The 57,671-nt window shown below is 47.8% G+C and carries 50 protein-coding genes, 3 tRNA genes and 1 pseudogene (2 of these 54 cut by a window edge); 29 read left to right on the plus strand and 25 right to left on the minus strand.

Translation table 11 applies throughout. From position 1 onward, the window contains the following. The 11 genes from FHW36_RS20780 to FHW36_RS20830 form a co-directional block, all read right to left on the minus strand. Positions 1-1,787, minus strand: partial view of an alpha-L-fucosidase gene (locus FHW36_RS20780; RefSeq protein WP_145671508.1) — the 5' portion only. 22 nt of this gene lie to the left of the window's left edge; 1,787 of the gene's 1,809 nt are visible here — the first part of the coding sequence; it begins with the start codon at positions 1,785-1,787; the stop codon falls past the left edge of the window. 199 nt (positions 1,788-1,986) lie between these two features. Beyond that, positions 1,987-3,321, minus strand: a complete 1,335-nt coding sequence (argH, locus tag FHW36_RS20785; RefSeq protein ID WP_145671509.1) for an argininosuccinate lyase — start codon at positions 3,319-3,321, stop codon at positions 1,987-1,989. 38 nt (positions 3,322-3,359) lie between these two features. Continuing rightward, on the minus strand, positions 3,360-3,941 hold the full coding sequence (locus tag FHW36_RS20790; protein ID WP_145671510.1) for a GNAT family N-acetyltransferase: 582 nt from the start codon (positions 3,939-3,941) through the stop codon (positions 3,360-3,362). A gap of 1 nt (position 3,942) precedes the next feature. Further along, a complete protein-coding gene (locus FHW36_RS20795) occupies positions 3,943-5,007 on the minus strand; it encodes a M20 family metallo-hydrolase (protein WP_145671511.1) in 1,065 nt (354 codons plus the stop codon). A 3-nt stretch (positions 5,008-5,010) separates the two neighbouring features. Beyond that, positions 5,011-5,799: an acetylglutamate kinase gene (argB, locus tag FHW36_RS20800; protein ID WP_145671512.1), complete on the minus strand. Its 789-nt coding sequence runs from the start codon at positions 5,797-5,799 to the stop codon at positions 5,011-5,013. Continuing rightward, the gene (locus FHW36_RS20805; protein ID WP_145671513.1) at positions 5,796-6,752 is read right to left on the minus strand and encodes an N-acetylornithine carbamoyltransferase; all 957 of its coding nucleotides are present in this window, start codon (positions 6,750-6,752) and stop codon (positions 5,796-5,798) included. Before FHW36_RS20805 ends, argB begins: the two co-directional genes overlap by 4 nt. A 72-nt stretch (positions 6,753-6,824) precedes the next feature. After that, complete coding sequence (locus tag FHW36_RS20810) at positions 6,825-7,952, minus strand: aspartate aminotransferase family protein (RefSeq protein ID WP_145671514.1); 1,128 nt, start codon at positions 7,950-7,952, stop codon at positions 6,825-6,827. A gap of 29 nt (positions 7,953-7,981) precedes the next feature. Continuing rightward, positions 7,982-8,965 (minus strand): N-acetyl-gamma-glutamyl-phosphate reductase, encoded by a 984-nt coding sequence (argC, locus tag FHW36_RS20815; protein ID WP_145671515.1) that lies wholly within the window; start codon positions 8,963-8,965, stop codon positions 7,982-7,984. Between the two features lie 11 nt (positions 8,966-8,976). Beyond that, the gene (gene argG / locus FHW36_RS20820) at positions 8,977-10,167 is read right to left on the minus strand and encodes an argininosuccinate synthase (RefSeq protein ID WP_246121203.1); all 1,191 of its coding nucleotides are present in this window, start codon (positions 10,165-10,167) and stop codon (positions 8,977-8,979) included. 50 nt (positions 10,168-10,217) lie between these two features. Further along, positions 10,218-10,997, minus strand: coding sequence for a GNAT family N-acetyltransferase (locus tag FHW36_RS20825; RefSeq protein ID WP_145671516.1), 780 nt, complete (start codon positions 10,995-10,997; stop codon positions 10,218-10,220). A 513-nt stretch (positions 10,998-11,510) separates the two neighbouring features. Beyond that, entirely contained in the window at positions 11,511-13,580 is a 2,070-nt protein-coding gene (locus tag FHW36_RS20830) for an alpha-L-fucosidase (protein ID WP_145671517.1), read from the minus strand. Between the two features lie 256 nt (positions 13,581-13,836). Between FHW36_RS20830 and FHW36_RS20835 the strand changes: the two genes are divergently transcribed. Beyond that, on the plus strand, positions 13,837-15,231 hold the full coding sequence (locus FHW36_RS20835) for a Gfo/Idh/MocA family protein (protein WP_186452543.1): 1,395 nt from the start codon (positions 13,837-13,839) through the stop codon (positions 15,229-15,231). 76 nt (positions 15,232-15,307) lie between these two features. On the opposite strand, the gene galK is transcribed toward FHW36_RS20835, so the two are convergent. Together galK and FHW36_RS20845 are read right to left on the minus strand one after the other, a co-directional pair. Then, on the minus strand, positions 15,308-16,471 hold the full coding sequence (galK, locus tag FHW36_RS20840; protein ID WP_145671518.1) for a galactokinase: 1,164 nt from the start codon (positions 16,469-16,471) through the stop codon (positions 15,308-15,310). 175 nt (positions 16,472-16,646) lie between these two features. Beyond that, the gene (locus FHW36_RS20845) at positions 16,647-17,966 is read right to left on the minus strand and encodes a sugar MFS transporter (RefSeq protein ID WP_145671519.1); all 1,320 of its coding nucleotides are present in this window, start codon (positions 17,964-17,966) and stop codon (positions 16,647-16,649) included. A gap of 197 nt (positions 17,967-18,163) precedes the next feature. Between FHW36_RS20845 and FHW36_RS30765 the strand changes: the two genes are divergently transcribed. The 16 genes and pseudogenes from FHW36_RS30765 (at position 18,164) to FHW36_RS20925 (ending at position 35,514) form a co-directional block, all read left to right on the plus strand. Then, positions 18,164-20,080, plus strand: a complete 1,917-nt coding sequence (locus tag FHW36_RS30765; protein WP_222429137.1) for an MFS transporter — start codon at positions 18,164-18,166, stop codon at positions 20,078-20,080. Continuing rightward, on the plus strand, positions 20,052-21,017 hold the full coding sequence (locus FHW36_RS20860; protein ID WP_145671520.1) for an ROK family protein: 966 nt from the start codon (positions 20,052-20,054) through the stop codon (positions 21,015-21,017). Before FHW36_RS30765 ends, FHW36_RS20860 begins: the two co-directional genes overlap by 29 nt. Before the next feature lie 45 nt (positions 21,018-21,062). Beyond that, positions 21,063-22,118: a N(4)-(beta-N-acetylglucosaminyl)-L-asparaginase gene (locus FHW36_RS20865; protein WP_145671521.1), complete on the plus strand. Its 1,056-nt coding sequence runs from the start codon at positions 21,063-21,065 to the stop codon at positions 22,116-22,118. 62 nt (positions 22,119-22,180) lie between these two features. Then, a complete protein-coding gene (locus FHW36_RS20870; RefSeq protein ID WP_145671522.1) occupies positions 22,181-22,936 on the plus strand; it encodes a copper homeostasis protein CutC in 756 nt (251 codons plus the stop codon). A gap of 109 nt (positions 22,937-23,045) precedes the next feature. Beyond that, on the plus strand, positions 23,046-23,930 hold the full coding sequence (locus FHW36_RS20875) for an alkaline phosphatase (protein WP_186452544.1): 885 nt from the start codon (positions 23,046-23,048) through the stop codon (positions 23,928-23,930). 7 nt (positions 23,931-23,937) lie between these two features. Beyond that, positions 23,938-24,708, plus strand: coding sequence for an endonuclease/exonuclease/phosphatase family protein (locus tag FHW36_RS20880; protein WP_145671524.1), 771 nt, complete (start codon positions 23,938-23,940; stop codon positions 24,706-24,708). A gap of 26 nt (positions 24,709-24,734) precedes the next feature. Then, positions 24,735-27,026, plus strand: coding sequence for a beta-N-acetylhexosaminidase (locus FHW36_RS20885; RefSeq protein WP_145671525.1), 2,292 nt, complete (start codon positions 24,735-24,737; stop codon positions 27,024-27,026). 238 nt (positions 27,027-27,264) lie between these two features. Further along, positions 27,265-29,196, plus strand: a pseudogene (gene nagB / locus FHW36_RS20890) (glucosamine-6-phosphate deaminase); the annotation flags it as partial. A 72-nt stretch (positions 29,197-29,268) separates the two neighbouring features. Then, a complete protein-coding gene (locus FHW36_RS20895; RefSeq protein WP_145671527.1) occupies positions 29,269-29,700 on the plus strand; it encodes a phosphohydrolase in 432 nt (143 codons plus the stop codon). A 63-nt stretch (positions 29,701-29,763) separates the two neighbouring features. Next, on the plus strand, positions 29,764-30,339 hold the full coding sequence (locus FHW36_RS30585) for a hypothetical protein (protein WP_186452545.1): 576 nt from the start codon (positions 29,764-29,766) through the stop codon (positions 30,337-30,339). Between the two features lie 99 nt (positions 30,340-30,438). After that, positions 30,439-30,816 (plus strand): hypothetical protein, encoded by a 378-nt coding sequence (locus FHW36_RS30590; RefSeq protein WP_186452546.1) that lies wholly within the window; start codon positions 30,439-30,441, stop codon positions 30,814-30,816. A gap of 74 nt (positions 30,817-30,890) precedes the next feature. Then, positions 30,891-31,733: a hypothetical protein gene (locus FHW36_RS20905; protein ID WP_145671529.1), complete on the plus strand. Its 843-nt coding sequence runs from the start codon at positions 30,891-30,893 to the stop codon at positions 31,731-31,733. A 94-nt stretch (positions 31,734-31,827) separates the two neighbouring features. Further along, positions 31,828-32,784 carry a YeiH family protein gene (locus FHW36_RS20910; protein WP_145671530.1) on the plus strand — a complete coding sequence of 319 codons (957 nt, stop codon included), beginning with the start codon at positions 31,828-31,830 and terminating at the stop codon, positions 32,782-32,784. A gap of 131 nt (positions 32,785-32,915) precedes the next feature. Then, positions 32,916-33,797, plus strand: coding sequence for a class I SAM-dependent methyltransferase (locus FHW36_RS20915; RefSeq protein WP_145671531.1), 882 nt, complete (start codon positions 32,916-32,918; stop codon positions 33,795-33,797). Between the two features lie 38 nt (positions 33,798-33,835). After that, entirely contained in the window at positions 33,836-34,531 is a 696-nt protein-coding gene (locus tag FHW36_RS20920) for a type 1 glutamine amidotransferase (protein WP_186452548.1), read from the plus strand. A gap of 14 nt (positions 34,532-34,545) precedes the next feature. Then, complete coding sequence (locus FHW36_RS20925) at positions 34,546-35,514, plus strand: YpdA family putative bacillithiol disulfide reductase (protein ID WP_145671533.1); 969 nt, start codon at positions 34,546-34,548, stop codon at positions 35,512-35,514. Positions 35,515-35,526: 12 nt separating this feature from the next. Here FHW36_RS20925 and murB read toward each other — a convergent pair whose 3' ends face one another. Further along, positions 35,527-36,543 carry a UDP-N-acetylmuramate dehydrogenase gene (gene murB / locus FHW36_RS20930; RefSeq protein ID WP_145671534.1) on the minus strand — a complete coding sequence of 339 codons (1,017 nt, stop codon included), beginning with the start codon at positions 36,541-36,543 and terminating at the stop codon, positions 35,527-35,529. 74 nt (positions 36,544-36,617) lie between these two features. Here murB and FHW36_RS20935 point away from each other — a divergent pair, with 74 nt between their 5' ends. Together FHW36_RS20935 and FHW36_RS20940 are read left to right on the plus strand one after the other, a co-directional pair. Beyond that, positions 36,618-37,280 carry an oxidoreductase gene (locus FHW36_RS20935; RefSeq protein WP_145671535.1) on the plus strand — a complete coding sequence of 221 codons (663 nt, stop codon included), beginning with the start codon at positions 36,618-36,620 and terminating at the stop codon, positions 37,278-37,280. 32 nt (positions 37,281-37,312) lie between these two features. Continuing rightward, positions 37,313-39,286, plus strand: coding sequence for a DUF3857 domain-containing protein (locus FHW36_RS20940; RefSeq protein ID WP_145671536.1), 1,974 nt, complete (start codon positions 37,313-37,315; stop codon positions 39,284-39,286). Positions 39,287-39,290: 4 nt separating this feature from the next. Here FHW36_RS20940 and priA read toward each other — a convergent pair whose 3' ends face one another. Genes priA through FHW36_RS20955 form a run of 3 tightly spaced genes read right to left on the minus strand, consistent with a single transcriptional unit; the run spans position 39,291 to position 42,991 of the window. After that, complete coding sequence (gene priA / locus FHW36_RS20945; protein WP_145671537.1) at positions 39,291-41,732, minus strand: replication restart helicase PriA; 2,442 nt, start codon at positions 41,730-41,732, stop codon at positions 39,291-39,293. Further along, positions 41,729-42,493 (minus strand): lysophospholipid acyltransferase family protein, encoded by a 765-nt coding sequence (locus FHW36_RS20950; RefSeq protein ID WP_145671538.1) that lies wholly within the window; start codon positions 42,491-42,493, stop codon positions 41,729-41,731. Before FHW36_RS20950 ends, priA begins: the two co-directional genes overlap by 4 nt. A 54-nt stretch (positions 42,494-42,547) precedes the next feature. Next, positions 42,548-42,991, minus strand: a complete 444-nt coding sequence (locus FHW36_RS20955) for a DUF4258 domain-containing protein (RefSeq protein WP_145671539.1) — start codon at positions 42,989-42,991, stop codon at positions 42,548-42,550. Between the two features lie 81 nt (positions 42,992-43,072). Here FHW36_RS20955 and mtaB point away from each other — a divergent pair, with 81 nt between their 5' ends. Beyond that, positions 43,073-44,350 carry a tRNA (N(6)-L-threonylcarbamoyladenosine(37)-C(2))-methylthiotransferase MtaB gene (gene mtaB, locus FHW36_RS20960; protein WP_145671749.1) on the plus strand — a complete coding sequence of 426 codons (1,278 nt, stop codon included), beginning with the start codon at positions 43,073-43,075 and terminating at the stop codon, positions 44,348-44,350. Positions 44,351-44,418: 68 nt separating this feature from the next. On the opposite strand, the gene FHW36_RS20965 is transcribed toward mtaB, so the two are convergent. The 3 genes from FHW36_RS20965 to FHW36_RS20975 are packed head-to-tail and all read right to left on the minus strand — an operon-like array spanning position 44,419 to position 46,039. Continuing rightward, entirely contained in the window at positions 44,419-45,033 is a 615-nt protein-coding gene (locus tag FHW36_RS20965) for a DinB family protein (protein WP_145671540.1), read from the minus strand. 57 nt (positions 45,034-45,090) lie between these two features. Then, a complete protein-coding gene (gene aat, locus FHW36_RS20970) occupies positions 45,091-45,687 on the minus strand; it encodes a leucyl/phenylalanyl-tRNA--protein transferase (RefSeq protein WP_246121204.1) in 597 nt (198 codons plus the stop codon). Positions 45,688-45,730: 43 nt separating this feature from the next. Then, positions 45,731-46,039, minus strand: a complete 309-nt coding sequence (locus FHW36_RS20975; protein WP_145671542.1) for an ATP-dependent Clp protease adaptor ClpS — start codon at positions 46,037-46,039, stop codon at positions 45,731-45,733. Between the two features lie 99 nt (positions 46,040-46,138). Between FHW36_RS20975 and FHW36_RS20980 the strand changes: the two genes are divergently transcribed. Continuing rightward, the gene (locus FHW36_RS20980) at positions 46,139-48,280 is read left to right on the plus strand and encodes a cation:proton antiporter (RefSeq protein WP_145671543.1); all 2,142 of its coding nucleotides are present in this window, start codon (positions 46,139-46,141) and stop codon (positions 48,278-48,280) included. A 120-nt stretch (positions 48,281-48,400) separates the two neighbouring features. On the opposite strand, the gene FHW36_RS20985 is transcribed toward FHW36_RS20980, so the two are convergent. From FHW36_RS20985 to FHW36_RS20995, 3 genes are all read right to left on the minus strand, one after another. Next, positions 48,401-48,475, minus strand: a tRNA-Val gene (locus tag FHW36_RS20985). A gap of 32 nt (positions 48,476-48,507) precedes the next feature. After that, positions 48,508-48,582 (minus strand) — tRNA-Val (locus FHW36_RS20990). Positions 48,583-48,619: 37 nt separating this feature from the next. Continuing rightward, positions 48,620-48,694 (minus strand) — tRNA-Val (locus FHW36_RS20995). A 330-nt stretch (positions 48,695-49,024) separates the two neighbouring features. Between FHW36_RS20995 and FHW36_RS21000 the strand changes: the two genes are divergently transcribed. The 5 genes from FHW36_RS21000 to FHW36_RS21020 are packed head-to-tail and all read left to right on the plus strand — an operon-like array spanning position 49,025 to position 52,857. Further along, positions 49,025-49,594: a hypothetical protein gene (locus tag FHW36_RS21000; RefSeq protein ID WP_145671544.1), complete on the plus strand. Its 570-nt coding sequence runs from the start codon at positions 49,025-49,027 to the stop codon at positions 49,592-49,594. A gap of 58 nt (positions 49,595-49,652) precedes the next feature. Continuing rightward, positions 49,653-49,979 carry a hypothetical protein gene (locus FHW36_RS21005; protein WP_145671545.1) on the plus strand — a complete coding sequence of 109 codons (327 nt, stop codon included), beginning with the start codon at positions 49,653-49,655 and terminating at the stop codon, positions 49,977-49,979. 21 nt (positions 49,980-50,000) lie between these two features. Continuing rightward, on the plus strand, positions 50,001-50,873 hold the full coding sequence (locus tag FHW36_RS21010) for a hypothetical protein (RefSeq protein WP_145671546.1): 873 nt from the start codon (positions 50,001-50,003) through the stop codon (positions 50,871-50,873). Continuing rightward, complete coding sequence (locus FHW36_RS21015) at positions 50,874-51,545, plus strand: response regulator transcription factor (protein ID WP_145671547.1); 672 nt, start codon at positions 50,874-50,876, stop codon at positions 51,543-51,545. Between the two features lies 1 nt (position 51,546). Next, positions 51,547-52,857 (plus strand): sensor histidine kinase, encoded by a 1,311-nt coding sequence (locus FHW36_RS21020; RefSeq protein ID WP_145671548.1) that lies wholly within the window; start codon positions 51,547-51,549, stop codon positions 52,855-52,857. A 54-nt stretch (positions 52,858-52,911) separates the two neighbouring features. Here FHW36_RS21020 and FHW36_RS21025 read toward each other — a convergent pair whose 3' ends face one another. Beyond that, complete coding sequence (locus tag FHW36_RS21025) at positions 52,912-53,853, minus strand: hypothetical protein (RefSeq protein ID WP_145671549.1); 942 nt, start codon at positions 53,851-53,853, stop codon at positions 52,912-52,914. 131 nt (positions 53,854-53,984) lie between these two features. Between FHW36_RS21025 and FHW36_RS21030 the strand changes: the two genes are divergently transcribed. The 3 genes from FHW36_RS21030 to FHW36_RS21040 are packed head-to-tail and all read left to right on the plus strand — an operon-like array spanning position 53,985 to position 56,979. Further along, positions 53,985-54,644 (plus strand): metal-dependent transcriptional regulator, encoded by a 660-nt coding sequence (locus FHW36_RS21030; protein ID WP_145671550.1) that lies wholly within the window; start codon positions 53,985-53,987, stop codon positions 54,642-54,644. A 36-nt stretch (positions 54,645-54,680) separates the two neighbouring features. Then, complete coding sequence (locus FHW36_RS21035; RefSeq protein WP_145671551.1) at positions 54,681-56,555, plus strand: Nramp family divalent metal transporter; 1,875 nt, start codon at positions 54,681-54,683, stop codon at positions 56,553-56,555. Positions 56,556-56,568: 13 nt separating this feature from the next. Next, positions 56,569-56,979 carry a thioesterase family protein gene (locus FHW36_RS21040; protein ID WP_145671552.1) on the plus strand — a complete coding sequence of 137 codons (411 nt, stop codon included), beginning with the start codon at positions 56,569-56,571 and terminating at the stop codon, positions 56,977-56,979. A 78-nt stretch (positions 56,980-57,057) separates the two neighbouring features. Here FHW36_RS21040 and FHW36_RS21045 read toward each other — a convergent pair whose 3' ends face one another. Further along, on the minus strand, positions 57,058-57,671 hold the 3' portion of the coding sequence (locus FHW36_RS21045) for a LytR/AlgR family response regulator transcription factor (protein ID WP_145671553.1). Its footprint extends 124 nt past the window's final position; only the last 614 of its 738 coding nucleotides appear in the window; its start codon lies off the right edge, out of view; it ends in the stop codon at positions 57,058-57,060.

The following is a 57,671-nucleotide window of genomic DNA, read 5'->3' on the forward strand; positions in this document are numbered from 1 at the left end:
CGCACCTTTGTCAGGTTCATTACGCCTAAACCAGTTTTGTTGACCGCCGCTATCACTACATTATGAACATTTGCGGTTTCAAAAGTAACGGTGCCCAGTGTCCAGTCTTTATAAGCACCCCAACTATTATCGGTGCTCTTTACGGTACCGCTCAAATTGGTATTACCTGCTGCCACCTCGATCTTAGCACCTGCGGAGGCATCTGTACAAGCCATGTTTAACACCACCTTATACTTACCCGGCTGTTTTACATTTACATGCCAGGTAACCTTACCTTCCACATTCATCCAGTTACACAATGCAGGTACTTCCCCCTCTGAGTATACAATACCGCCTGTTAGCTGTGCATCGCCGGCCGGCAACACATAGCTGCCATCTTTTTCAGGAAATATACCTTTCGATAGCAGCGAGGTACCGGTAACATCCAGTGCTACCACGGTGGCATTATTATTTTTAAATGCACGGTTACTAACGTCAATAAATATACCGCGTTCATCTGTTTGTACCCGTAACGGCGTATGGGCGGCATCTGCCAGGAAGTAAGCCTGTGGCTGTACGCCGGCATCCGGCGCCAACGGTACATACAAACGGTTATCCGCCGGCCAGCTGAAAATATGCAGGAAGTATTTGCCTGGCTTGGTGGTAATGCGTCCCCAGTTTACGCGGCCAATGGAATTGGCCCGCGTGCCATAAATGGCTTCGCTATTTACCCGCATCCAATCGCCAATGCCATGCATCAGCGTGATACTCTGGCCAGGAATAGTGCCGTCGCCCATAGGGCCTACGTTCAACAGGTAGTTACCACCTTTGGATACAATGTCGATCATATTGCGCACCAGCTCTTGCTCGGTGTGCCATTTATCGTTGTGCTTACTGTATCCCCAGGTACCATTCATGGTCATGCACGATTCCCAATCCATGCCTTTGAAGCCTGTTTCGGGAATAAACTGCTCCGGTGTTACCAGGTCGCCGTTGGCACGGGTGTATTCGTTATTATTATCGAAGGCGTATAAGCGGTTGTTCATAATGATGTTGGGATGATGCTTCTTCACCATCGTCACCAGCGCATTAGCGCCCCATTTTTCGCCCTGAATCTCCTTAGAGCTATAATCCCACCAAACCACATCAATAGGTCCGTAATTGGAAAATATCTCTTCCGCCTGCTGATGCATATACGCAACATATTTCGCGTTATCACGGGTATCATTCTTCACGCCTCCCGGCGCAGGTAAACCATGTTCTACATAAGCATCTGGTTGGTGCCAGTCCAGCAGCGAAAAGTAAACGCCTACCCGCAGCCCTTGTTCATGCAGGGCGTTCACGATTTCGCGAAACAGGTCGCGGCCAGTCACATCCATCGCATCAAAGGTGGTGGTTTTACTATCATGGAGCGCAAAGCCTTCGTGGTGGCGACTGGTAAAGATTACATAGCGGCAGCCTGCATCTTTGGCTGTTTTTGCCCATTCCCGGGCGAAATCTTTTTTGGGCTTAAAAAGGGGTGTCAACTTACTGGCGTATTCTGCTGCCGGCACATTTGCCATATTCTGTAACCATTCTACACAGCCGTCATAGTTTTTGCCGTTCCATTCGCCCGCGGCTACACTGTATAAGCCCCAATGGACAAACATACCAAAATGGGCGTCCCGGAACCAGCGCATACGCGCATCCCTGATGGCTTCCGGCTCCTGCGCATTGGCCACCAGACCGGCGTCCTGCTGAGCATAAATAACATTGGTTGATAAAAACAGGGCGCCCGAAAGGGCTGCCTGCAAAAATCTTTTTTTCATTGTTTTCCTGATTTACGTGGGAAGATGTTAGACAGATAAATTAGCATAAACACCTAACTACGCAAAGCATCAGGCAAAAAACGTAAAGTATAAAGCAAAAAGCTATTAAAGCATAAAGCTATTAAGGCGGATGATCTTATCGAGTATAGTACCCGTTTCGATCATCCGCCTCAATAGCTTTATGTTATATGTTTTATAACTACCCGTTCAATAACTGCTCCAGCGCCTTGTCTACCGACTCAAAGGGAAATCCTTTTACCACCAGGTCCATCTGCGCGGCAATCTGTTCGGTACACAAATTACCGATACTTCCGGCATGGGTATGTGCCACTGTTTTCTCCGGAGAAAAAGTACCTTTTTCAATGTCCATTCCTACCTGTTTATAAGCTTCGCGGAAAGGCGTACCTTGTAACACCAGGTTATTTACCACTTCTACGCTGAACAGGTATTGGTATTTTTCATCGTCCAGGATATTTACCTTGACACGTATATTTTCCAGCATCAAACGGCTCATACGGATACAATCCTTCAACGTTTGAAATGCGGGGAATAGGTTTTCTTTTAACAGCTGTAAATCGCGGTGATAGCCGGAAGGCAGGTTAGTGATCATCATCGCAATTTCATTCGGTAACGCCTGCAATTTATTGCCATGCGAACGAATCAGTTCCCATACATCCGGGTTCTTTTTATGCGGCATAATGCTGGAACCGGTGGTCAGCTCATCGGGGAAGCTGATGAAACCAAAGTTCTGGTTCATGAACAAACAGGCGTCCATGGCCATTTTAGCAATGGTAGCGGCGATGCCTGATAGTGCAAATGCAACAATCTTTTCCGTTTTACCACGCCCCATCTGCGCATACACCACGTTGTAGTTCAGCGCTTCGAAGCCCAGCAAAGAAGTGGTCAACTCACGGTCAAGGGGAAACGAAGAACCATAGCCGGCCGCGGAGCCCAGCGGGTTTTTATTTACCACCTTATAAGCGCCCTGCAGCATAGTCAGGTCATCTACCAGGCTCTCTGCATAGGCACCAAACCATAGCCCGAAAGAGGATGGCATGGCAATCTGCAGGTGCGTATATCCTGGTATCAGGTGACCTTTATATTCCTCGCTCTTTTGCTGTAAAAGATGAAACAGCGCCAGTACTTCTTCCACCATGATTTGTAACTCATGGCGCAGGAATAATTTCAGGTCTACCAGCACCTGGTCGTTGCGGGAACGGCCGCTGTGGATCTTCTTACCAACTTCACCCAAACGGCGGGTCAGCAGTAATTCCACCTGGGAGTGAATATCTTCTACGCCTTCTTCCAGTTTAAAATTACCTGCCTGTATTTCATGGTAGATATTTCTTAACTCCTGCTTTAATACGGTCAATTCTTCCGCTTCCAGCAGCCCGATACTTTGCAGCATGGTGATATGTGCCATAGATCCCAGCACATCAAAGGGTGCAAGGTAGGCATCCATTTCACGATCCTTCCCTACCGTAAATTGTTCTACGGAAGCCAGAGAAACTTTATCTTTTTGCCACAATTTCATAATGCTATAGTTTTTTATACCACCAGAGCGGTACAAAATTAAAAATCATATTTACCAAATACCCGCTGTTTCGCCTCAGGCCACTCTTCCCGAAGCATACTGAAATACACAGTATTGCGTATCCTCCCGGTGCTGGTGATCATGTGCCGGCGAAAAATGCCTTCCTGTGTACATCCGAGGCTCAGGATAGCATTGCGCGACTGCGTATTCAGCTCATCGGTTTTGAATTCTACCCGGTTCAGTTCCAGCTCTTCGAACGCGTACCGCAGCATGGCATATTTCATGGCCTTATTTAGCCCCGAACCATGCAAGGAAGGGGCAATCCAGGTAGCGCCGATTTCCGTGCGTTTGTTGGGCAAAGACAGTCCCATATAACGGGTAGATCCCACTATCCTATTATCCTGTTTGTCAATGATCACAAAAGGAATGGATACGCCCGTCGCACGGTCTGTTAAGGCGATCTGGATATATTTTTCCAGGTCTTCCTTACTGTCGATCGTATACAATTGGATAGCCCACAACGACGCATCCGAAGCAATTTTCCACAGGGCATCCAGGTGCGATGCCTGTAAAGGCTGCAGCAACACGCGTTTATTTTCCAGTACAGGCTCGAAGTTCATGTTATTGTATCATTTCGAGTAAACGGATATAACTGTCAATACCATCCCTGATCTCCTGCAAATGAATGTACTCATCGGCAGTATGAGAGCGGGCCGAATCGCCTGGTCCCATTTTCACAGACGTGGCCGGAATCAGCGCCTGGTCGGAGGTGGTAGGTGAACCATAACAGGTCTTTCCTATGCTGATACCCGCCTGTACAAACGGGTGATCCATCGGGATAAATGAAGGCCGCATACGGGTCGACCTTGGCTTTACCTCACAGGATACGTTTGCCCGGATAATGTCCAGCAACTCTTCCAGGGTATATTGATCTGTAGCCCGTACGTCTACTACAAAGGAGCAGTCGGCCGGTACCACATTATGTGCTTTGTTAGAAGTATTGATAACGGTTACGCTCATTTTCACCGGACCCAGTGCGTCTGATACTTTTGGGAAGCGGTAATCTTTAAACCAGTTCAGATCAGGCAATGCTTTGTACAGCGCATTTTCCCCTTCTTCCCTGGCTGCGTGACCAGCTTTACCGGTACTGGTACAATCCAGTACCATCAGGCCTTTTTCCGCCACCGCCAGTTGTGTTTGGGTAGGCTCTCCCACAATGGCAAAGTCAATAGCAGGCAATCGTGATAAAATACTTTCTATTCCGTTGGAGCCGCTGATTTCTTCTTCTGCCGTGGTAGTGAGAATAATGTTATAGCTAAGATCACTGCGATGATAAAAATGCAGGAAAGTAGCTACCAGGCTCACTACGCAGCCACCGGCATCATTGCTGCCCAGCCCGTACAGTTTACCATCTTCCACATCCGGACTAAATGGGTCGCGGGTATATTGCGGGTTGGGTTTTACCGTATCATGGTGGGAGTTCAGCAGTATATTGCGCTTGGCAGGGTCGTAATGTTTATTGAAAGCCCAGATATTATTGAGATGCCGCTCGTGCGGAATATCCATGGCTGTCAGGAAATCACTGATCAGTTGTGCGGTGCCGTCTTCTTCCCGGCTTAATGAAGGGGTGGCAATCATCTGTTTCAACAGCGCCACGGCCACATCATATAATTTTTCGTTCCACATAGGTTAGCATATTAAAGTACCTGCTACTTTCGCTGTTGTATTACTCAGCACATCATCTGCATGTCCTATCAGTACTTCTTTCACTCCATTTCCGATAGCCCCGAAAGCATTTTGCAGCTTGGGTAATATTCCATCTGACAATACTTTCTCTGCTAATAACTGTTGGTAAATTTCCTGGTTGATCAGGTTAATCACCGCCTCGTCATCGTTCGGATCACGCAATACGCCTTTCTTTTCAAAGCAATAAATCAATCGCACGCTATAGAAGGCTGATAAGGCAATGGCCAGGGAAGAGGCAATAGTATCTGCATTGGTATTTAAGATCTGCCCGTTACCATCGTGGGTCAGCGGCGCAAATACTGGTGTAACACCGGCTTCCAGCAAGGTTTGCAGGGGGGCTATGTGCAGCTTTTCGGTATATACATCTCCTACAAAACCGTAATCAATTTCCTTAACGGGCCTTTTTACGGCAGGGATGATGTTGGCATCTGCGCCGGTTAAGCCGATCGCATTGCAGCCGTTGGCCTGCAGTTTGGCTACCAGCTGTTTGTTTACCAACCCTCCGTATACCATGGTCACCACGTCGATGGTGTCTGCATCGGTAATACGGCGTCCATCTATATATTTAGATTCGATTCCCAGCTTATCGCCGATACGGGTGGCAATTTTTCCGCCGCCATGTATCAGGATTTTCTTACCGGGTATTGCTGCAAACTTCTCCAGGAAGGTTTGCAGCAATGCCGGGTTATCGATTACGTTTCCGCCTACTTTAATGATAAATAAGTCAATCATAAGGATCCTTTCAGTATTTCACTCAAAACAGCCTGGGCAGCCCATACGCGGTTACCCGCTTCTTCAATCACAATAGATTGAGGGCCATCCAGTACTTCGTCTGCAATGACTACATTCCTTCTTACCGGCAGGCAGTGCATCACTTTGGCGCGATTGGTAAGTGCCAGTTTCTCATTAGTAAATGTCCAGCTGGGATCTGTACAGGTAATTTTACCATAATCCTGGTAAGACGACCAGTTCTTCACGTACACAAAATCCGCATCCTGCAGGGCTTTATCCTGGTCGTACTCAATATGGGCACTACCGGAAAATTTCTCATCCAGCTCATACCCTTTTGGATGAGTAATCACAAAGTCTGCTTCTCCCCAGGCATTCATCCATTGGGCGAATGAGTTGGGAACAGCCTGAGGCAACGCCTTTACGTGAGGCGCCCAGGTCATCACCACTTTAGGTTTGCGGGCCTGTTGCCAGTTCTCCCGGATGGTAATTACATCCGTTAAACTCTGCAAAGGATGCAGGGTAGCGCTTTCCAGGCTCACCACCGGTACCCCGGCATACTTAATAAACTGGTTGATATACTTCTCTGTATAATCTTCCTCTTTATTCTTCAAACCAGGAAAAGTACGGATAGCCATGATATCGAAGTACTGCCCCATTACAGCGGCCGCTTCTTTTACGTGTTCGGTGGTATTTCCGTTCATCACTACTCCGTCATTCATTTCCAGCGCCCATCCTTCCTTATCGATGTTAAACACAATGGCTTCCATACCCAGGTTCTTCGCTGCAATCTGTGTACTTAACCGTGTTCGCAAACTGGGATTCAGGAATATCATTCCCACTGTTTTGTTCTTTCCTAATTCCTTATCCCTGAAAGGATCTTTCTTGTAGTTCAACGCAATGTCCACCAACCGCGGGACACTGGGAACATCTGCTGTAGAAATAAATTGTTTCATTTCGCTTATAGGCTTTAAACAGGTAGTGGAAAGATTTTAAAGGCACACTACCTATATATACTGTTTGTCTGGTTACTTACTTAATTCTTTTCCGAAAGCGGCGAGGAACTCATCGGCATGTGCCTTGGTCAGCGCCAGTGATGGCAGCAAACGGATCACATTAGGCTTGGCTTCGCCGGTGAATATCTTATGCGTATGCAGCAGTTCTTTTCTCACATGTGCCAGCTCGGCAGGTAGCTCAATACCAATCATTAATCCCCGGCCTCTTACTTCTATTACCTTATCAAAGGTACGCAGTTGCTCCATCAGGTAAGCACCAACGGCAGCAGCATTTTCAATCAGCTTTTCTTCCTGGATCACTTCCAGTACGGCTAGTGCTGCGGCACAAGCCAGGTGATTACCGCCAAAGGTGGTACCCAGCATACCGTATACCGGCTGGAATTTAGGCGCAATACTGATGGCGCCTATCGGGAACCCATTGCCCATTCCTTTAGCCATGCTATAGATATCAGCCTGCACGCCTGCATGATCGTGAGAATAAAACTTACCGCTTCTGCCGTAACCACACTGTACGGAATCTGCAATAAATACTGCATTGTATTGGTCGCATAAAGTCCGGATTTTCCGTAGGAAAGATTCGCTCGCTACGTTGATACCGCCTACACCCTGTATCCCTTCAATGATCACAGAAGATACTTCATATTGCAGGAAAGCCTGTTCCAGTGCTGCTTCATCTTCCCATGGTAAAAATACTACGTTGTCCGTTTCATTTACCGGCGCTACAATCTTCGGATTATCGGTGGCGGCTACTGCCAGGGAAGTTCTGCCGTGAAAGGCTTTTCTGAAAGCAATGATCTTCTTTTTACCGTTGTAAAAGGAAGCCAGCTTCAACGCATTTTCATTGGCTTCTGCACCGGAGTTACATAAAAACAGCTGGTAATCTTCCTTGCCGGACACCTTCCCCAGCATGGTGGCCAATTGCTCCTGCAAAGGCATCTTTACGGAGTTGGAATAAAAGCCCACTTTATGCAGCTGGTCTGTTAACCGCTTTACATAGTGCGGATGCGTATGACCAATAGAAATCACGGCGTGGCCACCGTACAGGTCCAGGTATTGCGTTCCCTTATCGTCCCAAACATTGGATCCCAGGGCTTTTTCTATAATGATATCGTTGATAGGATAAACATCAAAAAGTTTCATGTTGGCGAAAAATTAAAGTGGTAAAACATTTAGAATACGATGGACTTCAGTTTCAGTCCCGCCGTTTCATCCAGTCCGCATACCAGGTTCATGTTTTGTACGGCCTGGCCGGAAGCGCCTTTCAGCAGGTTATCTTCAATGGAGTGGATCACCAGTTTATCGCCCACTTTTTCCAGTTGAATTAAGCACTTGTTGGTGTTCACTACCTGCTTGAGGTCTATCTGTTTTTCGCTTACATGGGTAAACGGATGACCGGCGTAAAAATCTTTATACAGCTTTACAGCGGCCTCCAGTGTTAAGTCGGTGTGCAGGTAGGATGTTACCCAGATACCTCTTGGGAAATCGCCCCGTACCGGCACAAAATTAACTTCACCATCGAAGCCTGGCTGCAAAAGCTGCAGGCTTCGTCGTATTTCTTTCAGATGTTGATGGCTCAGTACTTTATAAGTAGAAATATTATTGGCTCTCCAGGTAAAATGTGAAGTAGACTGCAGGCTTTGCCCGGCGCCGGTAGAACCGGTGATGCCGGTGGTATGTACCGTTGTCAGCAGTCCGGCTTTAGCCAGTGGCAGCAGCCCGAGCTGGATACCGGTAGCGAAGCAACCGGGATTAGCAATGTTCTTTGCCGTTTTAATTAAGTCGCGCTGCATTTCAGGCAGTCCATATACAAACGTCCGTTCTTTCACGGTTTCGCCTAAACGAAAATCCTGGCTGAGATCAATTATTTTCACATGATCTGCTATATCTGTAGCCTCCACAAATTTCTTAGATTCACCATGGCCCAGGCAAAGGAACATTACATCAATATCGTTGCTAAGTTCGCCGGTAAATAATTGTTCTGTTTCCCCCAGCAGATCGGCATGTACAGCGTATAACGGGTTACCTGCATTGCTACGGCTATGTACATACGAAATGGTTACATCCGGGTGGTTCAATAAAAGCCGGATCATTTCACCGCCTGTATATCCTGCGCCACCGATGATGCCAACTTTTATTTTTTTATCGTTTGCCATTACCTGCTGATTTAGATAGAATTTTTAACCTGGTGCCAGATCATGGTCTGGTTACCGAAAATTTTGCTGAATCCTCTTACGTCTTCTCCGCTCCAGCCGCTGTTCATTTCACCGTATTTACCAAACTTGCTGCTCATCAGGTCGTACGGGGAGTCGATACCGGTTACCTGGAAGCGATAAGGCATCAGGGTAACGAATACTTCACCGGTTACATTTTCCTGGGTGTTCTGCAGGAAGGCTTCAATGTCGCGCATTACCGGGTCCATGATCTGTCCTTCGTGCATATAGTTGCCGTAGAACTGTGCCAGTTGGTCTTTCCAGCTCAGCTGCCATTTGGTGAGTACATGTTTTTCCAGTGCGTGGTGCGCTTTGATGATGACCATTGGCGCTGCTGCTTCAAAGCCTACGCGGCCTTTGATACCGATGATGGTATCTCCTACGTGGATATCGCGGCCAATGGCAAATGGACCTGCGAGGGTTTGTAAATATTGAATGGCTTCAGAAGGGTGGCCGAATTGCTGATCGTTCACCGCTTTGAGCTCTCCTTTTTCAAAAGTTAATTTTACTTGCTCTTCACCTTGTTTGGTAAGCTGGGTAGGCCAGGCGGCTTCCGGCAGCATACCATTGGAAGTCAGGGTTTCTTTACCTCCTACCGAAGTTCCCCACATACCTTTGTTGATGGAGTACATAGCTTTTTCGAAGTTCACCTCCACTCCTTTGGATTTCAGGTAGCTGATTTCTTCTTCGCGGCTCAGCTTCATGTCACGGATCGGAGTGATGATTTCCACACCCGGGATCATGATATGGAATACCATGTCGAAACGTACCTGGTCGTTACCAGCACCGGTGCTACCGTGCGCTACTGCGTCGGCACCTACTTCCTTCACATATTCCGCGATGGCCAGAGCCTGGCTCATACGCTCTGCACTTACGCTCAGTGGATAAGTATTGTTCTTCAGCACGTTGCCGAAGATGAGATATTTGATTACGCCATCATAATAAGAACGTATCGCATTAACAGTTTTATGACTTTTAACGCCCAGGTTGTAAGCGCGCTTTTCAATTTCCTGCAGCTCTTCTTCAGAAAAACCGCCAGTGTTAACGATCACTGAATGCACTTCATATCCTTTCTCTTGGGTCAGATATTTTACGCAATAGGAAGTATCAAGTCCTCCGCTAAATCCCAGTACTACTTTTTTCATTATGACATCTTTTTTTATAATTCCAGATAACAATATTTACAGGCCTGTAATCAGAACAGGAAAAATTTCTTTTTAGATCCGGTGGCGCCACCTTCTTTTTTGCTGTTGAGCAAAACAAATCTTTTAAAACGCAACCATCGCTCATACAATCTTATATTTCCTTTAAATCTGCGACGGCGGCGTTCATGGTGCATGTGGCCGCTGGCGTTGACAGACAGCTGTGGCGTGGCAGTGGTAGCCTCTACGGCTGCTTTTTCCGCCATGGCTTTTTCTTCTGCTTCCTTCAGCTTTTCCAGCGGATCGTATAACATAGCCGTGCAGAGGCAATTCTTCCGCTGCTTGCTGGTGAGAATATCGAAATTCACACAGCTGCGGCATCCTTTCCAGAACTCTTCATCATCGGTCAGCTCAGAATACGTTACCGGCTCATAGCCCAACTCTGAGTTGATTTTCATTACTGCCAGCCCGGTCGTTAACCCAAAGATTTTGGACTCAGGGTATTTCTCCCTGGACAGTTCAAATATTTTCTTTTTAATCGATTTAGCTACACCATGGCCCCTGAAAGCAGGATTCACGATAAGACCGGAATTGGCCACGAATTTCTCATGTCCCCAGGCTTCTATATAGCAGAAACCTACCCAGTCACCTTTGTCCGTAACAGCAATCACTGCTTTACCTTCCTGCATTTTCAGCTCTACATAAGCAGGAGAACGTTTTGCGATACCTGTTCCTCTTGCTTTGGCAGATGATTCCATCTCGTCGGTGATGGTATTTGAATAGTGAATATCGTCAGGAGTGGCTACCCTAACGATGATATGTTGATTTTCCAACTTTTTAAATTGAAATCGTGAATCAATAAACTACATTGAAATTCCATTACTGGAAGGCTCACCGGAGGATTGGGGAATCACGGTGCGATAGCGGCCAATATTTTAGACAAGCGCTATCAAATTCTAGGTCGTCGGGAAAGGAATCTAAAGACATTGAACCCAACAGAATATACCCCTTTGTTTAAAGCGGGATGATATGCAGAGATGTTGGTATGAGTTGCGGTTTTTTCCAACTTCAGTTCAGCGTTAAATTGTTATAAATATTGTCTTTAGTTTAGATTATCCGCAAAGTTATAACAATATCTTTTTAAATAGTCGAATTTTTTTTGGGGAAGCAGGAATTTTAACAAACCACCTCCCTGGTGTCCCTGTGACACACAAAAGCAGGTCTTATATATTATCATTTTTTATATTAAATATGAAAGAGATGGGCGAAGACAAGCACGGAATAACCCGCTCCTGTCTTCGCCCATCTCTTTTTTCATACTCACTAAATAGGTGGTACCAGACCCCTTACCGGGTAATCACTCCCAGTTCGGCAATTCCAGCCCAATCCTGCGCGGCATCTGCCGGCGCTACCGCTACAAAACGGATATAGCGGGCTGCTGTGGCTTTGAAAGCCACATTTTGCTGTACAGGACTATTTTTAATATTGGCAAACTGCCCGCTGGCCACTGGTTTACCCCAGTTTTTACCATCGGCGCTGGTGTAAAATTCATATCCATATACAATACCGCCCAGGGATTCGCCCGTAGCCGGGATATAGGTAAATCCTTTCAGGGAAAGAGTTTCGCCCAGGTCTACCTGGAACTCATGCGGATATTTGGCCGTCGCCTGGCGATCAGTCAGGTATACGGTAGCCTTGTTACCATCTATCGCAGCTCCCGCTTCATGGTCCTTTGCTGCTGCATCGGCCTGTATTACCTGCCATTTGGCGGGCGCCACATCAAAAGCAGCAGTAGCCAGGTCGCTGGCATTGCCATTCTTCAGAAATGCCTTCGCTTTTACAGTACCTCCGCGCGGTAAGGATAATTGGGTGTTTTTGTTAAATACGGGCGACTTCACCCCAGGCATGCTGCCATCGGTAGTAAAGTGGATCACCGGGTCGGCCGACGCACAGGTAATATTAATATGCCCCGCTTTGTCCCGGCTGATCTCCGGGGTAGCCAGCACGCCAGGTGCCTTATACAGCTGCACTTCGCTGATCACTGGCGCAGCCTTGGCATCCAGGATATTGATACGCACCTGCGTGGTGGTATAGTCCGGCAACAGTAATATGCGCTTATGGCCAATGGTGGTTTCCCTGGCCACTTCCTTCATCTTCCCATTTTCCAGTATTTCTACGCTGAAAGCCTTTACCCGTTGTCCCAGCGCAATGTATTCCTGCAGTACCAAGCGGTTAAAAGTAACCGGCTTTTTATACGTCAGGGTGATAGCAGTAGTGGTGGCATCATCGCTGGTAGCCCAATAAGTACTGTTAGTGCCATCATTGAGGTGGGCTACTTGCACCGCCGCGTTATTGCTCCGCGTATGGGTGGCAGTCACCACGGCCTGTTTTGCCAGGTTGTTTTTGAATGTGGCATCCAGCACACGGCGCAGCTCCATCAACCGGGTAGAATCATTCGGATGAATGAGCCCCTCCCTGTCCACCGGCACGTTGAGGATCAGGTTACCATTACGGCCTACGGAACCATAATAGATATCCAGCAGGTGGGATATTGATTTTACTTTATCGTTGGTATCCGGACTGTAGAACCATCCTGGCCGGATAGACACATCACATTCGGCAGGAATCCATTGTTCGCCATCCTCATTACCTTCATTCAGCGATTTGGTAGGAGGGCCACCAGCGCCGGGCGTAAAGCCTTTTACATTGAGCGTGCTCCAGTTGGTAGTGCCGGCAATACCATTTTCATTACCCACCCAGCGGCAACCAGGACCTACATCGCTGAAGATAACGGCGTTGGGTTGATTCTTATATACTACGCTGTGAAACAGGTTCCAATCGTATGGCTGTTTGATATTGCCACCATTGGCACCATCGAACCATTGCTCAAACACAGGACCATAGCCGGATAACACTTCGTTGAGCGTATTGGCAAATACCTGGTTGTATGTAGCGGTACCATATTCAGGATGGTTACGATCCCAGGGAGAAAGGTATACACCGAACTTCAACCCGTATTCTTTACAAGCAGCAGAAAGTTCTGCCAGCACATCTCCCTTTCCATCTTTCCAGGCGCTTTCCCGCACAGTATGCGTGCTGTACTTGCTGGGCCACAAGCAAAAGCCATCATGGTGTTTGGCCGTAATCACAATCCCTTTCATCCCAGCCAGTTTGGCGGTACGTGCCCATTGACGGGCATCCAGGTGAGTGGGATTGAATACTTTCGGATCTTCATCTCCATGCCCCCACTCTTTATTGGTGAAAGTATTGGGACCAAAATGTATGAACATGTAGTATTCCATGTCATTCCAGGCTACCTGCGCTTTCGACGGCAAGCTGCCATAAGGTTTGATTTCCTGGGCCATGGCGATATTAAAGCCCAGCAAACCTGCAAGGAGTAAAGTCTTTTTCTTCATTAACAGCAGTAAATTTCAGATTACGGATGAAAGCGAAGATATACCAGATAACTATACCGATCCAATCCCAAATTCCCTATTCATAATTCAATTTTCACCTTCGCGTGATATGGATGCCTGGCGCTTTTTCCATCGGCCCTACCGTTTATCACAAAAATGTAAGAATATTGTGGGTAGGGATAGCATAGATAAAGCAATTTTTATAAATTTAGTCCCTCCTTAACGTATTAATGTATACGCTGATAAACTTTGAACAATGATTAAACAACCACTGCATCGCAGAAGCTTCCTGAAGAACACAGTAGCTGCAGGCGTAGGTCTCTCTATGCTCGGCTCTTCAGCCAAATTATTTGCCAATGAGAAGAAACCCAAAGTAAGAATCGGTGTTATTGGCGTGGGCGCACGCGGACTGGGTCACCTGAATTTCTTCCTTCACCGTGAAGATGCGGAAGTAATTGCTTTCGCAGATCCAGATACGGCATTCACTGTTCCGAAGGCAAAAGCCATGATCGAAAAAGCCTACGGCACTAAAAAGAAAGTAGCAGAATACACCAACGGTCCGGAAGATTTCCGCAACCTGCTGAAACGCGATGATATCGACGCAGTGGTGATTGCTACCCCCTGGGAATGGCACTCTATCATGGCTATCGCCGCTATGAAAGCCGGTAAAACACCTGCGGTGGAAGTGTGTGGCGCCTCCGATATCCAGGAATGCTGGGAACTGGTAAATACCAGTGAACAAACCGGTATCCCCGTATTTGGTATGGAAAACGTGTGCTATCGCAGAGACGTTATGGCCGTACTGAACATGGTACGCCAGGGTTTATTCGGTGAACTCATTCACCTGCAAGGCGGTTACCAGCACGACTTACGCGGCGTGAAATTCAACAACGGCAAACAATATTATGGCGGTGGGGTGGAATTCGGTGAAAAAGCACTGTCTGAAGCCAAATGGAGAACCAACCACTCTGTACACCGTAACGGTGACCTGTACCCTTCCCATGGTCTGGGCCCGATCAACAACATGATCAATATTAACCGCGGTAACCGTTTGCTGTCGCTCACTTCTGTGGCTACCAAATCACGCGGTTTACATAAATATATCGTTGACAACGGTGGCGAAAGCCATCCTAATGCCAAAGTAGAGTTTAAACTGGGCGATATCGTATCTACCCTGATTAAAACCAACAATGGCGAAACCATCATGTTATCGCACGACACCAACTCCCCGCGACCTTACTCCCTGAACTTCCGTGTACAGGGTACTAATGGCCTGTGGATGGACGACCAGCAGTCTGTTTACATCGAGAAGAAAAGTAAATACGACGAATGGGAAAAAACCGGCGATTTCAAAGATGCTGAAAGCTACTTTGGCAAATATGACCACCCGCTGTGGAAGAAATATGCCAACGACGCAGCAGGCGCTGGTCACGGTGGTATGGACTGGTTTGTACTCAACTCCTTCCTGGAGTGTGTAAAACGCGGTGCACCATATCCACTGGACGTATACGACATGGCTACCTGGTACGCCATCACGCCATTGAGCGAACAATCTGTGGCAGAAAGCGGTAGCGTACAATTCATTCCTGACTTCACCCGTGGTCGCTGGATGAACAGAACACCGATTTTTGCACTGGACGATCAGTACTAAAAGCGTATACCGCATAAAACGAAAGCAGCGAATGAACCTGGTTCATTCGCTGCTTTCATTTTATATTACCTTATGCTTAGGCTTCTGCTGCCACGGCAGCTCCTACCGTTACGCCATCTTCAATAGTGGTTATATATACTTCCGGCGTTTTGCCATATTGCTTTTCGTAGGCCGATTGCACATAAGCCACGAAATCGTCCACCTGGTCGGCTTTTACCAGGTTGATGGTACAACCGCCAAAGCCTCCACCCATTACACGGGCGCCGGCTACTTCTTTTCTTTGCTTTGCCAGCGATACCAGGAAGTCGAGCTCAGGGCAGCTTACCTCGTATAATTTGCTCAGTCCTTCGTGGGTAGCATACATCAGCGTACCAAACTGCTGCAGGTCGCCCTGTTTCAATAAGGTAGTGGCATCCTGTACCCGCTGTATTTCAGCAATCACATAGGCGCAGCGATCGTATACTTTAGGCGGCAACTGCCCCTGCACTTCGTTGAGCATAGCCATGGAGGCATCGCGCAGGGATTTCACCTCCGGGTGGCCTACCTGTATAGCTTTTACGCCCTCTTCACATTGCTGGCGGCGGACATTATATTCTGAGGAAGCCAGGGAGTGATGTACCATGGAGTTACACAGCACAATTTTATAATCAGGGAAATTAAACGGGAAATATTCAAAGGAAAGGCTGCGGCAGTCCAGGCGCATTACCTGGTTCTTTTTACCATGCAGGTTGGCAAACTGGTCCATGATACCACATTTCACACCAGGAAAGGTATGTTCTGCCTTCTGACCGATGAGCGCCATATCCATCCTTCCCAGCTCATAACCGAACAGGTGGTCCAGCGCGGCTACCAGGCCACCTTCCACCGCAGCGGAGGAAGACATGCCCGCTCCTACCGGGATATCGCCTGCTACCACGCAGTCAAATCCCTGTACGGGTAATCCACGTTCCTGTAATTGGTATACTACTCCCATGAGATAGTTAATCCATCCTGGCGTAGGCTTTACATCATCCAGCGAAAAAGACACGGTTTCATTCATGAATACCGCATGGGCATTACATTGCCGGGTATTATTGAGTGCAATAGCGTAGACTATTTTCTTGTCGATAGCTGCTGGTAAAACAAAACCATCATTGTAATCAGTATGCTCTCCTATCAGATTGATTCTTCCTGGGGAAACAACCATTAACGGCTCTTTTTCAAATAAGTGGATAAACTGCTCCCTCGTGTTCTGTATCATTCAAAAAATATTAAACGTAAAATTTACACCTAAAAATATAAATAATGATTCAGAAAAAAAAGCAAAAAGCATAAAGGATAAAGTAAAAAGCTATTGAGGCGAATGACCAGGGGATTTTAATCCGCCAGGGTCATTCGCCTCAATAGCTTTTTGCTTTATGTTTGCGCCTTCGGCGCTATTTACCAATCTTATCTCCTACTAAGGCATAGAAGAGAATGTAGATATAGCAGGGCACCATGCAGTACAGGAAGGCGTGTCTGAAGTCGATGCTGGCACTGTACAGGAAACTGAACATGCTGTGCTGATCGAACATACCGCTATATATCTGTGGAATCACGCCACCACCGGCAATACCCATGATCAGCAGGGCGGAACCGATTTTGGTAAAGCGGCCCAGACCATCGATCGCCATAGGGAAAATGGCAGGCCACATCAGGGCGTTGGCCAAACCCAGCAAGGCAATAAAGGTTACTGCGGAAAAACCGGTGGTAAAATAAGCGGCAGTGGTAAACAGTACACCCAATATGGCAGAAATCTGTAATCCTTTTTTACCGCTGAGGTATTTCGGAATAGTGGCAATACCGATCACATAGCCTACCAGCATGGCTACCAGGGTAAAGGTGGTGAAGTATTTCGTATCGTCTACACTCATACCCAGTGATTTACCATATTGACCGATTACATCGCCGGCCATTACTTCCACCCCTACATATACAAAGATGCAGAGCACACCCAGTACCAGCTGCGGAAACTGGAATACGCTGGTTTTGCCGGTAGTTGCAGCTGCAGTGGACTCATCTTCTGTGTTGGTATCAATTTCAGGTAAGGAAGAACGTTTGAGCAGGAAAGCCAGGATGGTTAATACGATGGCGATAGCTACGTATGGCCCGATAACGCGGGAAGCCAGGCTGTCCAGTAAGGCATTTTTCTGTGCCGCATCTACAGCAGCTTTGATATCAGCTTCCAGTTTCTCAGCTCCTTTTAATACGATAGAACTGAGGATCAATGGCGCTAATGCACCGGCGCTTTTATTACAGATCCCCAGGATACTGATACGTTTGGCAGCGCTTTCTTTAGGTCCGATGATACTGGCGTAAGGATTGGAAGCGGTTTGCAGTAAGGATAATCCGGCTCCCTGGATAAATAACCCGGTCAGGAACATACCAAAACTACGGGCATTGGCAGCAGGGATAAACACCAGTGACCCAATGGCTATAATCAGGAGTCCTAAGGCCATCCCGTTCTTAAATCCTGTTTTGTTCAGGATCATAGAAGAAGGAATAGAGAGGAAGAAATAGGCCATGTAAAAGGCCATGGTTACCAGGAGCGCCTGCGATACATTCAATTCACACACTATCTGGAAAAACTGGATCAGGGTGCCATTGAGCCAGGTAACAAACCCGAATACGAAGAACAATATGCCGATGATGGCCATTGATTGCGCATACCCGGCCTGCTTGGAAGGTACGTTCATTGTTACTGTTTGGTTGGACATAATCTGTCTGAATTATTTTTTTTGATAAGCACGAACATAGTCAAACTTCTCCTATATTTCTTGTATATTTCGCAAATATTTTTGCTAAAACGTTTTACCTGAATAGTAAATTGCAAGAATTATTTTACTTTTTAAAAAATTTTAAAAAAATAATTATACATTTATCCGGCAAAATTTCACTGTAACTTAACACGTTTATGACTCAGCAATCAAAACAAAGCGCACAAAGTACTCATCCTTCGTTCTTTGTGCTTATTCTGGTTTTCTTTTTCTGGGGATTTCTGGCTGCGTCCAACAGTATCTTTATCCCTTTTTGCAAATCGCACTTTAACCTTACCCAACTGGAGTCTCAACTGATCGACTTCTCTTTTTACAGCGCCTACTTTATCGGCTCCCTGATCCTATACCTGGCATCTACAGCGAGAAAAGTGGATATCCTGAATAAGATCGGGTATAAAAAAGGTATTATCTACGGTTTATTGATCTCTGTACTGGGATCAGTGATCATGATTCCATGTGTCAACAAAGAAAAGATAGTTCCCATTAAGGAAACCATCACAGACATCAACGGTTTCCAGGTAGATCAACAGTTACAGACTTCTGACCGCCAGGTGAAAATCCGCCGCGAGAAGGAGGCCGACACTTACTCCCTGCTGATCAGCAGCAATGAATCAGCGGAGAAGTATACTTCCAATACCCAGCTGGCTTCCGCAGTTTCCGGAGGCTTCACCAAAGACGATGAGCATCACCAGTATAAGGCTACCTTCACCAAAGCCAACCTGGAAAAGGTGATCACCGTACTGGATACAGACTATAAACAAACAGTTACTTTCGGTTATTTTGCCCTGATCCTCATGGCCCTGTTTATCGTGGCTTTAGGATTTTCCCTGCAGCAAACAGCTGCCAACCCATTTGCCATCCTGCTCGGCGACCCTGCCAAAGGTGCGCATCGTCTGAACCTCGCTGGTGGTATCAACTCATTCGGTACTACCATCGGGCCCATTATCGTGAGCATGTTGCTCTTCGGTAACATTAAAGGCGGAGAAGTAAGTACAGATATCAGCAAGATCAACACCTTGTACTTCCTGCTGATTGCCCTGTTCCTGATTGCCGCGGCTATCTTTGCTTTTGTGAAGATGCCGGAAAGCCAGGACACGGAAGCGTTTGAGTCTTCGCCTAAAGCTACCAGATCATTACTGGGTATCACTTTCATGTTCATCCTGATCCTGATGGGATTGGTACTGAAATTTGAATTGCCGCTCTTTATCGCCGGCATCGTAGGTATCATCGGTATCCTGTTCTATACTAAAATATCATCTGCCAACAACAGTGAAGGCTGGGGCGCCATGAAATACCCTCAGCTGATCCTGGGTATGCTGGCCATATTCATTTATGTAGGGGTAGAAGTAACCATTGCCAGTAACCTCGGCGCCTTGCTGAAACATCCGGGCTTCCTTACTGAAAAAGGACTGGCAGAATCAGAACTGGATCCTTACGTTTCCCTGTTCTGGGGCAGTATGATGATCGGCCGCTGGACCGGCGCCATCAGCGTATTCAACGTTTCCAAAACCGTACGCAACATATTATGTGTCATCGTTCCGTTTGTGGCATACGGTGTAATTCTTGGCGCCAACAGCATTAAAGGCAACGACATCACCGTATTATTCCCTTATGCCATCTGTATCGTAGTACAGATTATCGGCTTCTTCGCGGGACAGGATAAACCTGCCAAAACCCTGATGGTCTTCGGTCTGCTGGGTGTGGCCTCTATCCTCATCGGTTTATTCACTTCCGGTCAGCTGGCTACTTTCGCCTTCATCAGTGGCGGATTATTCTGCTCTGTGATGTGGCCCAGCATCTTCGCCCTGTCTATCGCAGGTCTTGGTAAATACACCGGTCAGGGCTCTGCCTTCCTGGTAATGATGATTCTTGGTGGATCACTGGTACCTCCGGTACAGGGTGGTCTGGCAGATATTTCAAGCATTGGTATTCACGCCTCTTACATTATCCCGGCGCTGTGCTTTGCTTATCTCGCGTTCTTCGCATTTAGAGTTAAAACCATTTTAAAATCTCAAGGAATTGATTATGAGTCAGCAGTTAGCGGTGGGCATTGATATTGGCGGCACTAACACCAAATTTGGAATTGTAGATCGCAGGGGAAATATTTTATGTGATGGTCGTATGTTGACCAACCAGCATGAAGAAGTATCTTGCTTTCTCGATGAATTACACGGACACCTGGCTACGCTGATTGAGCAGGTGGGAGGTATTGAAAATATAAAAGGTATCGGCGTAGGTGCCCCCAATGGCAACTACTATACCGGTAATATTGAATATGCGCCAAACCTGCGCTGGAAAGGGGTAGTTCCTTTAGCCAGTTTGCTGGAACAGAAATTTGGCCTGCCTACCGTACTCACCAACGACGCTAATGCTGCTGCTTTGGGAGAACTGATTTATGGCGCCGCAAGGGGCATGAAAGACTTTATCGTGATCACGCTGGGTACCGGCGTAGGTAGCGGTATCGTTGCCAACGGGCAGCTGATTTATGGTCATGATGGTTTTGCAGGGGAACTGGGTCACTGTATCGTGCTTCCAGGAGGCCGCTACCACCCGGGTACCGGTGCACACGGTTCGCTGGAAGCCTACGCTTCCGCTACCGGTGTTACCAACACCGCCATTGAGTTCCTGGCTACCCGCCCGGACACTCCCAGCCTGATGCGCGAACATACCAAAGAGGAAATCAACTCCAAACTCATCTATGAAGCTGCCATGAAAGGCGATCCGCTGGCCATGGAAGTATATGAGTTCACCGGTAAAATACTGGGTGAAGCCCTCGCCAACTTCGTGATGTTCTCCAGCCCTGAAGCCATCGTACTCTTCGGCGGCCTCACCAAAGCGGGCGACCTGATCATGAAACCTGTGCGGGAACATATGGAAAAGAACCTGCTCCCCATATTCCAGAATAAAGTTAAATTGCTGTTCTCTGAACTGAGAGAAAGCGATGCAGCTATCCTGGGCGCCAGCGCACTGGCATGGGAAATGAAAGACTAGCTGCCGCCACAGTGTTGCAAGCTAAACGCATATAAAATGCTTTTTATGAAAGATAGAAGATCATTCCTGAAAACAGCGGCCCTTGGCGCCGCTGTTTTCTCTTTGGATGGAGTAACGGGAACGCCTGCACGTTCACAGGGGAAAAATAAAATCGTGAAGGGAAAGCCCATTGTGGTATCCACCTGGGATTTTGGACGTGCCGCCAACGCCGCTGCCTGGGAAATCCTGAAAAAAGGAGGACGCGCCCTCGACGCAGTGGAAGCAGGTGTCAGAGTACCCGAAGCCGATCCCAATAACCACACCGTAGGCTATTCCGGCTATCCCGACCGCGATGGCCGCGTAACCCTCGATGCCTGCATCATGGACGAACACGGCAACTGCGGCTCCGTAGGCGCCCTCGAACATGTTACCCACGCCATTTCCGTAGCCCGCATGGTGATGGAAAAAACGCCGCATGTAATGCTCGTAGGCGATGGCGCCCTGCAGTTTGCATTGGCCAACGGCTTTCAGAAAGAAAACCTGCTCACGCCGGAATCTGAAAAAGCATGGAAGGAATGGCTCAAAACATCAGAATATAAACCGGTTATCAACATAGAAAATAAGTCATACACACCCACCAACGGCGCTACCGCATTCAATCCGCTGATGCTGCCAGGGAATGTGTATAACCACGATACCATTGGCATGGTAGCCATGGACGCCGAAGGCAATCTCTCCGGCGCCTGTACCACCAGCGGTATGGCCTTCAAACTGCACGGCCGCCTGGGAGATTCTCCCATCATCGGCGCCGGCCTCTATGTGGATAATGAAGTAGGCGCTGCTACCAGCACCGGTGTTGGGGAAGAAGTGATTAAAATTGTAGGCAGCCACCTGGTCGTAGAACTGATGCGCCAGGGTTATCCACCGGAAAAAGCCTGCAAGGAAGCAGTAGAACGTATTGTGAAAAGAAGCCCTTCCAAAGCAAAAGAAATCCAGGTAGGTTTCCTCGCCCTCAATAAAAAAGGCGAACACGGTGCCTATTGTCTGCAAAAAGGATTCAACTACGCCGCTTGCACCAGCGATACCAGCAATATTTTAATTGATGGTAAACACTATTTCTAGCAATTCATTACGGGCCATCAGTCGCTGGTAGCGGCTGATGGCTATTTCCTAAAAACGATCATATGGCTTTTACCCTCGAAATATGCGCCGCATCTCTAGCGAGCTGCATCGCTGCAGCTGAAGGAGGCGCTAACCGTATAGAACTATGCGACAACCTGCTGGAAGGCGGCACCACCCCCAGCTATGCGACCATTGCACTGGCCAGGGAAAAAGTAAAAATAGATCTCTACCCGATTATACGCCCACGCGGCGGCGACTTCCTCTACTCCGACCTGGAGTTTGAAGTCATGAAAAAAGATATTGAGTTATGCAAACAACTGGGCTGTAATGGTGTAGTAATCGGCATCCTGCTACCCAACGGACGGGTAGACCAGGAAAGATGCCGCATACTCACACAACTCGCATGGCCTATGGGCGTTACCTTTCACCGCGCATTCGACATGACCGACAACCCGTTTGAAGCACTGGAAGATATTATCTCCATTGGCTGCGAACGTATCCTCACCTCCGGCGCCCGCAATACAGCAGTAGAAGGCGCTGCTCTCCTCAAAGACCTGCTGGAACGCGCCAACGACCGCATCGCCATCATGGCCGGTTCCGGCGTACGCGCTACCAATATTGCACAACTCATCCAAACCACCGGTATTACCGAATTCCACACCACCGCCAAAGCCTACGAAGAAAGTAAAATGGTGTACAGAAATCCCAATGTAAGCATGGGCGGCATTCCCGGCGTTCCGGAATACGGTATCTCCGTTACCCAGAAAAAAGAAGTCGCACTAATCCGTGAAATTGGCGAAAAAACATTATTATCTTAGCCCTCATTGTTTAGCTGACTATCCTGTTTTTAACTGGTTGTATCTGAAACCCGTATTTATTAATTATAAGCTGGCAGCCACGGGCTGACCACAAAAAGTGAACAACGAAATGAAAAGACTAATCATTGCAACGGGCTTGTTGCTTGGCGGATTTTTTGCGCAAGCCCAAATCAAAGGGGTAAAACATGTCATCCTGATTGGCATGGATGGCTTTGGGGCATACTGTTTTCCAAAGGTCGACAACCCCAACATGAAACAAATGATGCAGGATGGCGCATGGACGCTTCAGGCCCGCAGTGTACTACCTTCTTCCAGTGCGGTAAACTGGGCTTCCATGGTGATGGGCGCAGGCCCCGAATTACACGGCTACACCGAATGGGATAGTAAAAAACCGGAACTGCCCTCCCGGGAACTCGACCAGTATGGGATGTTCCCCTCTATCTACACCCTGTTGCGGGAACAAAAACCCTCATCAGAGATCGGTGTCATCTATAGCTGGAGCGGAATCGGATATCTCTTCCCAAAAGCAGCCGTAAACAAGGATATGGCCTGCCATGATAACGATAGCCTGGCAACAGCGGCAGCTATTACGTATATTAAAGAAAAGAAACCGGACTTCCTGTTCGTCCACCTGGATGAACCGGATCATACCGGGCATAATATCGGTCATAATATTCTGCCTTACTTTGACCAGGTACACAAAAACGATGTGCTGCTGGGACAAATATTACAGGCGGTGAAAGATGCCGGCATGTGGGACAATACCATCATCCTGCTCACTGCCGATCATGGTGGTATCAACAAAGGACACGGTGGCAAAACGATGGAAGAAATGCAGGTTCCCTGGATCATCCGCGGACCCGGCATCGCTAAAAATAAAGAAATTAAAAGCAGTGTAATGACCTATGACACTGCGGCTACGCTCGCCTGGATCTTCGGTTTAAAAACACCGCAGGTATGGACGGGCAAACCAGTAAAGGAAGCCTTTAAATAACAATGCTATGAAAAAAATGCTGCTGAGTACTTTGGTATGTTTTACCAGTTTCACACTTTTTGCACAGGTACAAAAAGTGAAAGTATTGACCTACAACATTCACCATGCGGAAAACATGAAGCAGGTGTTGGACGTACAGGGCATCGCCAACGTAATACTGGCCACCAATCCCGACCTGGTGGCACTACAGGAAGTAGACAGTGTTACCGGTCGTACCCACCAGTCAGATCAGCTTAAGGAACTGGCTTCTATTACGGGCATGTATACCTATTTCGTGAAAGCGCTGGACTTCGATGGCGGCGGGTATGGCACCGGTATCCTTTCCCGGTATCCCATCAACAGCAGCACTACCCTACCATTACCTTCCACCAAAGGCAATGAGCCCCGGGCAGCCGGCATTGTTACCGTGAAATTACCTGGCAACGACAGCACCCTGTGCTTCGTCACCACCCATCTCGATGCAGGAAAGCGTGCCACTGATCGTATTGCACAAGCCAATGCGCTGGCCACCTATTTCAAAGAAACCGCTACTCCCGTGATTATGGCGGGCGACTTCAATGCGCTCCCTACTGCTAAGGAGATAGGGGTACTCAAAGAAGTATTTGCCGACGCTACCGCACAGATGGGACCTACCTTCCCATCGGATACACCGAAGATCAAAATAGATTATATCATGACAGCACCCAAACACAAATGGACCGTAGTGGCCGCACGTATTATCGAAGAAACCGTGGCTTCCGATCACCGGCCCGTACTCTGTGAACTGGAACTGAAATAATAGAAAAAATAATCCATTATATGACAATGAAAAACGTATTACACTTATGCCTGGTCGCCGCCTTCGCGGGATTGTGGGGCTGTTCGGGCACGCAAAGTGTCACCGCTCCCAAAGGCAAGGTGAGCATCATTCCTATGCCGGCAAGCATCAGCGAAAAAGCCGACTCTTTCCTGCTCGATAAGCAAACGATCATCGTAGCCAACAACGAAGGCGACAAAAAAACTGCCGCTTTGTTCAACGCATGGCTCAAAGAACTCACCGGTTATGAACTGGCTGTTAAAGACCAGGGCGATAAAAACGCGATTATTCTCCATACCGCCAATGACACTACTAACGCAGAAGGATATACGCTGAACACGGACCACAACAGCGTTACCATTAATGGAAACAGTGGCGCCGGTACTTTCTATGGCGTACAGACCTTAATCCAGTTATTACCGGTAGAAAAAGCACATGCCCTGTATATTCCGGGCGTAAGCATTACAGATGCTCCCCGCTTTGCCTATCGTGGTATGCACCTCGATGTGGGCCGCCATTTCTTCTCTGTTGATTTCATCAAGAAGTATATCGACCTGCTGGCCATGCACAAGATGAATACCTTCCACTGGCACCTGACAGAAGACCAGGGCTGGCGCATTGAAATCAAAAAATATCCCCGCCTCCAGGAAATTGCTTCCAAAAGGAAGGAAACCATGGCTGGTCGTTACGCTGACAATAAATATGATGGCAAACCTTATGGTGGTTATTATACCCAGGAGCAGGTAAAAGAAGTAGTGAAATATGCGGCTGATCATTTTGTAACCGTTATCCCGGAGATAGAAATGCCAGGCCACTCACTCGCAGCGCTCACCGCCTACCCCAACCTTGGGTGTACCGGTGGTCCCTACGAAGTAGGTACCCACTGGGGCGTATACGACGACGTATATTGCGCCGGCAACGACAGTGTATTCCTGTTCTTACAGGATGTGCTGGATGAAGTATTGGAGCTGTTTCCCAGCAAATATATTCATATCGGTGGCGACGAATGCCCGAAAGTACGTTGGGAGAAATGTCCTAAATGCCAGGCCCGTATGAAGCAGGAAGGCCTGAAGGATGAACACGCCCTGCAGAGCTATTTCATTCACCGCATGGAAAAATATCTCAACAGCAAAGGCCGGCAGATCATTGGCTGGGACGAAATCCTGGAAGGCGGCCTGGCACCCAATGCCACGGTAATGAGCTGGAGAGGCATTGAAGGAGGTATTGCGGCCGCTCAGCAAAAACATGGCGTGATCATGACGCCCGGCGAATATTGCTACTTCGACCACTACCAATCTAAAAGTCCCAACGAACCGCTGGCTATTGGCGGCTTCCTGCCGGTAAGCCAGGTATATTCCTATGAGCCGGTTCCAACGGAACTGAGCCCCGAAGAAGGAAAGTATATCAAAGGTGCACAGGCTAACCTGTGGACAGAATACATTGGCAACACCGATTACCTGGAGTACATGGCTTATCCACGCGCCTGTGCGCTGGCAGAAGTATTATGGTCGCCTAAAGACAAGCGTAACTACGACAACTTTGTAGACCGTTTGAAAGTACATGTAAAACGGCTCGACTTGAAAAAGGTAAATTATGCCAAACATGTATTTGAAGTAACCGGTAAAGCGGTTGATAATGGTAAAGGTGGCGTAGAAGTAGTGCTGGCCGCTAAATTAGACGGTGGTAAAATATTTTTCACAACCGATAGTACCGCTCCTACCCCTCAGGCGACTCCTTATACGCAACCTGTACAGATCACCAAATCAGGTACCGTACGGGCACAGGTATTCCAGGATGGTAAACCTTTTGGCGGTGAGTATAACCAAACATTCCTCTTCCATAAAGGTATCGCCAAAAAGGTAACACTGGCTACAGCTCCCGACAAGAGCCATAGCCCTGCCAGCAACTTTATACTGGTAAACGGTATTGAAGGGAATGCGGCCTATAACGATGGCGAGTGGTTCGGATTTAAAGGTGGTGACATGCAGGCAATAGTAGAACTGGACAGCTTACAGGATATTCACCTGGTAGGTATTAACACCATCAACGCAAAAGGCGATTGGATTTATCCTCCCAAACAGGTGATCTTCTCTGTTTCGGACGATGGCAAAACCTTTAAGGAAGTGTATAAACAAAACACTTTCACGCAACAGGGTATTAACAAAGTAAGGGGACAACTGCAGCAGGTGCGCGGCCGTTTTGTGAAAGTACAAATGCAGAATTTTGGTAAGATTCCTGCCGGCGCAGCAGGAGCTGGAAATGGCGCCTGGCTGTTTGCAGATGAATTTATCATCAACTAGAAAAATAGAAAACCGTTAGTGCAATAACACTAACGGTTTTCATCTTATGACTCCTACACCAAAATATGTGATACGGCTTTCAGCCGCTGTATGCTAAACATATTAACGAGATAAAATATTAAACGGTTTCATACAAGCTAAAGAAATAAAAATTAAATATTGCTAAATAATAATGTGCATTAGCAGTAAATTCTTTAATTTTCCGGCTCGTTTTTAAACCGCATCTAATCAAAAACGTTTACAAATGACGATTAATCATCAGGAAATCGAACTGATCGACAGCTTTGAACAAATTGCTGTGGAAATACATCCTTCTGCCAAAGAGGGTTCCAAAGCAGTGGCGCAGGAAATTGCCGCGTTAATCCGCGAAAAGCAGGCTGCCGGTCAAAAATGTATTTTAGGACTTGCCACCGGCTCTACGCCTAAATACATGTACGCAGAGCTCGTACGTATGCACAAGGAAGAAGGATTGAGCTTCAAAAATGTGATTACTTTTAACCTGGATGAATATTATCCCATAGAGCCGGATGCTTTACAGAGCTACAACCGCTTTATGAAAGAACACCTCTTCAATCATGTAGATATCCCGGATGGCCAGTACTTCATTCCGGATGGTACGATCCCGAAAGATCAGATCAAAAAATACTGCGAAGAATACGACAAACGCATTGAATCTTTAGGTGGTATCGACATCCAGGTGCTGGGTATCGGTAACAACGGTCATATAGGTTTCAACGAACCAGGCGCCAATATGAATTCCCACACCCGCCTGGTAACGCTCGACAACAGCACCCGCTTGGCCAACGCTTACGAGTTCCCCAACATGAGCCAGGTGCCTCGTTTGGCCATTACAATGGGTCTCAGCAGCATCTTCAAAGCCAAACGCATCTTGCTGATGGCCTGGGGTTCGCACAAAGCCAAAATTGTACGCCGCTCTGTAGAAGGTCACAGTACCGACCAGGTGCCTGCATCCCTGCTTCAGCAGCATCCTAACTGCAAATTCACCATCGATGAGCAGGCAGCTGCAGACCTCACCCGCTTCAATGAACCCTGGCTCACCGGCGATTGCGAATGGACCCCTGGTCTGATCCGCAAAGCAGTAACCAGCCTGGCATTAAAGCTGAATAAACCTATCCTGATGCTCACCGATAAGGACTATAACGAAAATGGTTTGAACGACCTGATCGTACAATATGGTTCTGCCTATGAGCTCAATATCAAAGAATTCAACGCTATCCGCGATACCATTACCGGCTGGCCCGGCGGCAAACCTGGCCCACAGTTGCCTCACCACCCGGAACGTTCAGAGCCGGCTAAAAAACGTGCCCTGATCTTCTCTCCACACCCGGATGACGATATCATTTCTATGGGTGGTACTTTTATCCGTCTGCATGAGCAAGGTCATGATGTACACGTAGCTTACCAGACTTCCGGTAATATCGCCGTAACCGATGAGTTCCTGCTACGCTTTATCGACTTTGCCGTAGGTTTCGAAGGCATGTTCGACATCGATAAGAGCAAGAGCTCCATGATCCTGGATGAGGCCAAAGCGTTTATCCGCACCAAGAAACCAAGCCAGAAAGATACCCCGGAAATCCGCGCTATCAAAGGGTTGATTCGTCGTTGCGAGGCTAAAGCTACCTGCCGTTACGTAGGTATCCCGGAAGAAAATGCACATTTCCAGAACCTGCCTTTCTATGAAACCGGCCTGGTGGAAAAGAAACCAATGGGACCAGAAGATGTGGCATTGACCGTGGAACTGCTCCGCAAACTGAAACCACAACAGATCTATTGCGCGGGCGACCTCGCCGATCCGCATGGCACCCACAAAGTATGCCTGGACGTTATCTTCGCCGCACTGGAAATCGTGAAAACAGAAGACTGGGCGAAAGACTGCTGGGTATGGCTGTATAAAGGCGCATGGCAGGAATGGGATATCCATGAAATTGAAATGGCTGTTCCAATGAGCCCTGACCAGGTACTCCAGAAACGCCTCGGTATCTTCATTCACCAGAGTCAGAAAGACGTAGTGCCTTTCCAGGGTACCGACCTTCGCGAGTTCTGGCAGCGTGCAGAAGACCGTAACGCCAACACCGCTTCCCTCTATGACCGCTTAGGGTTGCAGCAATATGCCGCTATGGAAGCCTTTGTACGTTACCATTTCATGTAAATAAATTTTAATTCAGGGATTTTTCCCTGTCCGCTTGAAATCCGGGCAGGGGAAAATCCCTAAATTTATACCATGAATCTGAGCAGAGCGATCGCAATCGCCACCGAAGCACATAAAGACCAGTTGGACAAATACGGGCAGCCCTACCTGGGACACGTATTCCGGGTAATGCAAATGGGTCGTACCGAAGATGAAAAAATAGTTGGCGTCCTGCACGACCTCGTAGAAGATACCGATTGGACCTTCGAAGCATTGGAAAAAGAAGGCCTGGCGCCACATTTACTGGCTGCCCTGTATTGTGTTACCAAATCCGATGAAGACGAAGATTACGACCATTTTGTAGACCGCACCCTGCAGAATCGCCTTGCCTGCGTAGTTAAACTGAACGATCTCACCGATAATATGGATATCCGTCGCATGCCAGACGTAAAAGAAACGGATGTTGCCCGGCTAAACAAATACCTGTACGCATACCGGAGAATTGCCGCCGCTATTATCCAGTAGAACTTTTTTATAATACCTTCCGATTAAACTATTAAATTACAGTAGAAAACAGAATAACCATCAATGGAAAACGACATCCTCATTGACTTCAGGTTTGCCAAAGAGAAGCCCAGGTTCGGTGAATTATTCTTAATTACAGGAGAAGAGCATCCTAAGTTTCCGCCAAGGAATAAAAACTTCGCTACCCTGGCCCCGCTTGGTTTTGAGCAACTCGATGACTTTTTCGGTATCCTCAACAGTGAAGACACCGGAGATGATGTACTGGTATGGCTCTTCCCCATGCTCAATGGAGAAGAGGTGTTTCACAACAGTGGCCCGTTCGATGCCATCAGGCTATCCTACAGCGCCCTCCGGAATGCACCTTCCAACATTACCCTGCTCCAGGAGTGTTTCAATGCCATTAAAGGCATGCCAGATGTGGAAGTACAGTTCGAAGATAATACCATTCGCGACTTTACGCCCATACAACAGAAAGCCGATGAAATTGTAGCCTACTGGCGCGAAAATGATATAGAACCCGGCTCCGAACAAAGTCTCCTGGTAGAAGAAGAGGAAGACGATGACTGGGAAGATGATGACTGGGATGAAAACGACGACTGGGAAGAAGAGGAAGATGCCGGAAACAAAAAAGAAAAATAATAACAAGATATAAGCAGGCCCTCAACGCCTGCTTTTTTATTCATATATTTCGTAATTTGAGTCCACACTGTACCTGACCTATAACGCCAACAACCATTCATGAAAAAACAAGCCAACAAAAGAGGTCTCGCAGCTTTATTGCTCGTAGCCACGTTAATACTTGTATTGCTTATTTCCGGCATTCCCTCTGTCAGCAGGGCCAATAAAAAGAATTGCCTTCCGACCAGCGGCGTGGTGCAAGAAATTAAAAATGGCTCCCCCGGCATTGTTATTCACTTGAAGAATGATCCCAAAATTTATTACATCTCCAAAAAAGCTACCGGCCACCTGAGTTCCGACCAACTTGATCAACGGTTACGTGGCAAAAATATCCAGCTGTTTACGGCAAAAGACTGGTCTCCCCTCGACCCTTTCTCCAGCATGAAACAAATTCATCGCCTTCAAACAGCCGACACAGTTATCTTTTCTGAATTCTAGGCCTAATCTTTGTGCGGATGCAGCCCAGATGGAGGTCAGAGTCCCTCCCATCTCATAAAACAGTAACTGGACATATGCATCTCAACAAAATTTCATCCTGCCTTGGATTGGCAGTATTGCTGGCTTCCTGCAACCTGACAGATAAGCACAGTAAATACGATAATGAAGAAAATGCGCACATCAGCACTAAAATACCTGCTCCTGCTAGAAAGAATACAGCCAAAACAACTGCCAGCGCCCCCATACTGGGCGAAAGAATCAGCGGCAATGCGGTAATACGCAATAGCCCCGGGGGAGATCCTATCGTTTCACTGGAAGATTATATTCCGCTGCGATGCGCCCCACTGAAAAAAGACTGGTACCCCGTAAGCGTAGATTTTGATATCACCCCACAGGAATACAGCAAGCCCTTGTTCCGTAAAGGCCGCAAAATAAAGGTCAATGGCGTAGCCGCAGGCGTATTAGAACGCGATATCAAATTACCCGTGGCTACCAATGGCGAAAAAATGTGGGCTACCGTTAACGGCTACACGGAAAAGAAAAATATCCGGGGCGGCAGCATTATCGAAACGGCGCTCGCCGGTTATATGAAACAGCATAACGGTCGCAGTATCACCGATATGCAATCCTTCATCCACAACTTTAACCTCGAAGAAGAAAAGACCCTTAAACCATATATACTTTACTTCAATTACGAAAGTGGCATCGACGACCCCAGCCCGCTATACCGGCTGGCGCTTGTATTCCAGGGGCAGCAACTCATTGGCGTGCTGCACTCCCGTCCACTGCAGGTAGACGGCAGCAGTGCCCGCCGCTTACAACGGGGTTTTACCGTCAACTATCTAAGCGGCATAGACAATAGCCTGAAAGAAGATTTTGCGCAGAAATTCAATAAGTTCATTCTCGCTGTTGATTAAGGTCATAACTAACGGTTATCACCCATTACAGATCATCATTTGACTCCGACCGCCACTATACGGAACTTTGTGCCTCATTACAATCGTTTCGTGTATGCAACATCATCAAATAAGTGAGCACTGGCTAACGGCTTTTACACCCAAAATAATCTTTGTTACGGCAGCCGCCATCACGCTGCTGCCGGTGGTTCCGCCACCCGTAGCATTACTGATGGGCTTTGCCCTCGCGCAAACTACCGGTAATCCATTCGCGGCAGTCACCCCCCGGATTACCCACTGGCTGTTACAGTTGTCTATTATCGGGATGGGGTTTGGCATGAATGTACACAGCGCGCTGAAAGCCGGCCAGGAAGGTTTTCTCTTTACCGTGGCAGCCATTGCAGCTACCTTACTGACTGGCGCCCTGTTAGGTAAATTACTGGGCGTAGATAAACACACCGCCCACCTGGTTTCCTGCGGTACCGCTATCTGTGGCGGCAGCGCCATCGCCGCTATTGCGCCCGTGATGAAGGCAGGCGAAAAACAAATTTCCGTAGCCCTGGGTATTATATTCCTGCTCAATGCCCTCGCCCTTTTCATATTTCCGGCAATAGGTCATGCGCTGCACCTTACCCAGCAACAGTTTGGACTATGGAGCGCCATCGCCATCCATGATACCAGCTCCGTAATAGGGGCAGCCAACAAATATGGAGAAGAAGCCCTGCAAATAGCGACTACCGTAAAGTTATCCCGCGCCCTCTGGATCATCCCGGTGGCCTTCATTACCACGCTGCTGTTTAAAACAGATACCGGCAAAATAAAAATCCCCTGGTTCATCGGCATCTTCATTATCGCGATGCTGCTCAACACCTGGGTTCCCCTGGTGCAATCCCTGGCGCCCCTGATGGTCAAAGGAGCTAAGACAGGGCTCTCCCTGACGCTGTTCCTCATTGGCACCAACCTTACCCGGGAAGCACTCCGCGGAATAGGCCGTAAGCCTTTACTGCATGGTGTATTGCTGTGGGTACTGATCAGCATCGGCACCCTGATCGCCATCCGCTGCCTGGTATAGCATACCGAGGAAAATCCCCTGATAACCCTATTCTCATTTTACATATATTTGTTTATCCGACAGCTCGAAAGCCAAATCAAAACAACCAGCAGAATGTAATTCTCAGTAACCTTAATGACTACACGTTATCCATGAGCCGGTCACCCGCCAACAAATCTGGCATTTATATGGCCACCTTCAGAGCCATTGAAAGCTCCGGGCCAGAAAAAGAAAGACTTTTTCACGATCCGTTCGCCACTGCCTTTCTTTCCAAATCCTGGCAAATCATCATTGCCTGTTGCAGCATTCAGTTGATCCGGAAGATAGTAGCCGCCAGCATACAAATACGCTGGCCAGGTACCTTTACTGCAGCTGCCGCCCGGACGAAACTGATTGACGACATGATCTGTCACGCGATCAAAAACGAAGGTATTAACCAGGTCATTATCCTCAATGCTACTTACGACACCAGGCCTCACCGGTTAAGTCCCGGCCTGCCCGTACATTACGTGGAACTGGACCATCCGGATATACAACGCCGCAAACGCAGCATTATCAATTCACTGGGAGGATTACCGGCCGTACATGTCGACTATATTCCGCTGGACATGAATACCGAAAGCATCTCAGATGTTATTCCCCAGCTCTTTCACCGCGAGCATTATAAAAGCCTGTTTCTCTGGGAAGGCGTTACCTCCAGCCAGGAAGCCCGGCAGGCGGAAATGATCTTTCATTATATCAAACAATTACGTTCCGGCACACAGATCATCTTTACCTATGCAGACCGTGCTGTGCTGGAAAATCCAAAGGCATTTTATGGTTTCCATCGGATAGACCGCCTGCTGAAGCGGGCCGGCGAAAACTGGGATTTCGGCATGTGTCCCAACGAGCTGCGCACCTACCTGGATAGTTACAACATGGAACTCCGCTATGAAGGAGGCGCCACAGATTATAGGGCACAGTACTTCGGCGAAAAGAGTAAGAATATGAAAGGATATGAATATTTCCGGCTGGCGAGAGCAGAAGTAAAATAGCGGGTGTATCTTCGTATACCAATTTTACCATGCCGCATATGCATATTCATTACTTTCAACATGCGCCGTTTGAAGGCCCTGGCTGCATTACCAATTGGGCAGCCAGCCACCAGCATCAGCTCACCCATACCCGCTGGTATGAAAGCACAGATGCAACTGCCCTGGCAGCCGCCGACTGGCTGATTGTACTGGGAGGCCCTATGGCAGTGTATGAACAGGACCAGCTCCCCTGGATGACCACAGAAATAGCGCTGATCCGGGATGCCATACAACAAAATAAAAAGGTACTGGGCATTTGCCTGGGCGCACAGCTCATCGCCGCCGCCATGGGCGCCAATGTATATCCGCATACACTAAAGGAAATTGGCTGGTTCCCGCTGGATCTCAGTTTCCAGGCGCAGGCCGCACCACTGGAAAACATACTTCCACATCATTTCAATACCTTCCATTTCCATGGCGATACCTTCGATGTGCCTGCCGGAGCCACCCGTTTTGCCGCATCGGCCGCCTGCAGCCACCAGGCCTTTATTTACGGCGACCGGGTCATAGGTCTGCAGTTTCACATGGAATTTACCCCCGAAATCATCGATAGCCTGTTGCTCCATTGTGCCAACGATATTAGCGCCGGTGGCGCCTTTGTTCAAAGTGAAGAAAAAATACGCCAGCACATGAACCTGCTGGAAGCCAATAACGAAACCATGTATCGCCTGCTGGATTATATAGCGGCGTTATAACAAAATAGGATTGTATGAATGCTGCGTTTGATGTTTTGATTGTAGGCGGAGGCCCTATTGGCCTGGCTTGCGCACTGGAAGCCAAGAAAGCAGGTCTTTCTTATGTGATTATAGAAAAGGGCTGTGTGGTCAATTCTCTCTATAACTATCCGCTGTACATGACCTTCTTTTCTACTTCCGAAAGACTGGAAATCGGGAATGTGCCTTTTGTGTCTATCAACCCCAAGCCTACCCGGCCGGAAGCGCTGGAATACTATCGCCGGGTAGCCACTTCTCATGAACTGAATATAAAACTGTTTGAAGAAGTACAACAGATCGTGCCTAACGCCAACGAATATACGGTAACTACCAGTCACCGTACCTGGCATGCCCGGCACATCGTTATTGCCACCGGTTTTTACGATATTCCCAACCTGCTTAATGTACCGGGTGAACAGTTGCCAAAAGTAACGCACTACTATAAGGATCCGCACTTTTACGCCACCCAGGATGTATTGGTGATCGGCGCACACAACTCCGCCGTAGATGCCGCCCTGGAAACATATCGCAAAGGCGCACGCGTAACCATGGTCATCCGCGAAGATGCCATTGGATCGAGAGTGAAATACTGGGTAAAACCGGATATAGAAAACCGTATCAAAGAAGGATCTATCAAAGCCTGCTTCAAATCGTCGGTACTGGCTATCCGGGAAAAAGAAGTAGATATTGCCACGCCGGATGGTAATATCACCATCGCCAACGACTTCGTTATTGCCATGACCGGCTACCAGCCAAATTTTGCTTTCCTGGAAAATGCAGGAATCACTTTATCCGATGATGCGATAAAAATGCCGGTATATAACCCGCTTACCATGGAAACCAATATGCCCCGCATGTACCTTGCGGGAGTGGTATGTGGCGGGATGAACACGCATGTGTGGTTCATAGAAAACTCCAGGGAACATGCAGGAAAAATCATTGCACATATAAAAGGAAATGCGTAAACGCGTTTCCTTTTATAAGATATTCACTTCCCTTTCCAGCTCCACACCGAACTTCGCCTGTACACTATCTACCACTTCCTGCGACAACTGGTAAATTTCTTTCCCCGTAGCTCCTCCATAATTTACCAGCACCAGCGCTTGTTTGGCATGTACGCCAGCGTCGCCTTTGCGGTAACCTTTCCAACCACATTGTTCTATCAGCCAGCCTGCAGCCAGCTTGAAAGCGTTGTTGGCTACAGGGTAGGCCACCAGTTGCGGGAAAGCAGCATGTAAAGCCTCATATTGTTCCTGAGGGATGGTGGGGTTCTTAAAGAAGCTGCCTGCATTGCCTATTTCTGCCGGGTTGGGCAATTTAGAAGAACGGATATTGATCACCGCCTGGCTGATAGCCTGTATAGACAGCGTTTGCACATTCATGCGTTGCAGTTCTTCGTTGATAGCGCCGTAGCTGGTGTTGAAATGCGGCTTTTTACTGAGCCGGTAGGTAACAGACAGGATAGCGAACTGGTTACGGTATTGTCTTTTAAAAACACTTTCCCGGTAGCCAAACTGACAATCAGCATTGTTGAAGGTAACAACGCGGTGCTCATCGAGGTGCAGGGCTTCCAGCTCATGAAAAACGTCTTTTATTTCCACCCCGTAAGCGCCGATATTTTGCATAGGGCTGGCGCCTACATTACCGGGGATCAGCGACAGATTTTCCAGGCCTCCCAACTGCAGGGCGATACAATGCAGTACAAAGCCATGCCAGTTTTCACCGGCGCCCGCTTTCACATATACGTAGTCGTTATCTTCCTTTACTACTGTGATGCCTTTTAGCTCATTCTTCAGCATCCAGCCATTAAAATCGCCGGTAAACAGGATATTACTGCCGCCTCCCAGTATCATCCGGGGCAAATTGCTCCGCTGCTGTTGCTCCGTTAAAGCCATCAGGTCTTCCACAGACGCAAAAGTTGCAAAATACCGCGCATGGGCGCCGATACCGAATGTATTATAGGATTTGAGCAGAACATTTTCTGATACCTGCATAATAACTTAAATTTATGGTCAGCAAAGATAGCCGCAAATCATTTAGAAATTTCCAAATCCATTAATCCATTTTCATGAACAAGACTGCGATTGTCATAGGAGCTACCGGACTTACAGGCACCCACCTGGTAGCAGCCCTGTTGCAAGACCCTGCCTTTGACAAAGTAAAAGTGTTGATCCGCAGGCCCTGGGCGCATTCCAGGCCTAAGCTGGAAAGCGTGATCGTGGATTTTGAAGATGACGACAATCTCGCTGCCGCTTTACAGGGTGATGCGTTGTTTTGTTGTATCGGCACCACCATCAAAAAAGCGGGATCGCAAGAACGATTCAGGGCAGTAGATTACGGTATCCCCGTAAAATGCGCCAGGATAGCGCATGAGCAGGGCGTATCACAAATATTGGTGATGTCGTCTGTCGGCGCCAATGCCCATTCCCGCAATTTTTATCTCCGTACCAAAGGAGAAATGGAAGATGCCATACAACAAGCCGGCTTCCACAGTATTGCCATTTTTCGCCCCTCCATGCTGATAGGTTCCCGAAAAGAATTCCGCCTGGGCGAATGGCTGGGAAAATATCTTATCCAGCTATTTTATTTCCTGTTACAGGGGAGATGGAAAAAATACCGGCCCATTAAAGCCGCCACGGTGGCCAATGCCATGATAGCTGCTGCTAAAGAAACAGAAGCCGGCATCAGCGTCTATGAATCCGATGCTATCCAGCAGATGGGCGCTTCATGAAATCCGGGATTTGAGTCTTATCTTTATCCCGTATGAAAAAATGGTTCCTTTTACTGGCTGTGGCAGGCATGGCAATACTGCCAACATATATACAGGCACAGGTAAACAGCTACTTCCCTGAAATATGGAAAGAAAAACCTCAGCTGCATACAGTGCCCGCTACCAATGAACCTTATGCTGTAATTGACTATCGTATCATCAGGGATTTCAATGTCAGCGCGGGCGACAGATCCGCTGGATGTACACAGTACAAAACCATCTATAAAATTGTAAAAATCAATACCCGCGCAGGTGCCGACAGTCTCACCCAACTCATCATGGATTTTGAGGCCAATGAAACCTTGAGAGGCCTGCACCTGCGCGCCCTGCATCCCAATGGAGAAGTAGCTGATCTTGCCGACCAGGTACGTATGATACACCTCAGCGATGACCGCAGTGCCGTGGTAGTAACACAACTGGCACTGCAACCCGGCAGTGAAATTGAATATGAACTAAACCTGAAAGTGGACTTTAGCTACGCCGGCTCGGATTTCCTGCAATCCTCCCTCCCCTGCAACCATGTCAGCTTTACACTGGTGGCGCCCAAGGGAATGTCGTTCAAACTTAAAAGCACCTCCGGATTACCCCCTATCAGCGATAGTACCGGTGCCAACAGCAAACATTATTATTGGCTGAACGTACCGCATATGCCGGCGCTCAAAAATAATGACCTCTATTACATGCTGCCCCAGCTGCAGCGCGTAGACTTTGCCCTTCACCAGGCTATCGATGGGAAAGATACCAGCCGCATGACCTGGCAACAGTTTGGAGAAGATAACTATATCCCCTTCGTAGCCGTTTCCAAAGCAGAATATAAACAACTGGAGAAAGAAATACAGAAGTGGCCTTTTACCCAGCAACGGATGCCCGCCACGCAAATGATTTACCTGGTTGAACAATACATAAAATCAAATATACAACTGGTGCCACCGGAAGAAACCGGCGAAACAGTAGACCTGATCAGCATTTTACGAAACCGGCGCGCAGAAAAAGCCGGCTTCACCCGGTTGCTGAATGCGGTGTACTACGTGCTGAATATTCCCACACAAATACTGTTTACATCCTCCAGGGATAGTTTACTGATCGACAGCCAACTGGTGGTCCGGCAACTGCCGTCAAATGTACTACTGTACTTCCCCACGGTACAACAGGCACTGGCCCCCACGGAAATGAATACACGCTTTCCCTGCTATCCGCCCACCTGGGCCAATATTCCCGCAATACGCTGCCGCGATACCCTCGTAGGTCAGGAAAGCAAAGTGTTGACAGATATTATTACTACACCACAGCCACCTTATACCCTTAGCAATATTACCACAGATGCTACCCTTACCTCTTTTGCCGATGCAACATGGGAGGTAAAACAATCTTTCGGCGGCTACCCCGCAGAAAATATTAAAACAGCCTTCACCATTAATGGAGGCTCCACAGAAGGGAAATTCAAAATTTACAATGCCATTTTACCTTTTCAGCCAGGGGTGAGGAAACCAACGGCGGTGACCGCAGAAAACGAAGTATTCAACGGTCGCATGCTGGATAAACCTGTACTGGTAAATAGTACCCTGCGTACGCCATCTCTCATAGAAAATAAAAACAACGAAATACACCTCTTCCTGGGGCCACTCCTGGGAGGTACGGTGCCTGTAGACTTAACCATGCCGGAAGGCAACCTTCCGGTACAGATCACGTTTCCATACTACCAGGAAAAGCGTGTGCATATTACGCTGCCTGCGGGCTATAAAGTAGCCAACAAAGCTGCCTTCCAGGCCGACATCAGCGACACCGGTGCTCAACCTGCACTGGGGCTTAAAATGCGCTGCGAGCAGGATGGAAATCAACTCAACATCTTTGTATTGGAATGGTACCGCCAAACCGATTTTACCGGCAACAACAAACAACTGTTTTCGCAGCTGGTACACAAAGTACACGCACTGCAACAACAATACCTGGTATTGGTAAAGGAGTAATGGTTTAAACGCCGTCTACATCAGGAATGATCACTACCGAGCGGAATTTTTTCTCTGTTCTGAGCTGTATGATAAACTCCTGGAGTACCCGTTTAATGTGTGCAATAAGCCGGGCCTCGCGGGGCAACTTAATCAGCATTTCCTGTAAGTAATTGTTGCGCACCTTCGCTACCAATGGAGCCGCCGGGCCTACCAACTGAGCGCCTATATGGGGTTGCAGCCAACTGGCCAGTATCAGGGCCGCCTGTTCTGCTACCTGCTGATTTTTATGCCGGATAGTTAATTTCAATAAGCGGAAAAATGGGGGATAACCAAATGCCTGGCGCTCGGCAATTTCCGATTCATACATCGCTTTATAATCATGCGTGGTTACATAGTGTAATATAGGGTGCCGCGTATTGCTGGCTTGAATCAACACCTTACCTATGCCATGTTTGCGGCCAGCACGGCCACTTACCTGCTCCATCAACTGGAAGGCGCGCTCATTCACCCTGAAATCGGGGAAGCCCAACAAATTATCGGCGCTCAGGATGCCTACCAGGTTTACATTTTCAAAATCCAGGCCCTTTACTACCATCTGCGTGCCCACCAATATATCGATGCTACGTTCTTCCAACAGTTGAATCAACTTGTTGTGGCTGTCTTTATTCCGTACCGCATCCATGTCCATACGCGCAATACGGGCTTGGGGAAAAATTACCTGCAGGTCATCTTCTATCTTCTCTGTACCGAAGCTCTTAGGTTCCAGCGTTTGAGAACCACAGGCCGTACAGGTGTGTACATAAGGATAACGGGTGCCACAATAATGGCAGTGCAGCTTATCCTGGTTGCGGTGATAGGTGAGCGATACATCGCATTGCTTACAGTGGGGAATCCAGCCACAGGTGGTACAAAGCAGGAAAGGCGCATATCCCCGGCGGTTTTGAAACAGGATCACCTGTTTACCATCTGCAATACTCTGGGTGATGGCATTTTTCAGCGCTTCGGTGAAATGGCCGTCCATCGTTTTCTCTGCCATTTCCTTCTTGATATCCACGATTTCAATGGCCGGCATCTCTACGCCGCCAAAGCGCTCGTTGAGCTCCACCAATCCGAATTTCCCCTGCTGGGCATTAAAATACGATTCCAGCGAAGGGGTAGCTGATCCCAGTAATACTTTGGCTTTAAAGAGACTGGCATAATAAATAGCCGCATCCCTGGCATGATAACGGGGCGCCGGGTCCTGCTGTTTATAGGAAGAATCATGCTCTTCATCGAGAATGATCAGCCCCAGGTCTTTAAAAGGCAATAAAAGGCTGGAACGTGCACCCAATATAATTTGTATCTCTCCTGACTTTACCTTGTTCCATATCTCCACCCGCTCGTTGTTATTAAAACGGGAATGGTAAATACCGATGCTGCTGCCAAAATGTTTCTGCAAACGGCGGATGATCTGTGCCGTAAGGCCTATTTCAGGCAACAGGTACAATACTTGTTTTCCGTTAGCCAGGCATTCTTCCATCATCTTCACATATACCTGTGTTTTTCCGCTGGAAGTAACGCCATGCAGCAGGGTTACCTGTTTATCGGTAAAGTGGTGGCGTACCTCTTCCAGCGCCGTTTCCTGGGCGGGGCTCAGTACAAAATCGATCTGGGTATCTACTTTGCCGGTGGCAATACGATCCACCGTACGTTTTTCTACCCAGAGAATATTTTTATCGATCAGTCCTTTTAGTTGTGCAGCGGTAGCACCGGATTTTTTCAGCAGTGCGGTTTGCTTTACGCTACCTTCTGTTTTCAGCAAATGCAGGTAGGCGAGTAACAGCTCCATTTGTTTGGGAGCACGGCCCATTTCATCGAAGAGTGCCGCCAGCCGGGATTCTTCCTGGTATTCGGCATGCAGTTGTACGTAGTTTTCTTTCTTCTCTTTATATACTTCCTTCAGCTCTTCATAAATCAGCAATACTTTTTTCTCCAGTAGTTTTTTAATCACTGAATACACTTCCGATTTATCAAGGATCAGTTGTACTTCTTCTATGCGCAGTTCTTTTCGGATCAACAGGGCTTCTGCGATGAGGTACTCATCGTCGTCGAGAGCGGTGAAATCATCGCCATATTCTTCGTTGAAGAGGAGCAGTGTTTCGCTCGACAGCTTGAGATGGGCGGGCAGGGCGGCATTGAGCACTTCCCCTTCTGTGCACATGTAATATGTGGCAATCCAGGTCCAGAAGTCTAACTGTACAGGATATACGACAGGAGCGGCATCCAGCATATCCAGCAGTGGCTTGGTTTTATATGGAGGCGCCTGTTCATGTATTGCTTTCACAATACCTGCATATTTTTTCTGTTTCCCTAACTGTACTGCTACCCGGCTTCCTGGTTGCAGGGATGCTTCCATATTTTCCGGGACCGCATAAGTATAGTTTCTGGGCAACGCCAATGGCAATATTACATCTGCGTACTTCATCCTATGGGCTGCAGGGTTGGATATTGACGGTGTTTACGTAACTCGGCATCCATGATATCGTATACCTTTTGTTTCAGGGTATTGATATCATCCATGGTGAGACCGGCTACAGGCACGGGCGGTAAAAATACCACGCGGCATTTGCCCGGGTTGATGCGCATAAAATTATGCGGCAGGCGGTCGCCCGCATCCAGGTATAATACAGGCTTAATAGGCATTTGCAGTTCTATCGCCATACGGAATGCGCCGTTGTGAAATGGGCGTAATGGCTGTTCGCTTTCATTGGTGGTACCTTCCGGGAATACCAGGATAGAGATACCTGCCCGGAGTGCGGTCATCATTTCGCGTACGCTTCTGGCCCTGGCGGCAGCGTTGGAACGGTCGACCGCTACTACAGAATTTCTATAGATAAATCCGAAGAAAGGCACTTTCGATAGCTCTACCTTACCCAGGGGGCGAAAAGGCAGGCGCATTACTTTTACGGCGATGGCGGCATCAAGGTAAGAACGGTGGTTGACCACATAAATACAGGGATCGTTATCGCGTTCGCATTCATACTTACGGGTTACCCACATTCCCACCAGCGGGAACCAGGCATGCGCCCAGAAGCGCAGGAAATAAAATATAATATTTCCCCCTTTCTGCCGTCCCAGCAACGATGCCAGGAATATAGGGGGCAATATCAAAAACATGATGCCCAGGAAAACGGCAGCGGCGTATATCACATAAATAACACGCAACGGCTTCAAAACAAAATTCATAGACGCCTCTGTAAAGTTTTTTAAATATGCTGGAAAACTACGACAAAATCCGCGTTAATCGCAATGGCAGGTCCAGTCTTTATCCAGGTCGATGCAGGTGATCACTTTTGCATTTTCTTCGTCGCAGGGAGCAAAGACGATCCGCAGGTGCTGCCCTTCGCTGGAATAGCCTTCCAGCGCATAGGTAGGGCAAGGCTTGTCGGCTGGGTTCGATTTCTCCGGGTTAATTTTTCCTTCGGCCAGGATTTCTTCCACCTCAGCCTTCGTTACATGACGGCAACCCATACGACAAATGGCGTGAGTGGTATACTCCAGGTGAGCATGCCGGTTAAGCACTTCGTTGGTAATAGGCGGGTTAGCAGTGGCGTTACGTACCACTACAGGCCTGGCTCCGGGGCCGGGCGGCGTAGACGTACTCTTCCACCAGCGTTGCTGCCAGCCTGCCAGCAATAAAACGGATAAGAGTATAACCGGAAGATATTTTTGTATGGATTTCATATAACAACAGAACGCCGCGCAAATTACTCAAAATTCCTTACCTAACTATGACATAAAAAGTTCCTACCTTTGCCTCCCTTTATGGAACAGGTAAAAACAGTAGCATTTCATACACTCGGCTGTAAGCTGAATTTTTCAGAAACCTCTACTTTAGGCAGGTTGCTGGAACAGGATGGGTTTGTAAAAACGGATTTTGAAGATACCGCAGATGTATATGTGATTAATACCTGTTCGGTAACCGATAATGCCGATAAAGAATGCCGTATGCTGGTGCGCCGCATACAACGCCGCGCTCCAGGCAGCATGGTAGTCATCACCGGTTGCTATGCCCAGCTGAAACCACAGGAAATCGCTTCTATTGAAGGAGTAGACCTGGTACTGGGCGCTGCAGAAAAATTCAATATTGCTGAGCACCTCAAAACGCTGACCAAGGGCGACAGCACCAAAATCTGCTCTTGTGATATCGAGGAGGTGAATAGTTTCCATGCCTCTTACTCCCTCAACGACCGCACCCGTACCTTCCTGAAAGTACAGGATGGTTGCGACTACACTTGCGCTTTCTGTACTATCCCGATGGCCAGGGGTAAAAGCCGCAGTGATAGTGTGGCCAACGTGGTAGCCCACGCCCATACCCTTGCCGCTACCGGTGTAAAAGAAATCGTACTCACCGGCGTAAATCTGGGCGATTTCGGAAAAGGCTTTGAAGGTGGTAAAAAAAGAGAAGAATCATTTTTTGAACTGGCACAGGAACTGGATGAGGTAGAAGGCATTTCCCGCTACCGCATTTCCTCCATAGAACCGAACCTGCTTACCAACGAGATCATCGAATTTGTAGCCAACAGCCGCAAGTTCATGCCGCATTTCCATATTCCCCTGCAAAGTGGCAGTAACGAAATACTGGGATTGATGCGCCGCCGCTACCGCCGGGAACTCTATGCAGAAAAAGTAGCGCTGATCAAACAATTCATGCCGCATTGCGCCATCGGTGTAGATGTGATTGTAGGCTTCCCCGCTGAAAGTGACGCACACTTCCAGGAAACGTACGACTTCCTGCATGAACTGGATGTCACCTACCTCCACGTATTTACCTACTCAGAACGGGCCAATACACACGCCTTGGATATCAAACCCGTAGTGCCGGTGCATATCCGCAACGAACGCAACAAAATACTCCGTAACCTCAGTCATAAAAAACAACAGTTCTTCAACGAACAGCACCTGCACCAAACCAGGAAAGTATTGTTTGAATCGTTGGGTAAAGATGGTATGATGGAAGGCTACACCGATAACTACATCAAAGTAACCACGCCTTTCCGCCAGGAATGGCATAACCAGCTGATCGACTGGGAACTGCGTTAACTGGATTTTCTGCCCATCAATAACGCCATGTCAGCGACAATGATTATACCATGCCTGTGGTCATTCGCTTACTTTGGAAACCCGGCGTCTGCTTTCACTTCCTGTAACTGTTGGGTATGCCTGTTGGTATGTGCGGCATCCAGCAACAATAGCTGGTAAGCATCAATCATGCCCAGTACCGGGTGGTTCATCACATGATTACGCAAATCATCATTGGTATTGGTTACATACTCAATCAGCTTGTTTCTTTGCTCTGTAAAGTTTTTGATCGCTTCTGCATCAGAAGAATACGCATGCTTGGGTATGCCAAACTCCGGCGCCTTTGCCTTGTGACTCCGGTCTTCCACATTCTTAATGATTTGCTCATCTGTTGTTTTGATCTCTGTTCTTTTCTCAGGATTTACCGGTTGTTTCACCAGTTGTTGTTCCCCCTCCATAATAGCTTTTTCAATCAGGGTAATATGCTCCACACATTCTATCACAGACCAGCGATCGGGAGCGGTTTTATATTCCAGCTGTGCATCACTCAGCCCTTGTACTTCTTTCAGGAGGTTGTCCCTGGTTTCCTGCAATTGAGAGATGAGCAATGTTTTGTCTTCGCGTACTACCTTTTTAGCGGGAGGTTGAAATGCCATAAAGCTTATGCCGGTGGCAATAAGCAGCAATAACCGTAACTTTTTCATGAGGGTAAGTTTAAGTGCCTGAAAATTGGAGTTTGAAATAAGATTGCGAAAAGTAAGTTACGAAAAACCAATGATCTCCAGAAATTCTTCCCGGCTAATGAAAGACGCTCCCAGGGAGGCCAGATGCGTAGTATGTACCTGGCAGTCGATCATTTTCAGTTCGGTCGCATAGGCTTGTACAAAGGTAATGAACGCCGCTTTGGAGGCGTTGCTCACATCCGAAAACATCGACTCACCGAAGAAGAATGGGCCCATTTTAACGCCATAGAGACCGCCCACCAATTGGTTATCCTGCCAGCATTCCACCGACATGGCATAGCCGGCCTTATGTAAACGGATATAGGCTTCCTGCATTTCAGGCGTAATCCAGGTACCGGTTTGCCCGGGCCTCGGAATGGTGCTGCAGCGTTGAATTACAGCCGCAAAATCTTCATTATAGGAAATACGGAATTGTTGCCGCCGCAATACCTGTTTCATACTGGCAGACACCTTCAGTTCATCGGGGAATAATACAAAACGGGGATCAGGGCTCCACCAGAGGATAGGTGGTTCATCGTACCAGGGAAAAATACCAGAACGATAGGCCAGTAACAGCCGCTCTACCGAGAGATCGCCACCTATCGCCAGTAAGCCATCCGGCTCAGCAAGCTGCACAGGAGGAAAAATTAATTTTTTATTAAGACGAAAAACGGACATATCAGGTGTCGGCCATTTCTTCAATAGTAGCACTTAGGCCCCTTTCCTGGAGGGCTTCACACAAAGGACGCAGCTTAATATATTCACCTTGTTTTACGGCGTATTTGCCATTAAAATGAATAATTAAGGCACATTGCTCTGCCTGTTCATGCGTATGCCCGCAAACTTCCACGAGGGAAGCAATCACCCAATCAAATGTATTAACCTCATCATTCCATACCACCAGACTAAACGGAAACTGTTCATCTTCCGCTGTCAGTACGTCTACTTCTTCCTCCGGCAGTACTTTTGTACTTGTACGATCGCTCATCTTTGAAAAAAGCTTTACACAAAATTACATGGATTATTCGTTAATTTATCCATATTTAGGACCGATACCCTGATTTTAGAGATATAAAAATGGTAATTAATGAAAGGACTGGTTTTACTCATGGACACAAATTTACCACTGAAAGATCCTGTACCGATCTTCTCGCTGGTGCTGTTTATTATACTGCTGGCCCCTATCATCCTGCGTAAATTCAGGATACCCAGTATTATAGGGCTCATCATAGCAGGCATGCTGATCGGGGATCACGGGTTTAAAATAGTAGAAAAAGGAAGTATTAACCTGTTTGCCAACGCAGGATTGCTCTATATTATGTTCCTGGCCGGCCTGGAGCTGGACATGACCGAGTTTCGCAAAAACCGCTACCGTAGCATGATTTTCGGTGCTTTTACCTTTTTTATTCCGCTCATCATGGGATTTGTTGTATGTACCTACGTACTGCATTTCAATTTTATGGCTACCCTGCTGGTATCCAGCATGTTTGCCACCCATACCCTGGTGGCCTATCCACTGGCCAGCCGGCTGGGCATCACTAAAAATGAGGCCGTTACCGTAGCGGTGGGAGGTACTATTATCACCGATACCGCTGTACTGCTCATCCTTGCCATCATCACCGGGGCACAGGCGGGCAACCTGAACACCTACTTCTGGGTACGTTTGGGCATTTCCCTGACCATTTTTGCCGTTATTATCCTCTGGCTGATGCCTATGCTGGGCAGATGGTTTTTCAAGAAAATAAAAGACGATAAAACATCCCACTTCATATTTGTGCTGGCATTGGTATTTGCCGCCGCCTTCCTGGCAGAACTGGCAGGGGTGGAAGGTATTATCGGGGCCTTCCTGGCCGGATTGGCCCTCAACCAGCTGATCCCGCATACTTCCCCGCTGATGAACCGGATCGAATTTGTGGGAAATGCCCTGTTTATTCCGTTTTTCCTCATCAGCGTAGGGATGCTGGTAGATCTGCGGGTGCTGCTCAAAGGTCCTGAAGCCCTGATCATTGCCGGGGCGCTCACCCTCATGGCCCTGTGCAGTAAATGGCTCGCCGCCTTCTTTACCCAGCTGTCGTTCAGGTACAGCAATACCCAGCGGAATGTTATCTTCGGCCTCAGCAGCGCCCATGCTGCCGCTACGATTGCCGTTATCCTCATTGGGTATAATATGGGTATTGTAGATGAAAATGTGTTGAATGGAACAGTAATCCTGATCCTGATCACCTGTCTTACCGGGTCTTTTGTAACAGAAAATGCCGGCCGCCGGCTGGCCATCCAGGAAGCAGAAAACAAACCGGAAAATCCGGAACAACCGGAACGGATCCTCGTACCGGTATCCAATCCCGAACGGATCGAATCCTTACTCGATTTTGCCGTGATGATCAAAGACACCAGCGCCCCTACCCCCATTTACCCGCTGGCCGTAGTACAGGATAACGACGAAGCCAAAGAAAAGATACACCTCACCAATAAAATGCTGGAAAAAGCAGTGATACATGCTGCTGCCACAGAAAGCCCGGTGCAGGTAGTTACCCGCATAGACCTGAACGTATCTGATGGTATTACCCGCGCCACCAAGGAATTGCTGATCAGCGATGTTATCCTGGGCTGGACAGACAGAACCAGCACTACCGACCGCTGGCTGGGGAATATCTTCGGTACCACGCTCGACAACGTTCTACAACGGGTATGGGAAACGGTATATGTATGTAATTTCCATTCGCCGCTGAACACCACCAAGAAAATGGTGCTGGTCATACCTCCCAACGCAGAGTATGAACTGGGATTCCTACACTACCTGCAAAAAATGTTCATGCTAGCCAAGCAGGCAGGCGCACGGCTGCTGGTATTCTGTAACGCAAAAACACAGGTCATTACCGAAGCTTTTTCTGAGAAATCAAAACTCAGTGTCGACCTTAGTTTTAAACAATTTGATACGCTTGAAGATTTCCTGATCCTTTCCCGTGAAATTACCCGCGATGACCTGGTAGTAGTGGTAACGGCGCGTAAGAGCACTCTTTCTTATCATGCATATATGGATAACATTCCGGCCAAACTGGAACGTCATTTTAAAGATAATAATGTGATCCTGCTGTACCCGGAACAGAGAGAGTTTAACTCACTGGAAGCGGGCCTGCAACCAGAAGATCTTACGCTGGCGCCTATACAGGAACAAATTGCCAACCTGAATAAACTGGGTAAGGCGGTAAGACGAATATTTAAAAAGTAACCAGTATCAGATAAGAGAGGAGCAACAATATTGCTCCTCTCTTATCTGATACCTATGATAGTGCGCAAATTAAAAAGGTCCTGCAAAAAACTGCAGGACCTTTTTAATTTGTGTGTAGTGTGGGAGCTACTGGATTCGAACCAGTGACCCTCTGCTTGTAAGGCAGATGCTCTGAACCAGCTGAGCTAAGCTCCCGAAAGATCTTTAAGACGGAATGTTGATGGTAGTGGGAGCTACTGGATTCGAACCAGTGACCCTCTGCTTGTAAGGCAGATGCTCTGAACCAGCTGAGCTAAGCTCCCGCTAAAGATCTTTAGTAAATATGTCAAAAAATTGAAGTGGGAGCTACTGGATTCGAACCAGTGACCCTCTGCTTGTAAGGCAGATGCTCTGAACCAGCTGAGCTAAGCTCCCTTTTTGTTGGTAACCATCATTCCTTTTGTTTGATGGGATTGCAAAGGTATAAACTAATTTTATTCTACCAAATATTTTTTGAAAAAAGCAGGAAAGCAGGCCCGCAAAAAATAAGCACATTCTCCTCAAACCATCTCCCACAGCATATTTCCCTGGAAGCAAATTTACATTTCAATTTTATAAATCATCCACTACTTTTTTTCATTTATATATATGGAGCATCAATAATGTGCATTTTTTTCGAAAATTTCCTGTTTTTCATTTTCGCTTCATCTTCGGCCTCTAGCTTTGTTCCTGATATAATTATTGAGCAACCGAAAAATCTTTGTCATGAAATCTACCACATTAATGATCGCCACTATGCTTTTGTCCGGTGCCGCCTTTGCGCAACAAGCCAATGTAAGCACTAATGCCAGCACCAACGCAAATGTTACCGCAGCTCCACAGCAGAGCAAGGTAACCACCTCCTCCAACAACAATACCAGCGCCACCGTATCTACTCCGCATAGCGGGGGAACAGTAAATGCTTCTCATAGCACTGCAGGTACCATCAATACTGGCAACACCATCGCCAATAGCGTGAGTGCAGGTCAGCAGGGGGCCGTGCAGGCACAAAACAACATCGCCGCTACCGTGAATAATACCGTGCAGGCCGGCCAGCAAACAGCTGTACAGGCGCATGGCATCGTTACCTCAGTTGCCAATACTACCGTGCAGGCAGGACAACAGGCCGCTGTGCAATCCCACGCTGCGGTAAAAGCCACTACCACCAATTCAGTCAAAGCTACTAACCATATCATCCAAACCGGTGCAGCAGCTTCACAAAGCGTGAAAGTACACCCTGCTCCCATTAAGGTGAATACCAGCGTTGTAGGAAATGCCGGCCTTCACATCTTGTAATTCCAAAATAAAAACAGAATTTTGTTGGGATATCTCAACAAAATTCTGTTCTCTTTCTGTGATGGTAAAAATGCTGACATCTGCTTCCGTGTTGTTGTTCGCAATAGCATTACTCCAGCCCTCCAAAGGCTATGGACGTGATAAAGCCATGTCCGTAACAGCACTTTCTACCCATTACTTATTACCGGTGGCCGACAGCGTACCGCTTACCAATCACCCGGCAGATAAGCCTGCTGAAAAACCAGTGGATCCATCCTCATTACCTGTTATTAAAGAAGTACCTAAAACAAGGCGCATGGTAAAACCGATGGCCCTTCCTTCTCCATTGCCTGTCCAACCAATTAAGATCATAAAACCAAAAATCGTCATCAAAAAGCTGATCTGACGGGACACTAAAAAACGAATTATGAGATATGCAATCATATTAACCTTGCTGACAGGGTTATGCTACCAGTCTGTAATGGCACAAACCGACAGTATTGCCCGCACTGATAGCACCACACAGGTTGAAAAAAAGAAAACGACGTTTACCCTGGGCGCCCTTTACGCCAATAATGCCAGTTATTACGGGCAAACCGCCGCTTCACCCATGCCATACGTAGCCGCCAGCGGTGTAGTGCAGTTCCCCTGCGGCATTTACCTCAGCAGCACTGCTTACCGCCTGCTAAAAGATTCCAGTCACGCCGTATCCGCTACCAGCGCCACTGCCGGCTTCTCTTTTCCCATAGGCAAAAAATTAACCGCCGATATTGCGTATAGCCATACCTTTTACCCATCTAATTCTGCCTTCCTGCAGGCGGCCAACCCGGATAACGCCACCGCCTCGCTGAAATATAAATACTGGATGACTACCGGTATCAGCGGCGACTACGCCTTTGGCAAACAACAAGACGTATTTGTTACCGCCACCACCGAAAAACTTATCCAATTGGGAAGCTTTTCCAAAAAAGACCTGATTACGCTTACACCGTCTGTTGATGTAGTAGCAGGTACCCAGCATTTCTATGAATCGTATGTAACACAACGCTATCTGCAGTTCAAAGACCTGGGACTGCCCCTGCCCTTCCTGCCGGGCGTACCAGCCGGTAGCCAAACGGTAAATAAAGAAGCTACCAGCTTCGATGTACTTTCGTATAACCTGCATGTACCGCTGGCCTATAACCGCGCTCACTATATGATTGAAGCCGCCTACCAATTGTCGGTGCTCAGTGATAAAGCCCTGAGCGGCGCCGGGGAAACCCATTCTTTTGTGAATTGCAGCTTTTATTACCAGTTTTAAATGAATGTACTGATCATAGAAGATGAAAGGTCGATGGCGACCGAAATGGAGGCCTTCCTGAAGAAGGCCTACCGCTGCGAGCTGGCAGCCAACGCCGCGCAGGCGATCATAAAACTGGAAGACAACCAGTACGACTTCGTATTGCTCGACCTGGGACTTCCGGACATGGATGGCCTTCAGCTATTGCAAAATGCACGCAAACTATGCCCGGAAGCAGCTTATATTATTCTCACCGCCCGCGGGCAACTGGAAGACCGTATCAAAGGACTCGACCTGGGCGCAGATGACTATCTCCCCAAACCCTTTTCCCTGCTGGAACTCCAGTCGAGGATGCAGGCCATTGCCAGGAGGAGATTTGGCCTGCAGGAAGCCCTGCTGCCACTCGGCGATTTTAACCTGGATCTGCAAAAAAGAAATGTATATTTCGAACAGATAGAAATAGCACTTTCCCGCAAGGAATTTGACCTGCTGAGTTATATGCTGCTGCACAAAAACAGGCCGCTCACCCGCATGCAACTCAGCGAACATATCTGGGGCAACCTGGCAGATGAAGATTATGATTCTAACTACATTGACGTACATATCAAAAATATCAGGAGAAAATTGTCGGCCTATGGATCGGTAGAATGGTTGCAAACCATCCGCCACGTAGGATATAAAATAAAAATCTAGCGTGAAACTTTTTACCAAGCTTACACTGTTTATCACACTGTCTAAAATGGCCGTGGCAGGGCTCTTCATTCTTATACTCCCCCTGCTGGTGGAAGACATCGCTTATAAATACAACGATTTTTATCTCCGGGAACAAAAGAAAAAAGTACTACAGGTAATACAGAAAAATGGCATCGATGCCTACCTGCAGGGAGAGGAAAACTATGGTAGCTATACCATGCTGAAAGAAGAATATATCTCCCTGGAACCCGCTACGTCACTATCACTCCATGATACCATTGCCACGGTACGGCGTTTAGTGGAAGGCGATACCCTCACCTATCGTGTACTTAGTCACCAGCTACAGGCCAGCCAGCGTACCTTCCTGCTGGAAATAGGTAAAAAAACCGCCACTATCAGCCAATATAATAAACCCTTACAACGGGTGGCGCTATACGTACTCGGGGGACTGATCATCATCACCATCGTGATTGATCTCATCTTTACCCGGCTACTGCTGCATCCATTAGGGAAAATTATCAGTACCCGGCTGCTCAACCGGCGCTTCCCCTTCAAAACACAGGCGCCGCCTATAAAAACCAGTACCACCGATTTCCGGTATCTCGATGAATCGCTGGTGGAACTTATGACCCGGATCAATGCGGCTTTCGAAAAAGAAAAAGAGTTTACCTCCAATGCCTCTCATGAACTAATGACACCCATCAGCATCCTCCAAAGCAAAATGGAGAATATGCTCGTGGATACCGCAACTGACGAAGAGCAGCAAAAGAGAATCCTGGGCATGATGAAAACACTTAACCGGCTGAAAAAAATTGTTCGCGCGCTCCTGCTCATTTCACGCATTGAAAACGATCAGTTCCCGAAAAATGATACAATAGTGCCTTCCACACTGGTAGCAGAAGTGATGGAAGAATTGGAACACCGGTTAGATGAAAAAAATCTGCACTTTTCTTCACAGCTGACACCGGATGTAACACTGCCCCATCTCAATCATGACCTGGTTTTTCAGCTGATTTATAACCTGCTCAACAATGCTATCAAATACAATAAAACGGGAGGCAGTATCCGGGTTACCGATGAGCTGCTACCAGGCGCTTACCGCTTAACGATCGCCGATACCGGGGTAGGTATCGATCCCAGGGATATTCCTGTTATTTTTGATCGCTTCCGGAAGGCGCCCCGTGATACGGAGGAAGGATACGGCCTGGGACTATCCATCGTTAGCACCATTGCCCGGTATTATCACATACAGGTTACTGTAGATGCAGCTATAGATCGTGGTAGCGCGTTTACCTTAACTTTTCCCCTGTAAATAAAACAGCCGCCCCTGATATACGGAGCGGCTGCCTACTTTATCAATGATATTTTATTTCTTTTTCTTCTTTTCTGCTTTCTTCACAAATCCTCCTTCAAAGAAACATTTAATTCCCCTATAGGCACCACAACCGCCAATCTCCCGGATATTTACCCTGCCGGCAGAAAACTGGAAGGCAATCCCACAGGAAGATTCTTTGTCTTTGTATTCACCGCGGTTACCAGCCAGGTAATGGCCTTTACCACTGATTTCCCCTTTGCAGGCGCCATTATCTTTGGAGAAGGTAATAAAGAACTGGAATGTCTTGTTATCCTCGCCATCCCGGATAGATACAATGCTCATATCGCCAGCCGTATAATCACCGGAAAATTTCTGCTTCCGGGGCAGCGTATCTATGGGATTGAATATTTGTCCGGCGTTGGCTGGTCCGTTGGAATTAGTCATAATCAGTGTAGTAGTACCTTTTGCATCTACCATGTAAAAATCTTCTTTTAACGCGCTGCGGTTACCATCCAGTTTTTTCTCACTGCTGATCTTAATTACATTCTTGTTATCTATCAACAGGGAAGCAGTGGTACCGTCTGCGCTACCGGTACTGGCTACACGTATACGGCTCAGATATTTACCTTTTTTGTCGAAGAAGCAGAGATAACCTACAGATTGGGAGCGGCCATCCCCTCTTACTGCCATATAGTTTACTACGCTACCGGGAATCCGTTGCAGTGGGAAATAATCCACCTGCTCACGTTTGCCAAAATCGCCCTTACCCAGGGTATCTGGTAAAAAGTGCATGGCGGCGGTGTCTAATGCCAGCGAGTCGGCCAGCTTCAGCTGCAACGTGTCAGGAGTAAGCTTGTAGGGCAGCGTACCAGGTGTAAATAGTGTCTGAAAATCTTCAAATGTCATTGGTTCATCACCCCTGCCTGTTTTCTTCTTGGATTTGCAGGCTGCCAATACGCCAATGGCCAGTAATAATAAAAGGATACGCTTCATTCGAAAAGTTAGTTCTGGACGAAAAGTTAGATATAATTTTTATATGTGCGCGCTAAAAATCAAAAAACATACCGGATAGATAAAAGTTCGGATTTATTATTTAGATTTGTCTAAATAATATTTTAGACCACATGAATTTATCGATCGCGGAGGAAAACTACGTAAAATCCATTTACAAGCTACAGGAAGGCGACGCAGTGGTGACAACCAACGCGCTGGCCTACGAACTGGAAACTAAGCCAGCATCGGTAACAGACATGGCTAAAAAGTTGAAAGAAAAAAAACTGATTGACTACGAAAAATATAAAGGCATCACCCTCACATCCGAAGGCAGAACGATGGCCCTGCAAATTATCAGGCGCCATCGCCTGTGGGAATGCTTCCTGGTAGACAAGCTGGCTTTCAGCTGGGAAGAGATACATGAGCTGGCAGAAGAGCTGGAGCATGTGCGCAGCGAAAAATTAATCAGTCGCCTCAGCGACTATCTCGGCAACCCGGTTATAGATCCACATGGCGACCCCATACCCGACGCCCAAGGTAAAATGGCTAAGCCACGCCCGCAAACTTCGCTGGACCAGGCCAATGCCCGACGCCTGGTGGTGACCGCCGTTACCGATCAATCAACCGCCCTGCTGGCCTTCCTGAATGCCAAAAACATTAAACTGGGCACTCAATTAGAGGTAATTGCCCACTATGAATACGATAACTCTATTGAAATAAAACTGAAACAACATCCGGCCATCACGATTAGTGAACTGGTAGCCAAAAACATTATGGTAAGACCCGTATAATCCTTCGTGCAGACCGAATTATTATCTACTATGAGCATGGAACATATACATTCAGCCACATCGTTAAGTGAGGTACATCAGAGCGTAGAAACCAGCGGAAAATCCAAGTGGAAGAAAATCTTTGCCTTCTTTGGCCCCGCCTACCTGGTCAGTGTAGGCTATATGGACCCGGGCAACTGGGCTACCGACCTGGCCGGCGGCAGCCAATACGGATACAAGTTGCTCTGGGTACTGCTGATGAGCAACCTGATGGCGCTCCTGCTGCAAAGCCTGAGTGCCCGCCTCGGTATTGTGCGCGGACGCGATCTGGCCCAGGCCAACCGGGAAACCTATCCCCCCGTGGTAAATTTCATCCTTTACATACTGGCAGAAATTGCCATTGCCGCCACCGACCTTGCCGAAGTACTGGGAATGGCGATTGGTATCCAGCTACTCACCGGGCTTCCCCTCATCTGGGGCGTGAGCTTAACGGTGCTGGATACCTTCCTGCTCTTGATATTACAACGCTATGGTATCCGTAAAATGGAGGGATTTATTATTTCACTGGTAGCCATTGTGGGCACCTCCTTCCTGGTAGAACTTATATTGGTAAAGCCGGAAATGGGCGAAGTAGCCAAAGGATTCGTTCCTTCTATTCCCGACAATACGGCCTTATATATTGCCATCGGTATTATTGGCGCCACCGTGATGCCGCATAACCTCTATCTCCATTCTGCCCTGGTACAAACCAGGAAGATTAAGCGGGATGATGCCGGCATCAGGCAGGCCATTAAGATGAACTTTCTCGACAGCACCATCGCCCTGAACCTGGCCTTCCTGGTCAACGCCGCTATCCTCATCCTGGCTGCCGCCGTGTTCTTTAAAAGCGGTCGCACCGACGTTGCCGAAATACAGGATGCCCATAAACTGCTGGATCAGCTGCTGGGCAGCAAACTGGCCCCCATTCTCTTTGCCGTGGCATTAATTGCCGCCGGGCAGAGTTCTACCGTAACCGGTACCCTGGCGGGGCAAATTGTGATGGAAGGCTACCTTCGCCTGCGTATCAATCCCTGGCTACGCAGGCTCATCACCCGGCTGCTGGCTATTATCCCGGCATTGCTGGTAATACTCATTGCCGGCGATGACGAAGTAGGCGCCCTGCTGGTATTCAGTCAGGTATTACTCAGCCTGCAACTGGGCTTTGCAATCATCCCGCTGATACACTTTGTGAGCGACCGGAAAACAATGGGCAATTTTACCATCTCCCTGCCCACAAAAATTATCAGTTGGGCAGTCACCATTTTATTGGTGTACCTTAACATGCGGATGGTATTCACAGAAGCCATCGGGTATATGTCTGGTACCGGAAATATGTTTGTAGACGGACTCATTATTGCCGGCTGCGCCGGCTTTGTGGTAATGTTGCTCATTACCATTCTTTATCCCCTGCGTAAACGCTACCGCGAAGATGCCGCCGCCGGTATACATACCACCCAGGTATCACTGGGAGAAATGGAAAAACCCGTTTACCACCGCATCGCCATGGCACTGGATTTCACGGCTAAAGACCGGGAGATCATCACTAATGCTATTGCTCACGGCAACGAACATACGCAGTATATCCTCATCCATATTGTAGAAAGCGCTTCCGCCAAATACTTCGGAAAAGATTCAGATGATCTGGAAACACGCAGGGATCAGGCCCAGCTCGACACTTACCTGGCCTTGTTAAAAAGCCGCGATATCAACGCCAAAGGTGTACTCGGTTTCCGCCGGCGCCCCCGCGAAATTGCCCGCATCGTACACGAAGAAAACGCCGATTTCCTTGTGCTGGGCGGACATGGACACCGCGGTTTCAAAGACTGGCTATACGGCGAAACCGCCAACCAGGTAAGACACCACGTAAAAATACCAGTGCTGGTAGTACAGTGATAATATTTTTTACATGCAGCAACATTTTCAACCCGGCGACCGTAAAGAATTCCGCCGCATTGTACGGCAGGAAGACTGTGCCGCCTTCGACAGCGGAAATGTACATCCCGTTTATGCCACCTTCGCACTGGCCCGCGATGCAGAATGGTGCTGCCGCCTGTTTGTACTCGACATGAAAGACGATACGGAGGAAGGCATCGGGATACAACTCACTATCGATCATACGGCGCCTGCCTTAATAGGCAGCGAGGTGCTGTTTACGGCTACTGTTGGTTATATACAACAGCATGAAATTTCCTGCACCTACACCGCTACTGTAAGTGGCCGGCTCATTGCCAGCGGTACACAGGTACAGAAGATTTTAAAAAAAGAAAAGCTGGAGCGACTGTTCGCTGGATTGAGCAACGATCAAAAGCAGCCATAAAAAACGGGGCAGCCATCCATTTATCAGCGTTGCTGATAGCCGGATGGCTGCCTCTTTTATATAAAGGATGAATATTTTTTACAGTCCCAATGCAGATTTCAGACGAGGATACCCTGTTTTACTCACCAACACTTTCGCCCCGCTGCGCAGGATAGCCAGGTGGTTTTCCTTCTCATACGGATCAATACGGGTTACCTGGTTTACATTCAGAATATAGGACCGGTGTACCCGCGTAAACTGTTGCGGGTCCAGCATCTTCTCAAAAAAAGACATGGTCTTGTTTTTCAGAAAACTTCCTTCCTGGGTGAAAATTTTCACATAGTCATCAGCTGCTTCGATATAGTGAATATCCTGTACGGGGATAATCTTGATTTTACCATTGATTTTGATCACCACACGGTTACTTTGTACCGGGTTAGCCGCGGCCGTTTCCAGTAAAGCAGCTGTGCTGGCAGGCATTGACTGATATTGATCCAGCCATTTCTGAACGGCTTTATCAAAACGTTCACTGGAAAACGGTTTCAGCAGGTAATCTACCGCATGTACCTCAAAAGCCCTGATAGCATGCTCTTCAAAGGCCGTGGTAAAGATAACTGCCGGCATATTTTCTACTAGTTCCAGCATCTCAAAACCAGTAATTTTAGGCATTTGTATATCAAGAAAAATAATATCCGGTTGCTGTTGCTGTATTG

Origin of the sequence: Chitinophaga polysaccharea (assembly GCF_007829335.1) — a bacterium.
Classification (GTDB): domain Bacteria; phylum Bacteroidota; class Bacteroidia; order Chitinophagales; family Chitinophagaceae; genus Chitinophaga; species Chitinophaga polysaccharea_B.

What these genes read in the sequence shown, in the direction of transcription:
- FHW36_RS21025 (WP_145671549.1), bottom strand. Translation starts at nt 53,853, where the DNA reads ATGAAGCGTATCCTTTTATTATTACTGGCCATTGGCGTATTGGCAGCC.
- FHW36_RS20950 (WP_145671538.1), bottom strand. Translation starts at nt 42,493, where the DNA reads ATGAATTTTGTTTTGAAGCCGTTGCGTGTTATTTATGTGATATACGCC.
- FHW36_RS20865 (WP_145671521.1), top strand. Translation starts at nt 21,063, where the DNA reads ATGAAAGATAGAAGATCATTCCTGAAAACAGCGGCCCTTGGCGCCGCT.
- FHW36_RS20915 (WP_145671531.1), top strand. Translation starts at nt 32,916, where the DNA reads ATGAGCCGGTCACCCGCCAACAAATCTGGCATTTATATGGCCACCTTC.
- FHW36_RS20810 (WP_145671514.1), bottom strand. Translation starts at nt 7,952, where the DNA reads ATGAAACTTTTTGATGTTTATCCTATCAACGATATCATTATAGAAAAA.
- FHW36_RS20935 (WP_145671535.1), top strand. Translation starts at nt 36,618, where the DNA reads ATGAACAAGACTGCGATTGTCATAGGAGCTACCGGACTTACAGGCACC.
- FHW36_RS20830 (WP_145671517.1), bottom strand. Translation starts at nt 13,580, where the DNA reads ATGAAGAAAAAGACTTTACTCCTTGCAGGTTTGCTGGGCTTTAATATC.
- FHW36_RS20905 (WP_145671529.1), top strand. Translation starts at nt 30,891, where the DNA reads ATGCATCTCAACAAAATTTCATCCTGCCTTGGATTGGCAGTATTGCTG.
- FHW36_RS30585 (WP_186452545.1), top strand. Translation starts at nt 29,764, where the DNA reads ATGGAAAACGACATCCTCATTGACTTCAGGTTTGCCAAAGAGAAGCCC.
- galK (WP_145671518.1), bottom strand. Translation starts at nt 16,471, where the DNA reads ATGATACAGAACACGAGGGAGCAGTTTATCCACTTATTTGAAAAAGAG.
- FHW36_RS21010 (WP_145671546.1), top strand. Translation starts at nt 50,001, where the DNA reads ATGAGATATGCAATCATATTAACCTTGCTGACAGGGTTATGCTACCAG.
- FHW36_RS20955 (WP_145671539.1), bottom strand. Translation starts at nt 42,991, where the DNA reads ATGAAATCCATACAAAAATATCTTCCGGTTATACTCTTATCCGTTTTA.
- FHW36_RS30765 (WP_222429137.1), top strand. Translation starts at nt 18,164, where the DNA reads ATGACTCAGCAATCAAAACAAAGCGCACAAAGTACTCATCCTTCGTTC.
- FHW36_RS20975 (WP_145671542.1), bottom strand. Translation starts at nt 46,039, where the DNA reads ATGAGCGATCGTACAAGTACAAAAGTACTGCCGGAGGAAGAAGTAGAC.
- FHW36_RS30590 (WP_186452546.1), top strand. Translation starts at nt 30,439, where the DNA reads ATGAAAAAACAAGCCAACAAAAGAGGTCTCGCAGCTTTATTGCTCGTA.
- FHW36_RS20910 (WP_145671530.1), top strand. Translation starts at nt 31,828, where the DNA reads ATGCAACATCATCAAATAAGTGAGCACTGGCTAACGGCTTTTACACCC.
- FHW36_RS20880 (WP_145671524.1), top strand. Translation starts at nt 23,938, where the DNA reads ATGAAAAAAATGCTGCTGAGTACTTTGGTATGTTTTACCAGTTTCACA.
- FHW36_RS20980 (WP_145671543.1), top strand. Translation starts at nt 46,139, where the DNA reads ATGAAAGGACTGGTTTTACTCATGGACACAAATTTACCACTGAAAGAT.
- FHW36_RS20790 (WP_145671510.1), bottom strand. Translation starts at nt 3,941, where the DNA reads ATGAACTTCGAGCCTGTACTGGAAAATAAACGCGTGTTGCTGCAGCCT.
- FHW36_RS20965 (WP_145671540.1), bottom strand. Translation starts at nt 45,033, where the DNA reads ATGAAAAAGTTACGGTTATTGCTGCTTATTGCCACCGGCATAAGCTTT.
- FHW36_RS20805 (WP_145671513.1), bottom strand. Translation starts at nt 6,752, where the DNA reads ATGAAACAATTTATTTCTACAGCAGATGTTCCCAGTGTCCCGCGGTTG.
- argB (WP_145671512.1), bottom strand. Translation starts at nt 5,799, where the DNA reads ATGATTGACTTATTTATCATTAAAGTAGGCGGAAACGTAATCGATAAC.
- FHW36_RS21040 (WP_145671552.1), top strand. Translation starts at nt 56,569, where the DNA reads ATGCAGCAACATTTTCAACCCGGCGACCGTAAAGAATTCCGCCGCATT.
- FHW36_RS20885 (WP_145671525.1), top strand. Translation starts at nt 24,735, where the DNA reads ATGAAAAACGTATTACACTTATGCCTGGTCGCCGCCTTCGCGGGATTG.
- FHW36_RS20795 (WP_145671511.1), bottom strand. Translation starts at nt 5,007, where the DNA reads ATGTGGAACGAAAAATTATATGATGTGGCCGTGGCGCTGTTGAAACAG.
- FHW36_RS20940 (WP_145671536.1), top strand. Translation starts at nt 37,313, where the DNA reads ATGAAAAAATGGTTCCTTTTACTGGCTGTGGCAGGCATGGCAATACTG.
- murB (WP_145671534.1), bottom strand. Translation starts at nt 36,543, where the DNA reads ATGCAGGTATCAGAAAATGTTCTGCTCAAATCCTATAATACATTCGGT.
- FHW36_RS20860 (WP_145671520.1), top strand. Translation starts at nt 20,052, where the DNA reads ATGAGTCAGCAGTTAGCGGTGGGCATTGATATTGGCGGCACTAACACC.
- FHW36_RS20895 (WP_145671527.1), top strand. Translation starts at nt 29,269, where the DNA reads ATGAATCTGAGCAGAGCGATCGCAATCGCCACCGAAGCACATAAAGAC.
- FHW36_RS20845 (WP_145671519.1), bottom strand. Translation starts at nt 17,966, where the DNA reads ATGTCCAACCAAACAGTAACAATGAACGTACCTTCCAAGCAGGCCGGG.
- argC (WP_145671515.1), bottom strand. Translation starts at nt 8,965, where the DNA reads ATGGCAAACGATAAAAAAATAAAAGTTGGCATCATCGGTGGCGCAGGA.
- argG (WP_246121203.1), bottom strand. Translation starts at nt 10,167, where the DNA reads ATGAAAAAAGTAGTACTGGGATTTAGCGGAGGACTTGATACTTCCTAT.
- FHW36_RS20925 (WP_145671533.1), top strand. Translation starts at nt 34,546, where the DNA reads ATGAATGCTGCGTTTGATGTTTTGATTGTAGGCGGAGGCCCTATTGGC.
- FHW36_RS21015 (WP_145671547.1), top strand. Translation starts at nt 50,874, where the DNA reads ATGAATGTACTGATCATAGAAGATGAAAGGTCGATGGCGACCGAAATG.
- argH (WP_145671509.1), bottom strand. Translation starts at nt 3,321, where the DNA reads ATGAAATTGTGGCAAAAAGATAAAGTTTCTCTGGCTTCCGTAGAACAA.
- FHW36_RS21035 (WP_145671551.1), top strand. Translation starts at nt 54,681, where the DNA reads ATGGAACATATACATTCAGCCACATCGTTAAGTGAGGTACATCAGAGC.
- FHW36_RS21030 (WP_145671550.1), top strand. Translation starts at nt 53,985, where the DNA reads ATGAATTTATCGATCGCGGAGGAAAACTACGTAAAATCCATTTACAAG.
- FHW36_RS20875 (WP_186452544.1), top strand. Translation starts at nt 23,046, where the DNA reads ATGAAAAGACTAATCATTGCAACGGGCTTGTTGCTTGGCGGATTTTTT.
- FHW36_RS20920 (WP_186452548.1), top strand. Translation starts at nt 33,836, where the DNA reads ATGCATATTCATTACTTTCAACATGCGCCGTTTGAAGGCCCTGGCTGC.
- mtaB (WP_145671749.1), top strand. Translation starts at nt 43,073, where the DNA reads ATGGAACAGGTAAAAACAGTAGCATTTCATACACTCGGCTGTAAGCTG.
- FHW36_RS21000 (WP_145671544.1), top strand. Translation starts at nt 49,025, where the DNA reads ATGAAATCTACCACATTAATGATCGCCACTATGCTTTTGTCCGGTGCC.
- priA (WP_145671537.1), bottom strand. Translation starts at nt 41,732, where the DNA reads ATGAAGTACGCAGATGTAATATTGCCATTGGCGTTGCCCAGAAACTAT.
- FHW36_RS20870 (WP_145671522.1), top strand. Translation starts at nt 22,181, where the DNA reads ATGGCTTTTACCCTCGAAATATGCGCCGCATCTCTAGCGAGCTGCATC.
- FHW36_RS20835 (WP_186452543.1), top strand. Translation starts at nt 13,837, where the DNA reads ATGATTAAACAACCACTGCATCGCAGAAGCTTCCTGAAGAACACAGTA.